The organism is Trinickia dinghuensis, from assembly GCF_003367175.1.
GTDB classification, from domain to species: domain Bacteria; phylum Pseudomonadota; class Gammaproteobacteria; order Burkholderiales; family Burkholderiaceae; genus Trinickia; species Trinickia dinghuensis.
The window spans coordinates 1-54,827 of record NZ_QRGA01000029.1 but is presented as its reverse complement, the minus strand read 5'-3'; the positions used below and the strand labels follow the sequence as shown (position 1 = coordinate 54,827).

The following is a 54,827-nucleotide window of genomic DNA, read 5'->3' as shown; positions in this document are numbered from 1 at the left end:
ATCGTAAGTGAAGCCCACCTGGGCACTGCCTTGCGTGATCGTCGTGAGCCGATCGGCGTTGTCGTACGCATAGGTCACGCCGCTCTGGCCGGCCACCTGGAAGCTGGTGCGTCGGTTCGCGGCATCGTACGCGTAACTGACGCTGCCCTGCGAGGTCGTCTCGCCGGTCAGCCGATCCAGTCCGTCATAGGTCCGCGAGATGGTGCCGCCTTGGCTGTCGACGATTTGAGAGGGCCGGCTGCCGGCATCGTAGGTTGTGCTCACCGTCGCATCTGGCGCTGTGAGCGTGCCGCCCGATTGCGTCTGCCCATACGCGGCTGATACGCGGCGGTTCAGTCCGTCGTAGCTGAATGTGGCGACCTTGCCGGTCCGATCGGTGAACTGCGTGAGGTTGTCGTCGCCGTCGTACGCATAGCTCTCGGTGGCCTGAAGCGGATCGGTGCGGCTTGCAGGCCGGTCTTTTGCGTCGTACGTGAAAGCGGTCACGCCGCCATTCGCATCGGTGAAGCTGGTGACGTTGCCATCGGCATCGTACGCGAGACTCGTGACACCCCCGCGCGCATCGGTTACGCGAGTCGGCAAGCTGCGCCCGTTGTAATCGAAGCGCGTGGTATTGCCCAGTGGATCCGACACGGATAACAACCGCCCGATTCCGTCGGTAAGCCGGGTGACGGTACGCCCGAGCGGGTCCGTGATAGACACCACGTCGCCATCCTGATAGCTGAACGTCGTGGCATTGCCCATCGGGTCGGTGGCCGAAGTCATCTGCCCCAAGCCGTTGTATGCAAAGTGCGTGGCGTCACCTAACGCATCGTCCGCCTCGATGCGATTGCCCAAGCTGTCATAGTGGAAGACGTCAGTGTGACCCAGCCCGTCGGCGTAGGTGGTAAGACGGTTATAGACGGGGTCGTACGTATAGTTGACCGTCACCGCCTGTGACGTACCCGAGAGTGCCGTCGCACTCGTGAGATTACCCATCGAGTCGTATGTGTAACTCGTGGTGCGCCCCAGCGCGTCAGTGCTTGCCGTAAGGAGGTTGGTGCCCGCACCCCGCGTGTAGCTAAAGCTCTGTGCTTCGGGCTTACCCGTCGCCCACGTTATGCTCGTCGCATAGCTGGCGGAGTTGAAATTCACTTGCCGCACGTTGCCGTTCGGGTCCGTGATGGCGGTCTGCGTGACGTTGTTGCTGCCGTCGAGCGTGTAAGCAAACTGGTAGATGCTGCCGTCTGCAAGCGTCTGCTTCACGACCCGGTTGTTGGTGTCGTACTGATTCGTCACCATCGTTTGGCCACCCGGCTTCGTCACACTCAGCATGTTATTGGACGAGTCGTAAGTGTAGCTCTCCACCCCGCCGTCGGGGTTGGTGACCTGCGCCAAGCGACCGCCCGAATCGTATTGGTACGTGACGATGCGACCGATGTTGTCCTGAGCCTGAGTGACTCGGTTTGAGCTGTCGTACGTCAGGCTGATATAGCGCCCGTCTGGACCTGTCACCTGCGTGAGGTTGCCGTACGAATCGCGGGTAAGCGTCAGCTTGTTGCTCAGCCTGTCATCGAACTCCCGCAGTGCCGCTGCGCGGGCGTTGGTGCATGCAGCACACTCGGCAAAGATCAGGGTGCGGCCGTCGCGCATCTTTAGCTGCCAACCGTTGTCAGTGCTCGACTGTATCGCCCAACCGGTGCCAGATTTAATACCGTCTACGACTCCCCATAGCGGCGCCTTCAACCAACCGAAATAGCCAGCCTCGCCAATCCGCGCACCGCACCGCTCGTGGGCCGCCAACACGGCTTCGGATCGATGACGGACAGTTTCGGCGCCCGAGCGACGAGCCGCTCGAACGCAATCCGGGCCTGCAACCGCGCCAGCGACTGAGCAAGGCAAGCGTGAATGCCGACACCGAACGCCAGGTGATGATTCGGCTGCCGGTCGATATCGAAGCGATCGGGATCGTCGAACCGGTCGGGGTCCCGATTAGCGGCCCCGACGATCGCGGTCACGTGCTCGCCGGCCTCGATCCGCACGCCGCCGACCGTCATCGGCGCCGTCAGCGTGCGCACGGTGACACGCTGCACGGGACTCTCGTAACGCAAGACCTCTTCGATCGCCGACGGCAGCCGCCGCGGGTCGAGACAGACGCGCCGGTATGCGTCGCCCCGTGTCGCGAGCAGCCATAGGCCGCTGGCGAGCATGCTCGCGGTCGTCTCGTAGCCTACCACCATGGTCAGCACGAGCGTGCCGACGAGCTGATCCTCGGACATCGCCCCGTCCTCGTCGCAGGCGCGCACCATCGCACCGACCAAATCGTCTCCGGGCACCGCCCGTCGCTGTGCAACCAGCATCCGCGCCAACTGCGTGACGCCCGCGAGCGCCGCGGCATGGTCGCGGCCTTTCTCGTTCGACATGTCGTGTCCGGCCAGAACGAGCGGCGTCCATTCGAGGAAACGCGCATGCCATCCCTCGGGAATCGCGAGCAACTCCGACAGCAGCAGCGCGGGCAGCGGCGTCGTGAACTCGGCGACGAAATCGCCGGCGCCGCGCGCGAGAATCGGCGATAGCAGCGCGTCGACGATGCGCTCGACGGCCGGGGCCTGCTCGGCAACGCGCTGCGCGCCGAGCCCTTCGAGCATCGCCGCCTTGATGTTGCCGTGTACCGGTGGATCTTGGGCCGAGAGGCAATGTTCGTAGGGGCAGCGGCGCACGCCGTTCGGATTGGTCATCTTCGAAGTCTGCCGCGCGCGCAGAACCTGAGCGACGTCGTCGTAGCGCGTGACCATCCAGCTGCCGCGCAAGCCGCAGACATGCGGCACCCAGTAGGGCCCGGCCTCGCGCCGCATCGCGGCATAGGTGGGATAAGGATCGTTGCGGAACCCGGCGCTGGCGAAATGCGCGACATCGAATCGCATGGTCGACGCTCTCCTGATCTTGCGCGGACAAATCGCGCGATGCGCCAGGATCACATGGGCCGACCGAGCAGGTGTTCGTCAGCGCGAACCGCGAAAGCGGCACGCGAACCGTTCGGGCCGCACGCACGGCCTTCGCATCGGGCTCCATTGCAAGCATGGGTGCCCGCCTAGACTGGCGCAATCGCCTCGTATCGCGGCACCGACGCGTCTTCCGCGTAACGCAACGCAACGCCGCTCGTTCGCGTTCTCGAAGGCCGTTGCCGCCCTCGTCTTCCATAGGAGAAAACGCATGTCGACCCCGACTCAAGCCGCCGTAGCCGCCCCTGCCGCAATCGTTGCCGGAGATCTCTCCGAGCCAGCCGGATCGACGCAGCCCGCTACCGCCGGTCGGGAGGTCAAGCTAAGTCCATTCGCCACGCGTGTTGCCGCCCCGCGACCGGCAGCCGAGGACGCGCCCGGCGAAAGCACATCTTCGTCGGGCCGCCTCGTGATCGTCGGCTCGGGCATCCGAACGCTCGGCCAGATGACGTTCGAAGCGCTCGGCCACATCGAAGCGGCCGACGAGGTGTTTTATGCGGTGGCGGACCCGCTCGTCGAAGCCTTCATCGAACGCCACGCTCGATGCGCGAGCGATCTGTGCATGCTGTACGACGAAGACAAGCCCCGCATGGATACCTACGTCCAGATGGCCGAAGTCATCATGCGCGCGGTGCGGCGCGGCCGCTACGTCGTCGGCGTGTTCTACGGGCATCCCGGCGTGTTCGTGACGCCCTCGCATCGGGCCATGGCGATCGCACGCCAAGAGGGCTATCGGGCTGAAATGCTCGCCGGCGTCTCCGCCGAAGACAATCTATTCGCCGACATCGGCTTCGATCCCTCGCATCCGGGCTGTCAGACGCTCGAAGCCACCGAAATGCTGCGGCACGGTCGGCCGCTGCTGACCGACCTGCACGTCGTGCTGTTCCAGGTCGGCGCCGTCGGCGATCAGGTCTTCAACTTCAACGGCTTCAGAAATCCAGGCTTTCAGACGCTGATCGACCGGCTGATCGCCGAATACGGCGAGGAACACGACGTCTACCATTACGTCGCATCGATGTACGCGCCATGCCGCCCGGTGGTCAGGCGGCACCGGCTCGCCGATTTCCGCGATCCCGATCTCGCGAAGCGCGTCACGGTCGTATCGACCTTCTACGTGCCGCCTCGCGGCGCCTCGGCGCCGATCGCGCAAGCCATCGCACGCGGGCTGTCGGGCGAGCGCGGCAAGGCGGGCTACGCAGGTGCGAATACCTCGGAGCAACTGTACGGCCCGGCCCAGCAGGCCGCCATCGCCCGTCTCGACGGCCATCGGATCTCGTCGAACTACCGGCGTCGCGCGCTCACCGATTCGATGTACGAAACGATGTACGCGCTCGCGACGAATCCGTCCGTCTTGCACGAGTACGAGCGCGCGCCGGACGTGTTTCTGTCGGAGCGGGAGGGATTGCGCGCCGAGGAACGCGAGGCGCTGAGAGCGCCGGGCATGCGCGCGCTGCATGATGCGATGCTCGAGAGCCAAGCACGAGCGGACGAGTCTTAAGCAGGAAGATGTGAGCGGTAAACGGCGAGCGGCGAGCGGCGAACGATGACCGCCAAATTGCGAACGTGATTCGCAAGCCGCGAATCGAGCCGCCCGGCCAGGGCTGCACCGGCCCTTCAGACCCGGCGCTCGGTTCAGCGCTTCAGTTCCACGACGAAGTCGTAGTACTCGTTGACGCAGTAGGTCTTGGTGAACTCGATCGGCACGTCGTCGTGCGTGTAGCCGACGCGGATCACGAGCAGCAGCGGCGCCCCTTTCTGCAGCCCGAGCAAATCCGCCTGCTCGTCGTCGGCCACCGCGCCCCGAAAGTGCTGCATCGCACGCACGATCGGCTTGCCGATCTCGTCGAGATATTCGTAAAGCGATTCTCCGACGCGCTCGATCGACGGCACGATCCCGTGCGGCAACGTCGAGCTGTGAATCGAAATCGCCGTCGCGTCGGCCCTCTTCAAGCGCGTCAACGAAACGACGTCGTCTTTCGGCTGCAGCGCGAGCGCGCTCATTTCCTCGTGGGTCGGCTTGCGGCGGCGAAATTCGATCAGTTCGCTGTGAGGCACGAAGCCGCGCGGCCGCACCATCTCGCTGAAGCTGTCGAGCCGCGAGAGCACTTGCTCGAAACGCGGCGCAATGAAGGTGCCCGCGCCGCGATTGCGCACGATCACGCCGTCGTCCTCGAGCATTTTCAGGGCGCGACGCGTCGTGACGCGCGATATGCCCAGCGTGTCGACGAGCGTGCGCTCCGGCGGCAGGGCCTCTCCGGCCAGCCACTCGCCGGCCTCGATCGCGGCGGTCAGCCGGCGTGCCAGTTGCAGATACATCGGCGTCGGGTCGTTTTCATCGACCTTCAAAGCGCGAAGACGTCGGTCCATGGTCCATTTCATCGTGCCAGATCGTGGCGATAATACCAGTTCGAACTCGCCATCCCTCATCGTTCCCTCCGTCGAATAGTCGCTCCCAGCGAGCGCCGCGCTGCCCTCATCCCCCGACGAACGCTCGGTCGCGGGTAAACACCGACTTCGCACGCCCTTCCATTCCTTCGCTCAATCCGCTTTAATTGGCATTGTTATGGTATCTCTTTGGTATCTTAACTCAGGTTGTGGCGCTTGCGTATCGATGACATGCTTCCGGCCGAAATACCGGTAAATATTGGGCCTCAAGAGAATTACGCCTATCCGAGGCGCCGTCTCGGCAGGACGAAACCTCTCCTCGACACGCTAGCGACCATTGAATACATTGTAGATACCAATTATGATTGGTATCCAACAACAGCCGGAGACCGCGGCGGCAACCGCGCCGCCGCCGACCAAAAGGAGTGTTCGAGATGAAAAGCAAGTCAATGGGGATGGTCCGTGCGCTGGTGCCGGCGCTGCTGTTCGCCGCCGCGCATGCGGCCACGGCCTCCCCGGTCACGCTGACGATCGAAAGCTGGCGCAATGACGATCTTTCCGCCTGGCAGCAGAAAATCATTCCCGCGTTCGAGAAAAGCCACCCCGACATCAAGGTGCGCTTCACCCCGCTCGCCCCAACCGAGTACGACGCGGCGCTGCACGCGAAGCTCGACGCCGGCACGGCAGGCGATCTGATCGCCTGCCGGCCGTTCGACGCGTCGCTGTCGCTGTACCGCAAAGGCCAGCTCATTTCGGTGAACGACATTCCGGGCATGGACAACTTCAGCACGCTCGCGAAGACCGCCTGGACCACGGACGACGGCAAGACGACGTTCTGCGTGCCGATGGCGTCCGTCATCCACGGCTTCATCTACAACAAGGACGCGTTCGACAAGCTGCATTTGCAGCCGCCCGCCACCGTGAGCCAGTTCTTCGACGTGCTCGACAAGCTCAAGAAGGACGGCACCTACGTTCCGCTCGACATCGGCACGAAGGACGGCTGGGAGAGCGCCCAGCTCGGCTACGAGAACATCGGGCCGACCTACTACGACGGCGAAAAAGGGCGCCTCGCGCTCATCGCCGGCAAGGAAAAGCTGACGGATCCGAACTGGGTGGAGCCGTTCACGGTCCTCGCGCGCTGGCGCCCGTATCTGTCCAAGGGCTTCGAAGCGCAGTCCTACCCCGACAGCCAAAACCTGTTCACGCTCGGCCGTGCCGCGATCTACCCCGCGGGATCGTGGGAGATCGCGAACTTCGAGAAGCAAGCGCAGTTCAAGATGGGCGTGTTCCCGCCTCCGAAGCAGAAGATCTCCGATCAGTGCGAAATCTCGGATCAGCCTGACAGCGCGCTGGGCGCGAACGCGAAGTCGCCGCACCTCGCGCAAGCGAAGATCTTCCTGCAGTGGGTGGCGTCGCACGAGTTCGCCCAAGTCTTCACGACGTCGCTGCCGGGCTTCTTCAGCCTGCAAAAGGGCAGCGTCAAGGTGAGCGACCCGCTCGCACAGCAGTTCCTCAGCTGGCGCGGGCAATGCGCGACGACCATTCGCCCGACCTATCAGTTCCTGAGCCGCGGCACGCCCAACCTCGAGAACGAGTTCTGGGTCGAAAGCGCGAACGTGATCAACGGCACCGACACGCCGCAAAAGGCCGCCGCGAAACTCCAGGCAGGCCTCGACAGCTGGTACAAGCCCGCGCAGCACTAAGCAGCACTGAGCAAAACTGAACTGAGCTTCGCCCGGCACGGCCGCCGCATCGCCAGCGGCCGCGCCGGCTCCTTCCTCTCGCCCGTGAGTATTCGAATGCGTGCCCTGCCCCTGAACCCAGCGGCCGCGACCGAAGCGGTGCCGCGCCGCCCGGTACGCTGGCATATCGCCGTCTTTTTAGCCCCCGCGTTTCTGATCTATACCGCGGTGATGATCGTGCCGCTGATCGAGACGCTGCGTCTGAGCTTTTTCCGCGCGGTCGACAACCGTCAGGTCTACGTCGGCACCGCGAACTTCTCGAAGCTGCTGACCGACCCGCTCTGGTCGCATAGCTTCTGGAACGCGCTCGTCAACAACTCCTACTTTCTCTCGATCCACCTGGTCGTCATGGTGCCGCTCGGCATCGCACTCGCCGCGCTGCTGTCGCTGCCGCGCCTGCGCGGCGCGACGTTCTACCGCACCGCGATCTTCATGCCGACCATGCTTTCGTTCGTGATCGTCGGCTTCACTTGGAAGCTGATTCTCTCGCCGTTGTGGGGGATCGCACCGCATCTGCTGAACCTCGTCGGCCTGCAGAACCTGTTCGGCCCGTATCTCGGCGACGAGCACACTGCCCTGACCACGCTCGGCTTCATTTCGGTTTGGCAATACGTGGGCGTGCCGATGATGCTCATGTACGCGGCAATGCTGTCGATTCCCGAAGAGGTGATGGAGGCGGCGGAAGTGGACGGCATCCTCGGCTTCTCGCAATTCTTCCGCATCAAGCTGCCCCTGCTTTGGCCCACCGTGGGGCTGATCGCCATCCTGACCTTCGTCGGCAATTTCAATTCGTTCGATCTCGTCTACACGACGCAAGGCGTGCTCGCGGGACCCAACTACTCGACCGACATCCTCGGCACGCTGCTGTACCGGACGTTCTTCGGCGCGATGCTCCAGCTCGGCGATCCGAACATGGGCGCGGCGGTGGCCACCGCCATGTTCACGATCATGCTGATCGTCGTGTGCGCGTACTTGTTCATCGTGCAGCGCAAGATCAATCGCTATCAGTTCTGACCACGGAGACGACCATGCCCCGCGCCCGCACCTCGCCCGCCCGCAGCGCCGCCTCTCACGCGGCACTGATTCTCTATACGTTCATCGCGCTCGCGCCGATCCTGCTGATCGTCATGAATTCGGTCAAGTCGCGCGCGGCGATCTTCGGCTCGCCGATGCTGCCGCCCACGCCCCACACGTTCGATTTGATCGGGTACACGACGGTCCTCTCCGAAGGCTCGTTCGGCACGTATTTCGCCAACAGCCTGATCGTGACGCTCGTCTCGCTCGCCGGCACGATCATATTCGGCGCCATGGCGGCGTTCGCCTTGTCCGAATACCGCTTCAAGCTCAATCCGCTCACCGGGCTTTACATGGCCATCGGCATCATGATTCCGATCCGGCTCGGCACGGTCGGCATTCTGGAGATGATGTCGAAAGCCGACCTCGTCAACACGCGCACCGCGCTGATCCTCGTCTACACGGCCCAGGGCCTGCCGCTGGCCATCTTCATCCTGGCCGAATTCATGCGCACGCTATCGGCCGACCTGAAGAACGCCGGTCGCGTGGACGGCCTGTCCGAATACCGGATCTTCTTCCGGCTCGTCATGCCGCTGCTGCGCCCCGCGATGGCGACGGTGGCCGTGTTCACGATGATTCCGATCTGGAACGACCTCTGGTTTCCGCTGATCCTCGCGCCCGGCGAATCGAGCAAGACGGTGACGCTCGGCTCCCAAGTCTTCATCGGCCAGTTCGTGACCGACTGGAACTCCGTGCTCGCCGCCCTGACGCTCGGCATCTTGCCCGTGGTGGCGTTGTACCTGCTGTTTTCGAAGAGCCTCATTCGCGGCTTGACCGCCGGCGCCGTGAAATGACGCCTAGGCGTCGCAATCGCCGCGGCTCATTCGAACTTGTCCTGCCGTCATGCCAAACAGAAACATAGAAGGAGCACCCACGTGAATTCCCCCGCTAGCGCGCGTCCGCTGCGCACCGTCGTCATCGGCCTCGGCCAGATGGGCCACGCGCACGCCTTGGCCTATCACCACAATCCCGACTTCGAAATCGTGGGGCTGTGCGATCGCGGAGCACCCACTCTGCCGCCCCAATTGACCGGTTATCCGATGCTCGAGAGTTTCGACGCGCTGCTTGCGCTGAAGCCCGACGTCGTCGCCGTCTGCACCTATACCTCGAGCCATGCGGAACTCGCCATCAAGGCGCTGGAAGCTGGCGCGCACGTATTCGTCGAAAAGCCGCTCGCGCCCACGCTCGAAGAGGCGCAGGCCGTGATCGACGCGGCCGAGCGCTGCGCGCGCAAGCTCGTGATCGGCTACATCCTGCGCCACCATCCGTCTTGGTCGACCTTCATCGAGAAATCGCGCGAGGTCGGGCCGCCCTATGTCATGCGCCTGAACTTGAATCAGCAGTCGAGCGGCAAATCGTGGGAGATCCATAAGCGGCTCATGCAGACCACGTCGCCGCTCGTCGATTGCGGCGTGCACTACGTCGACGTCATGTGCCAGATCACCGATGCCAAGCCGGTCCAGGTTCGCGGCATGGGTCTGCGGCTGTCGAGCGAGATCGACGACAACCAGGTCAACTACGGCCATCTGCAGGTCGTGTTCGAAGACGGATCGGTCGGCTGGTACGAGGCCGGCTGGGGCCCGATGTTCTCGGAGACGGCTTATTTCGTCAAAGACGTGGTGGGGCCGCGCGGCGCGGTCTCGATCGTGCTCGATACCGAGGCGAAATCGGCCGACGTCAACACCCACACGAAAACGGGCAACGTGCGGATGCATTCGGCCGCATTGACGCCGGACGGCCAGCTCGCCCGCGCCGACGAATGGATCTCGATGGCCGACGAGCCCGGCCATCACGAACTGTGCGCCCGCGAGCAGCGCTTTCTGGCCGACGCGATTCGTCATGACCGGGATCTGACCAAGCATTACGAGGATGCGCTGCGCTCGCTCGCCATCGTCTTCGCGGCCGAGCGCAGCCGTCGCGAAATGCGCGCGATCGATCTTTGACGCGCGCCACGGAGTTCTGACATGAGTGCCCTCAACCTCGAACAAGTGACCAAACGCTTCGGCGAAACGGACGTCCTCAACGGGATCAACCTCGATGTCTCGCCCGGCGAGTTCGTCGTCTGCGTCGGCCCCTCCGGCTGCGGCAAGTCGACCTTGCTGCGCATCGTCGCGGGCCTCGAGGATCACACCTCGGGCCACGTGCGCATCGGCGGATCGCTCGTCGATACGACGCCGCCGGCCAGCCGCGGCATCGCGATGGTGTTTCAGAGCTATGCGCTGTACCCGCATCTGAACGTGGCGGACAACATGAGCCTCGCGCTCAAGCGCGAACGCGTGGGTCGAGAAGAAATCATGCGCCGTGTGAAAGCCGCGGCCGACATGCTGGCGCTCGGGCCGCTGCTCAAGCGCCGGCCGGCCGCCCTCTCGGGCGGGCAGCGCCAGCGCGTGGCCATCGGGCGCGCGATCGTGCGACAGCCGAAACTGTTCCTCTTCGACGAACCGCTGTCGAACCTGGATGCCGAGTTGCGCGTCAACACGCGCGTCGAACTGGCCAATCTCCATCGCACGCTCGGCGCGACGATGCTCTACGTCACGCACGACCAGATCGAAGCGATGACGCTCGCCGACAAGATCGTCGTGCTCAACGGCGGCAAGGTCCAGCAAATCGGCAGCCCCTCCGATCTTTACGACCGGCCGGTCAATCGATTCGTCGCCGGCTTCATCGGCTCGCCAAAGATGAATTTCGTCGAGGGCGAGGAAGCGGGCCGCGACGGCGCGAAAGCGATCGGCGTGCGCCCCGAGCATTTACGGCTCGAAGCCGATGCCCCCCGTTGGCGCGGCACGGTTCGCCATGCGGAGTTTCTCGGCTCCGACAGCTATGTGTTCGTCAAGACGGAAACGGCCGGCGAGTTGACGATCCGCGTCCCGGGCCGCGCCGACACGGCACTGGGCTCGCAAGTCGGGATCGCGCCGATGCCGGGCAAGGTCCTGCGCTTCGACGCGAACGACAGGCTGATGGCCGCGCACGACTAAACCCCGACTACGGACGACGGACGACGCACCGCACGCCCCCTACGGGCTGCGGGTATCGCCGATCGGCTTCATCGAAACAATCCATGGACATCAAATCGGAAGCAGCATTGTTGTTCGGCGTGGACGGCGGCGGCACCGGGACGCGCCTCATGCTGTCGGCGGGCGGCCACGCCCCGCCGATCGTCGAGCACGGCGGGCCTAGCGCGTTGTCGCTCGGCGCTCGAGCAGCGTGGAAAACATTGGAAGCGCTCTGTCGCGCGGCTTGCGAACGCGCGGGCATCGACTTTAGGTGGGAACGCTGCGTCATCGCGGCCGGCATGGCCGGCGCGCATCACGTCGATTGGAAGCGCCAATTCGTCGAGCTTGCGCCCCCGCTGCGCGCGCTACGCGTCGAAACCGATGCAACGATGACGCTGGCCGGCGCGCACGGCGGCCGTCCCGGCGCGATCATCGCGCTGGGCACGGGCAGCGTCGGCGAATCGGTTCACGCCGACGGCACGCGAATCAGCGTCGGCGGCTATGGATTTCCGGCCGGCGACGAAGCAAGCGGCGCATGGCTCGGCCTGCGCGCGGCGCGGCATCTGCAGTATGCATTCGACGGCCGAGCGCATCCCGACTCGCTCTCGCAGGCGCTGCAGCAGCGCGTCGGCGTCGGCACGCGCGAGGCGCTCGTCGAATGGCTGATGGCCGCGACGGCCGGCGATTTCGCCCGGCTCGCGCCCGCGGTCGTCCTGAACGCCGCGCATCCGTTCGCCTACCAATTGCTTTGCGAGGCCGGCGCCGAACTCGCGACGATGGCGCGCGCGCTCGACCCCGGCGGCACGCTTCCCCTCGCCCTGTGCGGCGGGCTTGGCCGAGCGTTGTCCGCCTATCTGCCCGAGGCACTGCGAGCGCGCCTCGTCGAGCCGCGCGCGGACGCCGTCGCGGGAGCGCTGGCCATCGCCGCCGATATCTCGCATGAGATCAACGCCTAGGAGCATTCACGATGGAAGGAAACATCCTGACTCCGCAGGGATGGGTGCGAGGCCGGCTGCGTGTCGTTGACGGCCGTATCGCCGCGGTGGACGGAACGCCGGCGAATCCGGAAGACAACGCGGATCCCTACGTGCTGCCCGGCTTCATCGACCTGCATATCCACGGCGGAGGCGGCGTCGATTTGATGGAAGGCGCACACTGCATCGACACGATCGGCCGCACTCAAGTGCGCTTCGGCACGACGAGCTTTCTGCTGACGACGATGACCGCGCCCGAGGCTCAAATCAGGACGGTGCTTGCCGGCATCGGCGAGCGCGGCGATGCACGCGCGGCAGGATGCGCACGCGTGCTCGGCGTGCATCTCGAGGGCCCCTACATCAGTCCGCTGCGGCTTGGCGCGCAACCTGACGCGGCGGCTATCGGCACGATGGCCCAGATCCGTGCCTATCTCGAACTGGCACCGATCAAGGTCGTGACGATCGCGCCTGAAATTTCAGGGCATTTGGAACTCATCGAACAACTTGCGGGGCTCGGCCTACGCGTGCAGCTCGGGCATTCGGCCGCGACCTACGACGACGCGTGCCGCGCGCTGCATAGCGGCGCGCGCGGATTCACGCATCTGTTCAACGCGATGTCGGCGATGCATCACCGCGAGCCGGGCATGGTGGGGGCCGCGCTCGCGCACGCCGAATACGCCGAGTTGATCCCGGACTTGCTCCACGTGCATCCCGGCGCCATCCGCGCCGCCCTGCGCGCGATCCCGCGGCTGTATGTGGTGACGGACGGCACGGCGGCCGTCGGCATGCCCGACGGCGCGTACCACCTCGGCGAGCAAAGCGTCACCAAATGCCTCGGCGCCGTGCGTCTTGCCGACGGCACGTTGGCCGGCAGCGCGCTGACGATGGATCAGGCGCTGCGCAATCTCGTCTCGCTGGGGTTCCCGCTCGACGACGTGTCGAAGCGGCTTTCCCTCTATCCGGCGTCGTATCTCGGTCTGGCCGACCGCGGACGCCTCGAACCCGGCGCATGGGCCGACGCGGTCGTGCTCGACCGAAGCCTCATGCTCGCCCGCACTTACGTTGAAGGAGAAGCGATTGTCGATCATGCTTGAAGAAGCGTTGTCGTCGGCGGCCCGTGTAGCGGCCCAGATGAACGACACGCATGGAATCGCCGAATTGGCCGCGCGCCTCGCCACGGACGAACCGCAATTGATCGCCACGGTGGCCCGCGGCAGTTCGGATCACGCGGCGGCCTACTTCGCGCTGCTGTCGATGGTCCATCTCGGCGTCCCCGTGGTGTCCCTGCCGATGTCTGTCGTCACGCTGCGCGCGGCGCCTTTGAGGATGCGCGGCCAGTTCGCGCTCGCGTTCTCGCAATCGGGCAAGAGTCCCGATCTCATCGCGGCCATGCGAGCGCTGCGCGCCGCCGGCGCGGGCACCGCGGCGTTCGTCAACGTGGACGATTCGCCGCTGGGCGCGGCCTGCGAATACGACGTGCCGCTGCTTGCCGGCGCCGAGCACAGCGTCGCCGCCACCAAGAGCTACATCGCGACGCTGACCCGTTCCGTGCAATTGATCGGGCATTGGGCCCGCGCGCGCAACGGCGACACGACGCTGCTGCGCGCGCTGGAAACGCTTCCCGACGATTTGCTGCGGGCCAGCGGCTTGGATTGGTCCGCCGCCGCTTCCGGTCTCGCGTCGGCGGAACGCCTGATGGTGATCGCGCGCGGCCCGTGCTTGCCCGTCGCGCACGAAGCCGCGCTCAAGCTGAAGGAGACGTGCGCGATCCAAGCCGAGTCGTTTTCGAGCGCGGAAGTTCAGCATGGCCCGATGGAGTTGATCGGCCCCGGCTACTCGCTGCTGATCTTCGCCCCGCGTGGCCCTGAACAGTCGGGCATCGTCGAGTTCGCGGCGCGGATGCGCGAGCGCGGCGCCAACGTATGGCTGGCGGCGCCGGCGAACGTGCCCGACGCCGACTTGCCGCTCGTCGAAACGGGCCATCCGCTACTCGATCCGATCTCGGTGGCGATGACGCTCTACGTCATGGTGGACACGCTCGCTCGCGCGCGCCGGCGCGACGTTGACCGGCCGACTTATCTGAACAAGGTGACGGAGACGCACTGAAGCGGCGCGCGGTTCGGAATGCGTGTGCGCGAACGCGAATGGGCCTGCGCATGATCTGAAGGCCCGGCCCTACGATGAATTCCTTTCACCCCCACTCGAAAGGAGTACATCATGCCAGGCCCTTCAGGCATCGGCGGATCCGATGCGGCATCACCGGCGGAAGCGTCGGATCACGTCGTAACGGTACAGGAGGTACAAGGACGCGACGGTAGGCAGGTCGACCCCGAGCAGGGCGATCGGCACCTCCCGGGCAGGTCGCGCCAAACACAGCAAGGCGTGCTGGCGCATATGGCCGAGGAAGTCGGCACTCGGGCGGTACCGCTACGCAAGCAAGCGCACACGACCACCCGCGGGTTCAAGACCACGGGCGAAATCGGCGATTCCAAGGATCCACACATTCGCTCCGCCGGCGATGCTCGATATCCGCGGCAATCGAGCAAAGACACCCGCATAGAAGCAGGCGACGGCCACCCCGCGCTGGGTACCCACCTCCTGCAGACGGCATCCACTAGGCGCGCCGCCAGCCGGCTGGCGCTCGGGCGCAACGAACGGGACAAAGCCATTGAAGAGCGCGACGCCCCGTCTCCGTCGCCCGAGCAGCAAGCGCTCGCGAAACGTTATCGAACCCAGGTCGAGGAGTCCGTATTGCCCGACTTCGCGCCACTGCGGCGCAAGCTCTTCCCGGGGCCGCTAGGCGGCGACACCACCCTGGACGGTAAGGCGCATCGGACGGCAATCGCCGAGTTCGACAAGATAGTCCGCGCGCTCCCGCCGGACACACGATTCGATGTGCTGACAGAGCTTGCCCACGTCTGCGGTCGCACCGACCTCCCGAAAGCGCTGCGCGTCCTGCAAAGGCTGCAACAGCCCCTCGATCTCCGAAGCACGGCACCCGACAGAGACGAGACACGGGCTTGGCGTGTGGCGCAACGCCTATCGCAGATATCCCCGGGCGGCATCAATGGGCTCCTGCACCTTCAAAATCTCCATGACGAACTCCACATCGGCCATCAGACGCAGTCCGGGCGCCTGCTCGTCTTCCTCCAGGCCAGCGCGCTGCTAGCCAACCGCCGTTCCGAACTGGACGCCACGCCGCACTCGGTGCTCTCGTCGGTGTGGACCGCCGAGCAACTCGACCACCAGACCGGCTTTGCATTCGATGCGATCCGCACGGCAGTGAACCTCTCGACGGGTCAAACCAAGGAGCAGGCCTGCACGCCACAGGAATTCGCCGCGTTTCGCACTTGGCAGTGGGGTGCGCGTTCGCGCGGCCCGGACTCTCCATTCGAGCGGGGCGCTAACCTGACCCTGCACTCGCTCCGGGAACTCATTGCCTCGAGCGAGGCGGACCAGTCGGCTAACGAGCGCGTGAACGACAGCTTTCAATTCGGAACGAAATTGCTGTCGTGGCCGATGGCGAAACTGAGCCAGTACTACCGAACGATGAGCCATATCGTCGGCGCCGAGCACCCCGCTCCGTTTCAGCCGCAGCGTGGCCTGATGGGCACCGACCTCGAGCTGCTCGAAGACCGTCAATATCAATACGACACCGTGTTGATCGCCGCGCGCAGCGGATTGATCGGGCATCTCGAGCGCAGTCTGCCCGATCTCGACGGACGGCAACTTCATGAGAGCGCGCTCGTGCTGGCCGGCCTGCATGCCTGGCAGCATGCCCACCCCAACCCTTCCGCGCCGCGGCCCGAGACGTTCGACGCGCGCGAAGACCGCCCCGGTTCGTTCTCGGTCGACGCCGCCGGCGCCCGGCAGATATGGGAAGACGCACGCCGTATCGTCGCGGATCTTTCCGGTAACCGACCGCAAAGCCCAGCGGTCGCGGGCGCGCTGGCGCGATTCACCGACGCCGAGCGCGGGCGGTTCGTCACTCAATTGGCGAAGCAGCGCGAGCCGTTCAGTGCCGCCACGCTGCAAGCGTGGACTAACCGCTCGGACGTGCGCGCAGCGGATCCCGAAACGGCGGAGGCCTTCGAGGACACGTTCACGCACTTGAACAAGATGGCCAACTCCCCCGGCGTGCGGCTCGACACGATATCGGCGCAGAATCTGCTGCGCCAGTGGAAGGACGTGGCCGATACGAACTCGCGAGGGCTCGCATTCAACGCGTCGGATGGCACTGCTTACGGGGTGCAGGGATTCATGGTGCTCGCCGAACGGCCGGTCGGGATCGCGGTGCAAATCACCAAAGGCAAACAGTACGGTTACAGCATCGGGTCCGACAACAGCGGATTCCAAATTGCGTTCACGCAAAGCAATACTGAGACTTTCGTTCCGGGAGCCAGCTACGTCGGCAACCAGGCGATCCCCACCGGCTCGTCCGTCATTCCCGATGTCAGCTTCGGCTATACGGGCGGCGGCTCGCTAGCCGGGAATCACGGACATACCGAGGCAGCTGTATTCCGCGCCACGCTCGAGCCTCGTTCTCTCGGCGGAAAGCCCCTCGACGACGAGATATGGCGCAGCCACGGCAAGGAAATGGCCGACGCCTTATTCGCCTCCGTCGATGCCGCGAACAACGGACGCGAGTTCATCGAGGAATTCGCTTGGCGCACGGCCGACAATCCGCGCATCGCGATGCTGACCCGCGAGAGTTCGTCGGCCGACGGGCGGCTGAACGTCTCGCTGAACGGCAATGTTCGCGCAACGATGTCGAGCCTCGAGAACCCGCCGGCTATCGGGCTGTTCGGCGGCGTGACGGGCACGACCATGATCCGCGGCTCCAACACGGTCGAAACGGGCGAATTCCCGATCGTCAACGTCGATACGGAATACCGATCCTTCTTCACGGGCAGCGTCAGCATGGGGCTGTCGATGCCGGGATTCGCCTTGCTCGAGCATGCCGGCCCCGACACCCCGCACTCGGCACCCTTCACGCTGGCAGGCAAATCGTGGGACTTCGCGCGCGTGGGAACGACATCGAACGTGTACTACGCTCGCGACAGTCGCGGCATCGTTCCGCGGCTGGTCCTTTACGACACCTACTATCGTGACTTCGGATCGTGGAAAGAGGCGGTGCTCAAAAATCCCGAGTGGATCGACGGCTCCAGCAAGGAATTCCTCGAGCAACTGTTCGACGAAGCGCTGCGCCAATCCGACGGATCGATCAGCTGGGGGATTCGTACCGGCCTCAATCCGGCGCCACGGGAAAAGCTCGAGGCACAACTGAACACTTACCTGAGCGCGCTGGACCGCATCGGCCAAGAAATGCGCGCGAATCCGTCCGACGGGAAGCTCGCCGAACTGTCCGCCAAGCGTACCGAGATCCAGGCCGGCTTCAGCGAACGCATCATGCGCGAAGGCGCACGGCGGCCCGTTGCGCTGTTCGGGCTGGCCACGGCGGGGCAAACGGCATCGACCGGTCCGGCGTTCCTCGGGCGTGCGACGAGAGAGCAGCAGGAAGTCGGAAACAGTCTTCAGTTCCTTTACCTGCACCGCGGCATTCTCAACGAGGTAGCGGCGTCGACGCGTGCGTTCTCCGAACCGGAAACACAGGAAGCCGCTCAAGGCTGACGCAACCGATCGATCGGGAATCAAAGCGCTGCGCGACCGGAGTCGCGCGGCGCTTCTTTTTTGTCTTGCAGGGCACGCTCACTGGTAGGCAAGCGCTACCGATGGGTTCCTACGAACAACGAAGACCGGCGTGGTCCACCGCCATAAAGCAGTATTCGCACGAACGAGTGCGGTTCGCGGTGCATAACGAAAAAGCGGCAGAACCCATGATGCAGGGGTCCTGCCGCCTCATTGGGCACAGTGCGACGGCACACCGTGCGTTGAGCATTGCGCCGGGCCAAGCCCGGCATCGGGTGTTCAGAAGCCCGTCGTCAAAGCTTCGCCGTAGTGCTCCTTGAGGCGAGCGATGTTCCGGCGGAGTACGTCGGGCTCGGAATACGCGGCGTTGTCGAACAACGTGCGCGCCTCGCTCAACAAGACCACGTTGCCGGCATGCAGACGCTGTTGGCCGTTGCCCATATTCCGGGTCAGCCAGTCGTTGTCCTTCAGTGCATGGACGAACTGGCCGAAGTTGTCGAACCGATGCGAATTTTCGTCATCCTTTGCGGTGAGCTTGATCGAGATCGGCGTGGCGCGCACCCGGCTGGTGCTTCGGCTACGGCCATCGGAGCCTCCAGCCGGCGGCTCGATCGCGTTTTCCAGATGCTCGAGCCCTTGGAACACCATCTTGATGACGTGCAAATTGGCCTTCAGCAGCCCCGATTGGCGCAACGTCTCCTCTTCCTGGCTCAACCGCTTGCTGGTCGCCATTTCAGCGCTACCCGCACCGGTACGTCCGGCCAGCAGGTCGTGCGTCTGCTGAACATAGCTCGACGGATCGGCGATCGCTCCCATCATCTTCTCCATCGTGCCCGCCTCCGCCGTATATTTTTGCCCGGCCTCGCTCGACGTTTTTCGAATATAGGCGTCGAGGTTGTTGGAGAACATATCGTCGACGACATGCGCTTGGACATGTTGATGGGTTGCCTCGTCGCGTTCGAGGTAATCGACATTGGCTGCCTGCTCGTTGTGCCCGGCAATCGGGAAGACCATCAGGTTCGCCTTCGAGCCCCCCGCCTTGTGAAGGTATGCGAACTCTCCCGTGGTACCCGCCCCGGCCACCGTTACCCCGTCGCCGTCGGCGAGGTAGCCCGCATGCAAGGCGTTCGCACCGTGGATCGCCTTGGCGCCGCAGAAAATGAACAGCGTTTCCTCGTAGCCTTGCTTGTCGTTTCGAACGGCTTCGTTGATCTGCTGGGCAATCCGGTTCGTGTTCTTATGCGCATAGACGTACACGACGTTTTTCACTTCCGAGGCGCTGCGCAAGTCGGGGTTGACGATGATCCCCTCGAAATTCGGAGCGTTCAGGTTGCCGGCATCCGGCACCTCCGCGCGCTTGCCGTGTTCCAAGACATAATCCACGACCCTGTTGCGCGCCTGTTCTTTCGTCATGCCCGGCGTGATACCGAAAGTTTGGGCTGAATTCACCATCTCCGAAAGCGTGTTCTTCGCACCGAGTTCGATGTGGGACACGTGCTCGCCCGTACCGCCGAGCACCTTCGCGAGCAGCGACTTCTCGGGGACCATGTCGAGTTCGGGGTTCTCGGCGTTGAGGAGAATCGCGTGATTTTGCTGATCGACACGATGTTCGTCCGGCACGCCCAAATTCTTCGCGGCTTTCTGCAGGTATGGATCCATGTCGGTCAGCACGCGCACTTTCGAACCGAACGCAGCCCCTCCGATCGTGTTGTGCACGGAGGTCATCAACTGCTTCGCCGAAATGACAGGGATACGCTTGAACGATTCCCCATCGCTACTGTAAGACCTGGCCTCGGTAATGCTTCCAATCGTCGCGCCGTTGATCTGCTGCCGGCGGTCGTTGGCCAACAGTCTCGGCGCCGGCGAATCGTTGCGCTTCGGGTAGGTGGCGAAGCGCTCGATGATCTTCGCATCGTCCGACCCTCCTGTCCTCGCATCGAGGTACCCGTACACCGATTTGTCGGCTTGCGCCACGATCACATGGATCCCGTTTGCCTTCAACTTGGTGGCCAAGGTATCGAGCGATCGCGGCCGGTCGCGCCCCATCCACTGTTCCGGAATATGCATGACGACGGTACTTCCCGGCTTCAATGTCCCCTCGTCGACACTCTTGTGCACGACGTTCAAGAGTCGATCGGTATGGCCGCCGCCCGTCGGCGAATAGCCCATCATCAAGATCTGAGCATCGGCATTGGCCGCCGACGCCTTCAACGCGGAGGTAATCTCGCGGCTCGACGCCGTTTCTCCACGCGGCGTCTCGTCAGCCGGTTTCGAGCGCTTCGCCGTAACCGATCCGCTCGGAAGCCGTGTTCCTTTAGCGGATCTGTCCACGCCGTCGGACCCGCCGGACCCACCGGTCCGGCGGGTCCGACTGCTTGCCGGCGTTTCGATGATCCCTCCGAATGCGCCGTTGCTCGGGGGTATCGAACTCTTACGCAAGGCCTTGTTTTCCTTATCCGCATCCGGAGACGCCACGTCGTGCAAGTCGACCGAAACCGCGGTAGGAAACTTTACGGGCATGTTCATGATGATTTTTCTCACAAGGATTAGGTGAGGTTTCATCATGGACGCCGGCACCCTCCCCTACCGGCGCGGGACGAACTTTGGACCGTGGATGCGAAGGCACTGCCGTACGTGAAATCGGCTGCGCTTCGTGAAGGCGACATCCGCCTTCGACGTAGTTCACAGGTCGACCGCCCGCTTCTCCCGCCGGCTTTGCTCGGCCGCGAACACGATTTCGAGCGACCGCAGCGCATCCACGTAATCGCGCTCCAAATCGCGGTTCTCGCGAATCGCGGCGGCCAGGTAGCGTTGCTCGCGTGCGCACAACTCGTAGTGGCCCGGTTCGTTCGTCATCGACAACCATTCGTCGTCGCCGGCGAAGTTTCCGCGCGAATCGAGCGTGGCCGAATGCATGCGAATGCTGCCCGTCTTCGTGTGCGTGTCGACGTCGGCCGACTTCGAATCGGGCGGAAGCAAGATCGAAACGGCGCCGCGCGGGCCGACGACGTCCTTCACGAAGCAGGCTGTCTCGGACAACATGGGCCCCCAGCCGGCTTCGTACCAGCCGAGCGAGCCGTCTTCGAACACGACCTGCAGATGGCCGTAGTTGACCTGATCGCCCTCGAGTTCGCTCGACAGGCGCAGCCCCATGCCGCGCACCTGAACCGGGCGAGAACCCGCGATGCGGCACATCACGTCGACATAGTGAATGCCGCAATCCACCACGGGCGACGTCGATTCGAGCAAATGTTTGTGGATGGCCCAGGCGCTACCGCTCGATTGCTGGTTCAGGTTGAATCGCATCACGTAGGGTGGCCCTACCTCTCTCGCACGGTCGATGAAGGCTGACCATGACGGGTGGTGCCGCAAGATATAGCCGACCACGAGTTTGCGCGAACGGCGCCGTGCCGTCTCGATCACCTCCCGCGCATCGGCCAGGTTCGTCGCTAGCGGCTTTTCGACGAACACGTGCGCGCCGGCCTCCATTGCGCGAATCGCTAGTTCCGCATGCGTCGGTGCATAGGTACAGATCGCCACGACGTCCGGCTCGAGCGCAAGCAATGCATCGACGCTGTCGAATCTCGGGTAACCGGCCAATGTATCCGGCAGCTGCACCGGCAAGCGGTCGTGCAGTCCGACGATCTTGTAGCCTGGATCGTCGTGATAGGCAAGCGCATGCGAGCGGCCCATCTGGCCGAGACCGATCACGACCGCGCGCAGCGGCCGATTTGCAGAGGCATTCATGCTTGAACTCCAGAGATGTTTATCGTGTGCGAAGCGCGGCGAAACACGCGAGCCCGATACACTCGGTCTTCATTGCGAATAATACCTTTTTAATACCATATCAATTTCGATCGTCGCTGTAAAGCGTGACAAAACGATGATGACGATGTGTCCAAACACACCGCAGTCATCCTCTCGACGTCGAAAAAAGCACTATAAATTTCGGCTGAATTCGAATCCGCGTATAGCTTTCCGCTTCATCCCCAGCTGATATCTCTCGCTCAGGCCGGGCGATCGCCGACCAAATCGAACTTGCCACACGTCCTCATTTGGCATTTAATTGGACTTCTTTTGGTATTTTATAGGTCTCGATGCGCTCACCCATTTCGAACGTGCGACCACACGTACACGCGTCGCGCGCCCTTCAGTGGCTGATGGCCGCTTCCGGGGGCTTGATCATGGCGAACCTCTACTATGCGCAGCCGCTGGCCGGTTCGATGTGCGCATCGTTCGGTGTACCGATCGACAGCGCCGGGTTGCTGACGACCGTTCCGCTCGGTGCGTACGGCGTGGGCTTGCTGACGATCGTGCCGCTCGCGGATCGGATCGACAACCGCACCCTCGTGCTCGCGCTCACCACGCTCGTCATCGCCTGCACGCTGTTGTCGAGCACCGCGCGCAACCTGCCCGCCTACTTGTTGGCCGCGGCCTTGCTCGGCGTAGCCGCCACCGCCGTGCAGGTCCTCGTGCCGTATTCGACTTATCTCGTGGCACCGCACGAGGCGACGCGAGCGGTCGGACGCGTCGTCAGCGGCGTCATGCTCGGCATCATGGCCGCGCGTCCCGCCGCCAGCCTCATCGCGAGCTTCTCCGATTGGCGCGGGGTATTTCGCTGCTCCGCCGCCGTCCTCGCCGTGGTATTGATCGTGCTCGCCGCGGCGCTGCCGGCAAGGCAACCGTCCGATACAGGGTCAAGATTGTCGTACGGGGTCTTGATGAAGTCGCTGCTGCGCATCGTCGCGCGCGAACCCGTGCTTCGTCTGCGGGCCGGATGTCACGGGTGCATGTTCGGCGCATTCGCCACGTTCTGGACTGCCGTGCCGCTGTGGCTCATCGGTGCGCCGTTGCGAATGTCTCAGGCGGAAGTCGGCTGGGTTGGCCTAGCTGGCGTGGCCGGCGCGCTCGCGCCGCCGATAGCCGGACGCATCGCGGCGAACAAAGGCCCGCGCGCCGCGCGAACCATGATGCTCATCGCTGGCGGTGCTTTCGCGTTCAGTGTGCCGGTGACGCTTGCAACGCATGCCGGCAGCACCGCGATCGCCTGCGCGATGGCGGCCGTGGGCGTGGCGCTGGACTTCGCGGTTGCCTCTCACCTGGTGCTGTGCCAGCAAGCCATCTACGCGCTTGCCCCACGTGAGCGCAGCCGCGTCAATGCGATATTCATGGCGAGCTTTCTGATGATCGGCTCCGTCAGTTCCGCACTGGCCGGCTGGCTATTGGCGAAATTCGGCTGGGACGCCGTGGCGGCGCTGGGCGCCGGGCTGCCGCTACTCGCATGGATGATGTCGCAGCACGGGACAGTCCGGCAATAGCCCCTAAGTTTCAAGCCATCGAAACACGACGCGTCGCGCATCGTCCTTCGCGTTTTGTTCTTCGGTGTATCCCGTCTTCGGGTTGACTGCAGAAAGGAGTTCTCATGGAACGAGTCGCACTGATCACCGGCGCGTGCGGCGGCATCGGCGGCGTGCTATGCCATCGCTTCGTCGCCGAGGGCGACACCGTGATCGCGCTGGATATCGATGGTCCCGGGCTGGAAGCCCTCGCGCGGGACGTTTCCGCGCCACGCATCGTCCTGCGGCAGGTCGATCTTCGCGATGCGACCGCCGTGCGCGACGCCGTCGCGTCGGCCGTTGCCGCGACGGGGCCAGTCGACGTTCTCGTCGCGAACGCGGGCGGCGCGCGCGGCATGACGCTCAAGAGCACCGACCCGGCAAGCTGGCAGCACGACGTCGAGCTGAACCTGAACGCCGTCTACCACGCGGTGGAGGCCGTGCGCGAATCGATGATCGAACGCCGCGGCGGCGCCCTGGTGTTGATCGGCTCCGTGAATGGCGATGCCGCCTTGGCCAATCCGGCCTATAGCGCCGCGAAAGCGGGCCTCGTCAATTTCACGAAATGGCTCGCGCTCGAACTCGGCCAGTACGGCGTGCGTGCGAACATCGTGTGCCCGGGCACGGTGAAGACGCCGGCATGGCAGGCCCGCATCGACAAGAATCCGGCGCTGTTCGACGCCCTGCTCAAGTGGTACCCGCTAAGAGATTTCGCCACGCCGGACGACATCGCCGATGCTGTGCTGTTCCTTGCGTCGCCGCGCGCGCGTTCGATCACCGGCGTCGCGCTGCCGGTGGACTGCGGTTTGATGGCCGGCAACCGCCTGATGGCCCAGGAGATCACGCTGGAGCCGCTTTAGCCGGACGCACCGATGCACCGCCCCATCGACGCCCGCCCTCATCATCCAAGCGCCCGCGTGAGCTGCCTCATGATCGCGCCCGACCGCAATTGCTCGGCGAGCGAAAACGCCGTCTCGCCGGCCCTCGAGCTATTCGCCGGATCCGCGCCGGCGGCGAGCAGGGCGCGGACCGCGGCCCCCTTGCCGGCTTCGACGGCATACATCAACGCCGTCCACCCCTCGGCATCGCGTTGATTCACATTGACGCGATAGGTCACGAGCGTCGCGATCGAATCCGTTACGCCGTTCGCGGCCGCACGCATCAATGCCGATCGCCCGTCCGGATTGCGTGCGTCGATTTCCGCGCCCACCAGCAGCAGCGGCTCGATCGAACGGGGCGATTTCTCCGCGGCAATCATGAGCGGGGTCTCCCCGCGCACGCTCTTCTTCGGATCGGCGCCGCCCGTCAGCAACGCGCGGAGCACGCCCGGCTTATCGCAACTGCTCGCCCAATACACCGGCGTCCACCTGCTCGAGGGTGAACGCAGATTCACGTTTGCACCGCCTTTCGCAAGCGCGACGATTGCCTCCTCATGTTCCCCTTGGACCGCGATCCAGAGGGCCGTCGCTTCACGCTCGGGATGCGGGATGCCCTCGGGGTTGGCCCCGGCGGCCAGCAGGAACTCGATCACGTGCGCGTGACCGCCTCGCGCGGCTAGCGAAAGCGGCGTGTAGCCGTTCATGGCCGGCCTCTCGAGATCGTGCGGATATCGCACTAGAGCCTGCACCGCTTCGAGCTTGCCCTGCATCGCTGCCATGTGCAACGCAGTCGTTTGCTGGTAGTTCTCGATGCTTGGATCCGCGCCGGCCTGGATCAGCGCATCGACCCGCGACGGCGTGGCGCTTGCCGCCAAGATCAACGCGGTGTTTCCGTCCATGTTTTGAAGGTCAAGTCGCACGCCGATCTTCAACGGCTCACGGTGGCGCGGGCTGATGCGTTCGTAGCGCAACGTCAGCAGGACGTCGATCGTCTCGGCATGCCCTAGGAGAGCTGCCGACATCAAAGGCGTCTGTCCTTTGTTGTCGGCCACGTCGAACGGCGCGCCGAAGTCCGCCAGATATTTGACTATCCGGGCGTGCCCCGCCCTGGCCGCCAGATATACCGCGTTGCGGCCGCTATTGTCGATCGCCGCGAGCTGGCTACGGCCGGTCATGGGGAGATTGCGTGCCAGCGGCGCATTGAGCAGCGCCCGCACGGTATCCATATGCCCCGACTGCACCGCGAGCATCAGCGGAATCCGCCATTGATCGTTTTCGGAAACCAGCACCTCCGGATTGCCCCTGAATTCATGAACGAGCTTTCCGACCAGTTCACTCATACCGTGTTGCGCGGCCCAATGCAATGGCGTGTTGTTCGCACGGTCACGGCAGTCGTACGCTTGCACATAAGGCAACAACGCATGCGCCAGCGCGCTGTCGTCGTTTTCGATGGCGCGCTTGAAGGCGGCCCGCAACTGCGCCGTGGTGCAGGTCGTCACGACTCGGCCGACGACTCGTTCGAGCAGCATATCCTCGCCCGACGGCACCGCCTCGCGATATCGACGCACGGTAGGCGAGGCCAGGGCATCCAACAATTGCGCACGCGAGTGATGGGCTATCAAGGCGTTGAACACCGTCTCCGCGTCGAACTGTGCGAGCTGTGCCGGATCCGACGTATTTTCGATCGCCTCCAAAACCAGTCGAGGAATACGCCTCAGTTCGTTTGTTTCCACATCCGCGACTCGTACGGGACGATACTGCGGCGGCCCGTTGGGCACGCGAGTCTTGATATAGAACGCCTCGCGATGAGCCGTCTTGAGCACGGAGTCGGGCGCATCGCTGTCTCGCGCCATCTCGCGGAACTTGAAGGGCTGAATCGCTTCGGCCGCGCGCAGATTGCGCGCGATCTGCCGAAACAGCAACGCTTTGCTATCGATCACCGTATAGACATCGGGACCACCGGGGCCGTGGTATTCGTTGACGACGATGGCCGCGCCGATACCGCCATAGTTCTTTTCGTGAACCGCCTCGAGTTCTTGGGTATAAAGTTGATGGACCTTGTAAGCCTGACCTTCGTCAAGAGGCCCTTCGTACTCTTCGGGCGAGAGCTTGCCGCGCAGCATGTCGCGAATCGACTCGAAGCAATCGTCGGCCAACTCGCGAATGACCTCGTAGGGCGTCATCTTGTGCGCGATCGCGGCGCTGCACCGGCGTACCCGCTCTTCATCGATATGGGGAATTCTGAACTCGTCTTTACGCGGTGCCACATGGTATTCGTCCGCCAGTGCGTTCCGGTATTCGTTGACGTAATGAACTTCGCTGCCTTCATATCCGCGGTCGAGTTTATGAACGTTCCGGCAATAAGCCGTCACGCATTGATCGAACATGCTTTCCCATTTGGCACGCAGCGCGCTGTCGACACCTCCCGCATTGAGCCGCAGCGTCTGGGCCGTCATCACGAGGTTCGATCCGGCACCGGGTCCGCATACCACGAGGCCGCGCGCGAGTTCGGCGATCGTGTCGATTCTCGTATCGAGCGGAATGGAGTCATTCTCGACGTCGCGCAGGATAGAGTCGAACGCAAGCTTGCCGTCGCCGTCGACCACGCCGAGCGTGGTCGAAAAATCGCCAGCTTTGCGTCGCTGCTCGAATTCCTCGAGATTGCGGATCGCCGTTTCCGCCGAAGCCGGTTCGGATTTTTCGCGCAGGAATTTCGCCAATTTTCGAATGCCGACGCGATATTGCGACGTCACTTTGCCGTGCTCGCGTGAACCGATATAGGCACTGACGTCCGGAAACCGATGAAATCCGGCCGGCGTCAACGTACCGTGGGCGCCTTCGGCGAAATGAACCGGCACGACCGGTCTGCCGTGGTGCTCGTACGGCGAGGTGTGTTCGTCAACCACCGGTTCGTAGAACCGTTCGGAAAATTCGATCTTCGAAGAGACTGCGACCATGAGGGTTGAGTGTCCGGTTGAGGTGAGCCGCAAATATCGATGTCGCCGCATCGCGTGCCTGGCAGGCAATTTAGCGAAGCACCCGTCTCGGCAATCGCCGGATGCGCAACAGCGTTTCGCAAAGCGAATCGCGAAGAATGACTCCCCCGGGCGCGGGGATCACCACGTCCGATACGTACGGATCTTCGCGCCGGTTCGGCTTTCATGACTGAGATTCGCATCGAGCGTCCGCGGACCGGCCATGGGGCTCACGATTGATTACGAGGCGCCATTCGCGCCCGCCATTTCAATCGACAGTCAGGAGAAATCATGAGGCCACTCTCATCGGACGCCGGTCAGCTCGCCCATACATTGGCCGAGGAAGGCCTATCGCTCTCGGACATTACGGCGCAAGTCAATCGAGCGCGGCCGGGTAGGCGCTATTCGCCCGATGATGTCCAACGTGCACTGACGAGCCATTCGTTTCCATCGAGACCTGCCGCTTTGGAAAGCCTCGCTCCATTCGCGGCATCGCGCAACGGTGCCGCAGGCGCTGGACCAGGCAGCGCACACACCGCGCGCCTCTATTACCCGAACACCGCACGTCACCGCGCCCCCGCGAGCCAAGATCAAACTGCCGCACGCCTGCACGAATTGACCGCGCAGGCGACGAACATCCAAAACGCTCAGATCGTTCACCGAGATTTGAAGGCGTTCCTGAGCAGAGACGGAATGCTCGGTGCGTCGACGATGGGGCTTCATACGGAAGCCGATCGAGCACGTGTGGAAGAAGCGGATGAGGAAGTGCTCGCGAGCCGCGATTGGACGGTGTACGACAACTTCACCGATTCCCAGGCAGCGCGCGAAAGCATGGCCCACAATTGCCATGAACAAAGCATCCTGGCACGCGACGAATTGCGTCGGCACGGTATTCCGGCGCTGATGCTCGAACTCGCGGTGGATGTGCACACCACGGTGATCTTTCACGTCGGCGGACAACGGCTCGAGCCGAACGCGCTTCCCAATGATATGCGCACGTGGGATCGGCATCTCCATGTCTACGATCCCTGGTCGAACCTGGCGCCCATGCCGGCACGCGACTTTCCCGACGCGTTCCGGCAGCGCATGAACGACCTGGCCGCGCAAGGGTACTGGGTCCGCTACAACAACGGAAAAGTAGCCCCGAACGATCCGAACTGGCTCAATGCGGTGCTGCTCGGCACAAAACGGTCCAGCGAAGACGGGATGAGCGACTAACGCGCCCTAGCCGTCGACGGGGACTCGGGCGAAGGCAAAACCACCGCTCAAGTCCCGGCCGCCTCCATTCGCATCCCATGTCGCGGCTTCGCCCCCCTCTGCGCGTCCAATCTAGCCTGTCGCTACGCTTCCATGCACCGGCCCGCATCCCGCGCTACGCGCGCTCCGGCGCAAACGCCCCGGAGAAAGCGCGAGCGCATCGGCATCGGGCCGAAAGAGGACCTTGCCTCCTCGGTCCTCGCTACAGCCACGCAACCACGAACAGCGGTCACTCAAGGGAAGAAAGCGATGAGCATAGGAAGCCTTGGCCTCGATCCGTCGTATATGAACGATTTCGATCTCGAATTCGAGCGGCAGGAGCCGGAGAGCGGATCGGATATGTCGTATATCGACTATATCGAGCAATCCCTCGAGAAGGAGGACAAGCTGCTCGAGCGACTCGAACAATGGAGCGAGCAACACGAGCTGGGGGGCTGTCCGACGCCGGGCTGGGGCGACGAATGCCCACCGTGCGGCTGGGGCGAGGGGCACGTTCATCTGCATGGCGGCGAGCACGACTGCGAACATGGCCATGATCACGAACATGAACATGAGCATGAACGCGACCACGATCACTGCCATGACCACGGCGGCGAATCCCCCTTCGAAACTCCCTTCGACTATCAGGACACGTCCGTATGGTTCGGCAACGGCGAGTACGCGCCGCCGAAAGAAGCGCCGCCCGTCTACAAGCAGCCCGACCAATTCCACGTCGACACCGTGGTTCACACGAGCCCGGCGCCGGCCACCCAATCGCCTCAGGTTACGAGCGGCAAATACACGAGCAAGGACCTAGGCACACTGCCGCCTGCTCTCCAACCGTACCGCGAAGACATCCTGGATGCCGCGAACAAGTCGGGCGTGCCCCCGAACGTGCTGGCCGCGCAGATCTATCAAGAGTCGCGCGGACAGATCCACGCGGGTTCGACGAACCAGGTCACGGGCCTGACCGATGCGGGCCTGATGCAGGTCGACCCGGCCACGTTCACTGCACTGCGCGCGCAGCATCCCGACCTGGGGCCGAATCTCGACGATCCGGCCACCAACATCCTGGCGGGCGCGTACTACGACGAGAGCATGTACCAGAAGTTCGGCAGCGTTCCGCTGATGCTGCGCGCCTACAATTCCGGGCCGAACGGTGTCGACGTGAACGATCCCAATGCGATACCCGCCGGCGTAGGCGATCCGAACTACGTCACGCATGTGTTGCAGTTCGCGACCGACATTCAATCGGGATCGCCGCTGCCTGCCTAAGTTTAAGTTCGTCGGCCAGCTTATGCTCCATGATCCGGCGCGCTCGGATGGCCGCGCCGTCGATCGACAGCATGACGGGGTTTGCGGCCCAGAAATCGCCGCCGCCGAGCGCGCGCTGCTGTGCTTCGAGCATCGGCAAGTCCTCCTGCTTGAATGGCGTCATCAACCCGTGCACGGCATATTCGACGAGCGTGCGCGCCGCCTCGCCCATCGCCTTGGGCAGACCGAACGCGAAGAAGTAGTGCGTCGACGCTTCGGTTTCCGGCGTCAGAAAATGGCCCGAGAACGACACGCGGCCGCATTCGGGCGGCATGCCGGCAGGCGCGACCCCCACCTCGATCGACAGGAGCCCCGGCGCATTCCAGCGGACGTTCAGCCGGCGATCGACCGCTGTGCCCGCGGGCATGCCGTACGCGCTGCCGACGAACGCCTGCAACCGTTCGCCGCGGCATAGACGGCGCGACCAAACGGTGTCGCCGGCTTGTTCGAACGTCGCGGCGCCGTTCGCCGCCATCTGCTCGCTGCCGAGCGTTTGCGGATGCAGGAACTGAAAGTGGCTCAGATCGAGCAGATTGTCGGCGCTCAATTGATAGTGCGCCTTGGTCAGCAAATAGCCGCTGCTCGTTTCGTGATGGCGCTCGTCGAGATAGTCGAACGAAGGCAACGCCACCGCATGCGCGCGCTCGGGTTCGCCCATCCAAATCCAAACGGCGCCGTAGCGCTCCATGAGCGGATAGGATGCGGCACGAGCGGCCGGCGGAATGCGGCCATCGCCGTGCGGATTGTGCACGCATTGACCTGTTCGATCGAAACGCAGCCCGTGATAAGGACATTCGATCGCGTCGCCGCGTACCTTACCGCCCGATAACGGAGCGAAGCGATGCGGGCACCGGTTCGAAAGCGCCACGCCCGCGCCGCGCGAGTCGCGAAAGAAGACGATCGACTCGCCGAGCAACGTACGCTGCACGGGCTCCTGCGCGTTCAATTCGCGGCTCCACGCCGCGACGTACCAGGCGTTTCTCAGAAAAGGCATCGAGGAGTCCCTGTCGAATGCGTCATCGAACGCTCGACATGCCCGCCGCGAGCATGGGCTTCGATGCGTTCTAGAGGAGTCTAGCGATGGCGTATCCCTGCCACGCAGTGCGCGGCGAATGCGTCGCCTTCAATGCGAAGCGCACCACATCCGACCGCAGCGTCTAGCGCGCCTATGCGCAACGGCGCTACACTCGGGACATATATCGCGCGGAGACGCAACCATGACCGACATCGATCCCGAGCGGACTTTCCGCGGGCTTCCGCTCACTCCGGAACAAGACGCGGAAATCCGGCATTACATCAAGGTTTGCAAGCAGCACGGCAAGCCTTGGGATACGCCTGAGCTCGAAGCGATGTTGCAAGACATGCTCGAGCCGCCGGGCGAGGATGATGCCGAAGAGGATTTCGACCCTAACTTCGGAAGTGCCCGCACCGCGGCCGAGCGCGCGCAGTTTTCCGTCGAGGACGAAATCAACCCGATCGAAGCGTCTGAGGAATGGCACGCCGCAATCGAATCGGAGACGATGAAGCGGCTGGATCATTGAATTGAAAATGCCGGTGCGTTAAACCGCCGAGACGGCCCGACACACCGGCACCCTTTCGCATGCCGTTGCCGTTACTTCGGCTGCGCCACCGTGCGCAGATACGGCTTGAGCGTCTTGAACCCTTGCGGATACTTCTTCTTGGCGTCGTCATCGGACACCGACGTCGGGATGATGACGTCGTCGCCCGGGTGCCAGTCGGCCGGCGTCGCCAAGCCGTGTCCGGCGTTCACCTGCAAAGCATCGACCAAGCGAAGCACTTCGTCGAAGCTGCGGCCCGCGCTCATCGGATAGATCAGCATCGCCTTCACTTTCTTGTCGGGACCGACGATGAACACCGAGCGGATCGTGGCATTGTCGTTCGCCGTGCGCGTACCGCCGCTTGCGTTCGGGTGGATCATGTCATACATCTTCGACACGACCAGGTCTTGATCGCCGATGACCGGAAAATTCACCGCGTGCCCTTGCGTTTCCGCGATGTCGCCAACCCATTTCTTGTGATCGCTGACAGGATCGACGCTCAGACCGATCGCCTTCGTGTTGCGCTTGTCGAATTCGGGCTTCAAGCGCGCCACGCTCCCCAACTCGGTCGTGCAAACCGGCGTGAAATCCTTCGGATGCGAGAACAGAATCGCCCAGCCGTCGCCGATCCACTCATGGAACTTAATGGTGCCTTCTGTGGTTTCAGCGGTGAAATCGGGCGCGACGTCGCCGATGCGGATGGTCATGGTCAAACCTCCTCGGTTAACTACGTTGGCAAACATGGAATCCGTTTGGTGCAAGCCGCTTGCGCAAGCGTGCATCGCACGGGATGAGTTGAAGTAGGCTCCGAATTATAGACCCCGATGCCCCCCGCCATCGGTCAACAACGCACCGAAGCGGACGCCGTCGCGCCGAACGGGTGCGGCGCGCGCGGTGCACTGCACTGCTGCAGTGCCACATGATGGTGCAGCGCCCACTTCGAATCACCCTCATATTCTCGCAAAGGCCCGCCGGTATTGGCTACCAAGCCGTTGGCATAAGCTTTGCATAGATGTCGGCCGTACAGGCAACTGCGTTGTGAAGCATGCAGCGCAACGCGAAACCTCAACGGCTCAAGAATCAAGGATCAAGGAGTAACCCCACGATGAACGCGCCCCGACTCGTCGTTATCGGCAACGGCATGGCCGGCATCCGCACGATCGAAGAACTGCTCGCGCTCGCGCCGAACCATTACGACATCACGGTGTTCGGCGCCGAGCCGCATCCGAACTACAACCGGATCCTGCTCTCGCCCGTGCTCGCCGGCGAGCAGACGTTCAACGACATCGTGCTCAATCCGCTCGAATGGTACGAGCAGAACGGCATACGCCTTCATCTGGGCAAGACCGTTTCGCATATCGATCGCAAACAGCGCGTCGTCAAGACCGCCGACGGCATCGAGGCCCCCTACGACCGTCTGCTGATCGCAACGGGGTCGCAGCCGTTCATTCTGCCGGTGCCGGGCGCCAAGCTCAAAGGCGTGATCACCTATCGCGACATCGGCGATACGCAAGCGATGATCGATGCGGCCGAGGTCAAGCGGCGCGCGGTCGTGATCGGCGGCGGCCTGCTCGGGCTCGAAGCGGCCAACGGCCTGAAGCTGCGCGGCATGGACGTGACCGTCGTGCATTTGGCGTCGACGCTGCTCGAGCGGCAACTCGACGAAAATGCAGGACGGTTGCTGCAGCGCTCGCTCGAAGCGCGCGGCTTGCAGTTCATGCTGTCCAAGGCGACCACCGAAATCGTCGGCAACGAGGCCGGCGAAGTCGCGGGCGTGCGCTTCAAGGACGGCAGCGAGATCGAAACGGACCTCGTGGTCATGGCCGCCGGCATTCGCCCGAACACCACGCTGGCCGAAGGGGCCGGGCTGCACTGCGATCGCGGCATCGTCGTGAACGACACGCTGCAGACCTACGATCCGCGCGTCTATGCGGTGGGCGAGTGCGTCAGCCATCGCGGCGTCGCGTATGGCCTCGTCGCGCCGCTGTTCGAACAAGCCAAGGTCTGCGCGAATCATCTGGCATTGATGGGTATCGGCAGCTACAAGGGCTCGGTGCTGTCGACCAAGCTCAAGGTCACCGGCATCGATCTGTTCTCGGCGGGCGATTTCGTCGGCGGCGAAAACACCGAACAGATCGTGCTGTCGGATCCCGCGAGCGGGGTCTACAAGAAGCTCGTCATCGAAGACGATCGTTTGGTCGGGGCTTGCCTGTACGGCGACACGGCCGACGGCGCCTGGTATTTCAAGCTGCTGCGCGAGGGCCGCAAGCTCGGCGAGCTGCGCGATCGTCTGATGTTCGGCGAATCGAGCATCGGCGACGTGGGCGTGCAAGGCCACAACCGCGCGGCTTCGCTCGCGGATTCCGACGAAGTCTGCGGCTGCAACGGCGTCTGCAAAGGCACGATCGTCAAAGCCATCACCGAAAAAGGGCTCTTCACGCTCGACGAAGTCAAGAAGCACACCAAGGCCGCGAGTTCCTGCGGTTCGTGCTCCGGCCTCGTCGAACAGATCTTGATGAGCACGGTCGGCACGAGCTTCCAAGAAACGCCGAAGATGAAGGCGATCTGCGGCTGCACCGACCGCACGCACGACGAAGTGCGCAAAGCCGTGCGCGAGCACAAGCTGCTCACGCATCGCGCCGTCTACGATTTCCTCGAATGGCGCACGCCGAACGGATGCGCCACGTGCCGCCCCGCCATCAACTACTACCTCGTATCGACGTGGCCGCGCGACGCCGTGGACGATCCGCAAAGCCGCTTCGTCAACGAACGCGTGCACGCGAACATTCAGAAGGACAACACGTTCTCCGTCGTGCCGCAGATGAAGGGCGGCGTGACGACCCCCGACGAGCTGCGCCGCATCGCCGATGTCGCCGACAAGTACCAGATTCCGATGGTCAAGGTCACGGGCGGGCAGCGGATCGATTTGCTCGGGGTGAAGAAGGAAGACCTGGTCAACGTATGGAAGGACCTCGGCATGCAGTCGGGCCATGCCTACGGCAAGTCGATCCGCACGGTGAAGACGTGCGTCGGCAGCGAGTTCTGCCGCTTCGGGACGCAGAACAGCACGCAAATGGGCATCGATCTCGAGACGATGCTCGCGAACATGTGGTCGCCGCACAAGGTCAAGCTCGCCGTCTCCGGCTGCCCGCGCAATTGCGCCGAGGCCGGGATCAAGGACGTCGGCGTGATCGCGGTCGATAGCGGCTGGGAGCTTTACGTCGGCGGCAACGGCGGGATCAAGACGGAAGTCGCGCAATTCCTGGTGAAGGTCAAGACGGCCGAGGAAGTGAAGGAATACACGGCCGCGTTCCTGCAGCTGTACCGAGAGGAAGCGCACTACCTCGACCGCACCGTCCACTACATCGATCGCGTGGGGCTCGACTACGTCAAACGCAAGATCGTCGAGGACGCCGCCAGTCGCCGCGCGCTCTACGAACGCCTGCTCTACTCGCTCGAAGGCCTGCCCGATCCGTGGAAGGCCCGCGTCGGCGGCCAGCACGAGCGCGAATACATCCCGCTCAAAGTCATCGCTTGAGGTTACCGAACAGATGGATATGACGATTTCCCCCGCCTCCACGTGGACGCACGTTTGCAGCGTCTCCGACATCCCGCGACTGGGCAGCCGCGTCGTCAAGCGCGACGACGGCGACGTCGCCTTGTTCAGGACTGCCGACGATCAGGTCTTCGCGCTGCACGACCGCTGCCCGCACAAGGGCGGCGCCCTCTCGCAGGGCATCGTTCACGGCAAGACGGTGACGTGCCCGCTTCATAGCTGGAACATCGCCCTCGAAACGGGCGAAGCCTGCGCGCCCGACGATGGCTGCACGATGCGCTTTGCCGTGAAGGTCGAAGGCGAAGCCGTGTTCGTCAACCTCGCATGACGGAGGCTGCGTCGTCATGAAGACCGTCACGCGTTCTACGTGTTGCTACTGCGGCGTGGGCTGCGGCGTGCTCATCGAAGCCGAGGACGGCCGCGTGACGGGCATTGAAGGCGATCCCGATCATCCCTCCAACTTCGGCAGGCTCTGCACGAAGGGCCGCTCGCTGCCCTTGACGATGGCGGGCCATGCCGGCCGAGCCTTGCATCCCGAAGTTCGACTCACGCGCGAGTCCGCGCGCGAGCCGGCCGAGTGGCCCGACGCACTCGATTACGTCGCGGCGCGTTTTGCCGACGTAATCGAGCGCGACGGTCCCGACGCCGTCGCGTTCTATATTTCCGGGCAGCTCCTGACCGAGGACTACTACGTCTTCAACAAGCTGGCGAAGGGGCTGGTCCGCACCAACAACATCGACACGAACTCGCGCCTGTGCATGTCGAGCGCGGTGACCGCGTACAAGAAGTCGCTGGGCGCCGACGGTCCTCCGACATGCTACGAGGATATCGAACTCGCGCACACCGTCCTCTTCGCGGGCAGCAACATGCCCTACGCCCATCCGGTGCTGTTCCGGCGCTTGGAGGAAGCAAAGGCGAAGGATCCCTCGATCAAATGGATCGTCGTCGATCCGCGCCGCACCGACCTCGCGGCGCTGGCCGACCTGCATCTCGCGATCGCGCCGGGCACCGACGTCGCGCTGTTCAACGGCATGCTGCACCATATGATCTGGGAGGGATCGATCGATCCGGCCTACATCGCCGCGCATACGAACGGATTCGACGACCTCAAGGCGCTGGTGCGCGGCGATACGCCGAGCATGGCGGCGGAAATCTGCGGCATCGCCGAAACCGACTTGCTGCAAGCGGCCGAATGGTTCGCGGCCAGCCCCGCCGCGCTGTCGCTCTACTGCATGGGCCTGAACCAGTCGAGCCACGGTACCGACAAGAATCTCGCCCTCATCAATCTGCATCTCGCCACCGGCCAAATCGGCAAGCCCGGCGCGGGGCCGTTTTCGCTCACGGGCCAGCCCAATGCCATGGGCGGCCGCGAGGTCGGCGGCATGGCGACGATGCTCGCCGCGCATCGCGACATCGGCAACGCCGAGGATCGCGCGCAAGTCGAAGCGTTGTGGGGCGTCGGCGCGGGCGAGTTGTCGGCACGCCCGGGACTGCCGGCGGTCGACATGTTCGATGCCGTCGCCGAGGGAAAGATCAAAGCGATTTGGATCGCCTGCACGAATCCGGTTCACTCGATGCCCGACATCGAACGCGTGCGCCGCGCCCTGCGCACGGCCGAGTTCGTCGTCGTGCAAGAGGCCTTCGAGCAGACCGACACCGTGCCCTACGCCGACGTCTTGCTGCCCGCCTCGAGCTGGGGCGAGAAGTCGGGTACCGTCACCAACTCCGAGCGCCGGATTTCGCGCGTGCGCGCCGCTGTCGAGCCGCCGGGCGAGGCACGCCCCGACTGGTGGATCGCGAACGAGGTCGCACGCAGGCTTGAAGCACGCTTGTCCCCCCGTCAAAGGCATGGCAACGAGCAGAGCGATGGGAACCACGACGGGAGCGGCAACGCCCCCTCCTTGTTTCCGTTCGCATCGGAGCAAGACGTCTTCGACGAGCATCGGACGCTCACCGTCGGCCGCGATCTCGACATCGGCGGGCTCTCCTATGAGCGGATCGAAAACGACGGCCCGCAGCAATGGCCGTTTCCATCGGGCGCGGCAAAAGGTTCGGCGCGCCGCTACACCGACGGCCTATTCGCCACCGTCGACGGCCGCGCGCGCTTCCACGCGACCCGCTACTTGCCCGTCGCCGAACCGGCCGATGCGCGCTATCCGTTCCGCCTGCTGACGGGACGCCTGCGCGATCAATGGCACGGCATGAGCCGCACGGGCCGCGCCGGCGTCCTCTTCAACCACGCGCCCGAAGCCGCGCTGTCGATTCGCCGCGAGGACGCGGCACGCCGTGGCCTGAAGGACGGCGACCTCGTCACGGTGGCGAGCCGCCGCGGCCGGCTCGTGCTGCCGCTCGAGACGACCGAGGATTTGCCGCCCGGAACCGTGTTCGCGCCGATGCATTGGAGCGGCCAGTTCCTCGACAGCGGCGGCATCAACGAAGCGACGATCGGAGCGGTCGACCCCGATTCGAAGCAGCCCGAACTCAAGCACGCGGCCGTGCGCATCGAAGCGGCGAAGCTGCCCTGGCGGCTCGTCGCCGCCAAGCGCGGCGACGTACTGGCACTGCGCGCGGCCGTGCAGCCGCTGCTTGCCGAACGGCGCTACGCGTCGATCCGCGTCGAAGCCGACGATCTGCTCGTCGTCACGGCGGCCGATATCGATGCCGACGTGCCCTGGACCGAACGCTTGCACGATGCGCTGGGCTTGGCCCGCGGCGACGATCTGCTCGAATACCGCGACGCGCGCCGCGGCCGCGCGCAGCGCGTCGCTTGGGATGCGGAACGCGTCGATGGCTTCTTGCTGACCGGAGAAACGAGCCCCGCCGCGGCACTGATCGACCAAATACGTACGGGCGCGCCATGGGAGGGCCCGCGTCACGCCATCGTGCTGCTCGGCGGCGACGGCCCTCAGCGCGCTCGCGCGCCAAGAGATCGCGTGGTCTGCAATTGCAAGCAAGTCACGCAATCGCAGATCGAGCAAGCGGCCGCAAAGGGCGCGGCGCTCGACGAATTGAAATCGACCCTCGGCTGCGGTACCGTTTGCGGCTCATGCGTCCCCGAAATCAAGCGGCTGCTGACCGCGACGACGCCCGCTTAGCGGCCGCAAGATAGACCGCAAGATAGCGAGAGACGCCGGGCGGCCGCTCGGTGCTTCGCGCTGCGTTTCGCTCGCCACCTCTACTAGAAAACCGCTCGTGCGCGATACGTTGCAAACGCGGATGCAAACCCGGTTGCAAACGCGCGAAGAATGCCGGAATTGGGCCGGTATTAGGCCGGTTAAAATCCCACGCCGAATATTCCATTCAATCGCCCGGTTATAAGCTTATAACCGGCAACCGTTCGACTACCTTGCGGTCGCGCCCCGGCGGCCCGCTCCCCATCGCCTCCTCCACGCTTATAGCGAAGATTTGCGGTTTCGCTACAACGGTACCGCTCATTGCGATGGCGCGCTTATATCACATTGAGATATAATCGCCGGCTCGCAAGGCGACGGTGCGACCGTTCGCCGCTCTTTTCATCCTCTGATCCGAAGAATAATCGCCGTGCCTAGCCAAGCCGTGTTGCGCTGGTTCGCCAGCTTTGCCCCGCATCCGATCGCCGTCTCGTGGCGCGAGCGCTTACGCGCTTGTCTCGGTGCACTGCTCGGCATAGCGGCGATGGGCGCATCGGTGCATTGGCTGCTGGGCCCGGAAGCGGTCGTCCCGTTTCTGATCGCGCCGATGGGCGCATCGGCCGTGCTGCTCTTCGGCGTACCCGCCAGCCCGCTCGCGCAGCCGTGGTCGTTCGTCGGCGGCAACCTCGTCGCCGCGACGCTCGGCGTGCTCAGTGCGATGTGGATCGGCAATCCGATCGTCGCATCGGCGGTCGCGCTCTCCGCGGCCATCGGCGTCATGTTCGCCTTGCGCTGTATCCACCCGCCCTCGGGCGCGGTGGCGTTGACGGCCGTACTGGGCGGCCCGGCCATTCACGCACTGGGCCTGCGCTTCGTCATCGAGCCGGTCGCGCTGCAATCGGTCGTGCTGCTCGCAGCGGCCATCATTTATCACACGATTACCGGCCATCGCTATCCGCACGTCAGCCGCCCCGCCGCGCAAACGACGCCCGGCGTCGCGGGTGTGACGCGCGCCGATCTCGAAGCGATCGTTCGCGGGCGAGGCGAAATGCTCGCCGTCGCCGCGGACGACCTCGAATCGGTCGTGCACGAAGCGCAATTGCTCGCGTATGCACGCAGCTTCAGCGAATTGACGTGTGGCGGCATCATGTCGCGCGACGCCGTCAGCGTGTCGGCCGACATGTCGGCCGCCGCCGCTTGGCGACTGCTCGAGCGCCATCACATCAAAGCGCTGCCCGTCGTCGACGAAACGAAACGCGTGGTCGGGATCGTCACGCGCACCGACTTCGTCGGACGCACGGCCTTCGGATTGCGCTTGACCGGCCCGCGCAAGCGCTGGTCGCTCAAACGCAACGCGCGCGAAGCGTATCGCGTCGACGACTTGATGACGCCGAACGTGCGCACGGTCGATCTGAACTTGCCCGTCGCCGAACTCATTCCGGTATTCGCGCATTACGGACACCACCACCTTCCCGTGGTGGACAACGCGCGCCGGCTGATCGGCATGATCACCCAAACGGATTTGATCGGTGGCCTGCATCGGCAAACGCAGACGCGCCAGCTGAAGATTGCGTAGACCATTTATATCACAACGTGATATTATTTCGGGCTTCGCACTTCTTGCCCATCGATCCCGATGAAACCATCCGACGACAGCGCGCTCGCCAAGACCGATTTCGAGCAACTCTCGGAGTTCCGCTACCAGATGCGGCGCTTCGAACGATTTTCCGAGCGCGCCGCGCAAGAGGAAGGCATCACGCCGCTGCAATACCTGCTGCTGCTGCACGTGAAGGGTTATCCCGGCCGCTGCTGGGCCACGATCGGCGAGTTGGCTGAGCGCTTGCAGGCGCAGCACCACGGCGTCGTCGCCTTGGTGTCGCGCTGCGAGGCGCTCGATCTCGTGAAGCGCAAGGTCAGCGAAACGGACAGGCGGCAGGTGGAAGTCCATCTGCAAAAAGCAGGCGAAACGGTATTGGCAAAACTGGCGGCGTTGCACCGCGCGGAGTTGATCTCGCTCCAAGGTGCCTTCAGCGTGCCGCAAATTGATTTGTGACTTAGGTAATTCTATGAGCGACCACCTCGACCCAAACAAACGGGACTTCTCCGCGAACGCGCGATTACCCGGCATCTGCGCACTCGCTGCCGTCATCGGCGTACTCAGCACGATCGCAGCCATCGTGCTGCTCAAGCTGATCTACATGTTCACGAACCTGTTCTTCTTCGGCACGTTCTCGTTCGTGAATCACTCGCCGGCCGATAACAAGCTCGGCGCTTGGGTGATCCTCATCCCCGCGCTCGGCGGGGTCATCGTCGGCTTGATCGCGCGCTTCGGCTCGGACAAGATCCGCGGCCACGGCATTCCCGAAGCCATCGAAGCGATTCTGTTCGGCAAAAGCCGCATGTCGCCGAAGGTCGCCATCCTCAAGCCGCTCTCGTCCGGCGTCGTGATCGGCAGCGGCGGGCCGTTCGGCGCGGAAGGTCCGATCATCATGACGGGCGGCGCGCTGGGCTCGCTGCTCGCGCAATGCGTGAAAGTCACGGCCGCCGAGCGCAAGACGCTGCTCGTGGCCGGCGCGGCCGCCGGTATGACGGCCGTGTTCGGCACGCCTGTCGCGGCGGTGCTGCTCGCGGTCGAACTGCTGCTGTTCGAATGGCGCCCGCGTAGCTTCCTGCCCGTCGCGCTCGCTTGCGCCGTGGCCGGGTTCATGCGTGCGCAATGGTTCGGCGTCGGCCCGCTGTTTCCGCTCGAGACCGCGCCCCCGGGCACGATCTCGCTGATCTCGTGCTTGATCCTCGGCATCGCGAGCGGCGCGCTCGCGTCGGGGTTGTCGGTGGCGCTCTACGCGACGGAAGACCTGTTCGCGAAGCTGCCGGTGCACTGGATGTGGTGGCCCGCCATCGGCGGCCTCGTCATCGGCCTCGGCGGCCTGATCGAGCCGCGTGCCCTCGGCGTCGGCTACGACGTCATCGGCGATTTGCTCCATCAACAGCTTGCAGTGAAGATCGCCGTTTCGATTCTCGTCGTGAAGGCGATCATCTGGGTCATCGCGCTCGGCTCCGGCACCTCGGGCGGCGTGCTCGCCCCGCTGCTCATGCTCGGCGCCGGCCTCGGCATCGTCATGGGCCCCATCCTGCCGGGCCACGAGGCGGGATTGTGGCCGCTCGTCGCCATGTCGGCCACGCTCGGCGCCACGCTCGGCGCGCCGCTGACGGCAATCGTCTTCGCATTCGGCCTCACGCACGATGCGAACGCGCTGCTGCCGCTGCTCACTGCGACACTCGTCGCGCACGGCTTCACGACGGTGGTCATGCGGCGTTCGATCATGACCGAGAAGATTGCGCGGCGCGGTTATCACATCTATCGCGAGTACGGCGTCGATCCGCTCGAGCGCCATCACGTCGATGAAGTGATGACGCGCACGGTACGCACCATCGATGCGGCACTGTCCGTGGGCGAAGCGCTCTTGTCGTTCTTCGGCCCGAGTCAAACGCACCGCGCTTACCCGGTGGTGAAGGGCGAGCGTCTCGTCGGCGTCGCCGATCGCGAAACCCTCGTTGCGCTGGCCTCCGAGCAAGGCAGCGACATGACGATCGGCGAAGCGCTCGCCGCCAAATCGGTCACTGTCGCGCTGGCAAGCGAAACGTGCCGGCTCGTCGCGGCACGGCTCGCGGTGCATGGTCTCGAACGCGTGCCGGTCGTGACCGATCACGACTCGATGAAGCTCGAAGGTCTCGTCTCGCGAAGCGACCTCGTCAAGCCCTCGCGCATGCACTTCGAGGAAGAGCAGAAGAGAGAGCGCTTCCGTCGATTGAGTTGGCGTTCCGCGAAGCGTCGCAGCTAAGGCTTCGCGGCTCGTTCGTCTAGATCGAAACGTGCAGGGCGAGCATTCGATCCATGCTCGCCCCCTCCCTCCCACCCGCACGCTTCGTGGGGAAATGTCATAGGACGTTTCCCTATCCCCGCTCCCTTCTCCCTCCCCTACGTTCGGCCCCCTAGGTAATTTCCACGCTGTCGCCCGCGCGCGCCATCGCCTATTATTCATCATACCAATAGGCGACAGGTTGACACGGGGGAGCGCGGCGCTCGAACAGCGCCTGCGGGGAGCGGTGCACGCCTTCGCGAATGACAAAAGTTCGACGATTAGCGGCGGGCGGTACGCCCGCGCACATTCGCGGCGTGACGGGGACACGACAATGAATTCACGTAAAACGGCAGGAATGCAATCGGCCGTTTCAACGTGAACTCATAATCGTGTACGTCAATGGCGCCTGCACAAAACGAGAAAGAGCGAGCGGGGATGCCGGCTGAATACTCGGCACGAATGCGATTGCGCGCGCTGTCGGCGCGTGCCGCGCACAACAAATTACGACGAGAGATTCAGCCGGTTTCGCAACGCCACGCCTTGCGCCAGCGCCTAACGGGGAGGCGTGACATGGACATCATCGAGCTGGCTCGAGAAGCCGGCCTGCAAGTGCTGCTCGATGCGCGCATCGGCACCGTCACCTACCACAGCGTCGCGGGTTCCCTCACTGCGCTGCAGCGCTTCGCCGATGCCGTCGAAGCCGCGACGCGAGAGCGGCCGCCGCGGCTGCATGATGTAGTCGGGCGCCGCGCGAGGCTGCCGCACCGCATACCATGCAAGGTTATCGGCCGCCGGCCCCGACCGGCACGGCCGCATTCGAACGCCGCTTCGCCGCGTGGCCGAGCCACATGACGACGAGCCAGACGGGAACGAGCCAAACGGCAACGGATAGGCCCGGCGTGAACGCGAGAATCCCGAGGACCATCGCCATGAACGCCAGGCAAATCCAATTGGCGACCGGAAAGGCGATCGACTTGAACACGAGTTGCTGACCCGCTGCCACCATCGCCTTGCGTGCCTTCAGATGCGTGAGGCTGATGAGCGCCCAATTGATGACGAGCGCGGCGACGACGAGCGACATCAAGATGTCGAGCGCACGCGCCGGAATCAGATAGTCGATGATGACGCAGGCGAACGTCGCAACGGCGGACAACCCGATGGCGACGTAAGGCACGCCGCGACGATCGACCTTGAGCAGCGCGCGCGGCGCGTTGCCCTGCTCGGCCAGACCATAGAGCATCCGGCTGTTCGCATACACCGAGCTGTTGTAGACGGACAGCGCCGCGGTCAGCACGACCACATTGAGCACATTGGCCGTGAGCCCCGCTCCAATCTGCGAAAAGATCATGACGAACGGGCTGCCGCCTTGCGCGACTTCGTTCCAGGGGTGCAGCGCGAGCAGCACGACGAGCGAGCCGATATAGAAAATCAAAATGCGATAGAGCACTTGATTGACCGCTTTCGGAATCGTGCGGCCCGGATCGTCGGCTTCGGCCGCCGTGATCCCGATGAGTTCGAGCCCGCCGAACGAAAACATGATGACGGCGAGCGTCATGAACAGCCCGCGAAAGCCGTGCGGAAAGAATCCGCCATAGCGCCAGAGATTGGAGATCGACGCTTCCGGGCCGCCGTGCCCGCTCTCGAGCAGATAGGCGCCGAAGACGATCATGCCGATCACGGCCACGACCTTGATGATCGCGAACCAGAATTCGGTTTCCCCGTAGGCCTTGACGTTAGCCAGGTTCACCGCGTTGATGGCGACGAAGCAGACCAGCGCCGAAACCCATGTGGGGACGCCGGGCCACCAGTAATGGACATAGGTGCCGACGGCCGTGAGTTCGGCCATGCTGACGAGTACGTAGAGCACCCAGTAATTCCAGCCCGACAAGAAGCCCGCGAAATCGCCCCAGTATTTGTATGCGAAGTGACTGAACGAACCGGCCACCGGTTCTTGCGCCACCATCTCGCCGAGCTGGCGCATGATCAGGAAGGCGATGAATCCGCCGATCGCATAGCCGAGGATCATCGAAGGGCCGGCCGCTTTCAGTACGCTGGCCGATCCCAGAAAGAGACCGGTGCCGATCGCGCCGCCGAGCGCGATCAGTTGGATGTGGCGATTTTTCAGCCCGCGCTGTAAGCCGGCGTGCTCGTTGGGACGCGTCAAAACAAACCTCCTCTCCTGGTGGGAACGATGTATCGATGAGGCGCCCGGTCAACTCATGATTGCCCGGGCAAAGCCGATCATTGTACCCATCCCAACTAAGCGCGCCCACTGCGGCAACCCGCATGACTGCCCGGCAAGCACGGGCGGACGGACCCGGTCGCCGGTCGCCGGTCGCCGGTCGCCGGTCGCCGGTCGCCGGTCGCCGGTCGCCGGTCGCCGGTCGCATTCAAGTGACTGACGTGCCGAGGATGCGTTCTGACAAAGCGGCGTCGTAGCTCGAATGCACGTGCACGCGCTTCTTGTCGGGGAAGGCGTAGCCATAGGCCTTGCGCAATGCGAGCGATGCCTCGTGAAAGCCCGACAAGATCAGCTTTTGCTTGTTCGGATAGGTCGCGATGTCGCCGACCCCGAAAATCCCCGGCACCGACGTTTCGTAGTACGAAGTATCGACGGCGACGCGTCCCGCGCGAACGTCGAGCCCCCACCCCGCGATCGGCCCCAAATCCGCGACGAGACCGTATAGCGCGACCAGATGATCCGCTTCGATCGTCGTGTCGCCGCCGAGCGTCTTGATATCGATCGATTGCAGCGCGCCGTCCGCGGCGTTCAGCGTGGCGATCGTACCGATGACGAGATCCATCTGGCCGGCGGCCACCGCCCGCTGCATCTCCTGCACCGTGGCGTCGGCCGCGCGAAACGCATTGCGCCGGTGCACGAGCGTGACGCGCTTGGCCTGATCGCGCAGCGCAAGCGCCCAGTCGAGCGCCGAATCGCCGCCGCCCGCGACGACGATGCGCCGATCGGCGAACATCGCGCGCTGGCGCACGGCATAGTGCACGCTCCGCCCTTCGAGCGCCTGCGCTTCGGGCAGCCCCACACGTTGCGGCACGAAGGCGCCGTTGCCCGCGGACAGCAGCACCGCGGCAGTGTCGAACACCAGACCGCGGTCGGTCGTCACCTTCCAGCGATGCGCCTCTTCGATCCGCTCGACGCGCATGACACGCTCGCCGAGATGAATCTGCGGTGCAAACGGCTTGCACTGCTCCATGAGGCGGTCGATCAGTTGCCGCGCGGTACAGACCGGGACGGCCGGAATATCGAATATCGGCTTGTCGGGATACAGCTCGATGCATTGACCGCCGACTTGCTCGAGCGCATCGACGATATGACACGACAAGCCGATGACGCCCGCCTCGAACGCCGCAAAAAGCCCAACCGGTCCCGCACCGATGATGAGAACGTCGGTGCGCAGCACCTCGTCTTTCGCCGGCGCCACTGCTTCACTCATGATCGCTACCTCGATGATGTCGATGGCCTTGCTGAAGCCGGTGCATCGAACGTGCACGGCACCGCCAGGCGCGCGGCACGCTGGCTCAGAGCAAGTATAGGGAGAACCCCGATGCGGCGCGGTTTGGCCCGTTCGCGAGTAGGGAGAAGCTTGGCAAGGCGGGGCAAACGCGTTCGAAGATCTCGAACGCAAATAAAAACCCCCACGTTCCGGAAAACGTGGGGGCGTCGGCAATCCATGGCGCCGCGGCCGCAGCGCCATGAGTGCGACTAGACCGATAGCGCCGGCTTAGAAGCGGTGACGCAGGCCAACCGTGGCGGCCGTTTGGTTGTCCGACGAGGACACACCGCCGAACGAGCCGTTGTAGATCGCTGCCGCGCCGGCCGAGCTCGAGTGCTGGTACACCGCTTGAGCGTAGACGTCCGTGCGCTTGGACAGGAAGTAATCGGCTTGCACGCCGACTTGGTGGAAGCGAGCACCGACGTTCGCGCCCAGCACCGAACCGCGCTGGTCCGTGAACGTGTATGCAGCGCCCAGACCCAGAGCCGGCGTCAGGTTGTACTTCGCGTTGACTTCGTAGTTGTCGGCACGAATATTCGCCGCCGCTTGCGCGTTGTCGAGACGCGCTTGCGTCCACACCGCGCCGACTTGCGCCGGGCCGAATGCATAGCTCGCACCCGCGCCGAACGTACGCTGACGGAAGTTGCCGATCGTCGTGCCCGCGCCGTTCACCGCCGCGGCGACACCGTTCGCGCCCGCACCGAGGTACGAACCGTCGGTTGCGCCGCTATTGCCGGCGAGCGGGTTGTTTTGCTGGACGTAAGCAGCTGCCACGCGCAGGCCTTGGAGCTGATACGCGGCGCCGAGGCTGTATTCGCGGTTGTTCGCGTAGGCGCCGGCTTGGTTCGAGAAGCCGTACGTGCCGCCGAACGTGAAGCCAGCGTAGTCGGCGCTCGAGAACTTGATCGAGTTGTTGACCGCGAAGCCCGTGTTCGTGCTCAGGTTGTCGAAGTTGCCGACGTGAGCGAACGACGTGCCGCCCCAGCTGCCCGTTGCGCTCAACGGAGCCAGGTAGTCTTGTTCGGCGTCATATTGGCGGCCGAGCGTGACGGTGCCGTAGTTGCTCGACAGGCCGACGTACGATTGGCGGTTGAACTCGCTGCCGTTGTTCGCGAAACGGCCGCTGTTGATGTTGAAGCCGCTTTCCAGGTTGAAGATAGCCTTCAGACCGTTACCGAGATCTTCCGAACCCTTCAGGCCGAAGCGGCTTTGATCGATGCCGCCCGACGTTTGTTGCCAGTTGGCCTTGCCGCCAACGTTGCTGGTGTACGTGAGACCCGCATCGACCACGCCATAGAGCGTGACGCTGCTTTGAGCGTGTGCTGCGACTGCGAAAGAGGCGGAAACCGCTGCGACAACCAGGGTTTTTTTCATTGGAGAAATCCCTTTTATAAAACTGGCTTGCTGCCAGACTTCGGAATTAGACGGATTGACCTTCGACGCCGCTTCCGAAGCAGCTAGGCAGTCAAAACGATTGACCCGTCCGATGAGGGGCGAGTCTACGTGTCGACCCTAGGTAGGGTATACGTGGACGGCACAACACGTTCTTGCTCAAAAAGAAATAATCAATTTGGTACAAACCCCTAGATCATTGTTTTTGAACGGATTTATGGGGCAATGGCAGACGCGGGCGGGATGACCGAAACTTGGCCGTTTGGCGGTTTTGGAGTTGCGAAAGAACAACGTTTTTCACATGGCCGTCACGAACGCGAGGCACGCGGCGTGCGTTTTATAGAGGGATGAGCGCTGCGGGAGTCGATCCGCAACCGGTCGTGCGCAACCCTCCGGTTCCGGACGGGGCGGTGGAGAAGCAACGGCGGGATGGGGAGCGGGACAAAAAGACGGCCCGTCGGCAAGAGCCGAACGGGCCTAGGAGGGTTGGCCTCGAGATAGCCAAGGCCGACTATACCTAATCGAAATTCGCTCCGGGGTGTTCGTAACGAACGGTAAGACTTTTCTTGCGGGCACAGCGGCCTGATTGGCGGTTCTATCGCCTAAAGACGCTGTTCTCGGGCCGGACCGCCATCTTTTCGACGGCTTGCAGGCGCCACACACCGTGGGCGTGCCCCATCCGACCGGACGACCATTGCGCCCCGCCCTGCGCCGCCGTCGGGCAATCCCGTTCGACGTGCAAGCCGCGCAGCGTGCAAAGCGGTTGTTCGGCCGTCGGTGCGCACAGGTTCGTGACACCGCCCTCGTCACGCAACTCCCCCCAGGGCGGGAGGTCGATCCCGTCATGCGACTCTCTGGACCATACGTGCTCATCCGTATCGAGCCAAAGCACGGCGTAGTCATGATTGACGGTGGGATCGGAACCGTTAATCAAAATAGTCAAACGCATCTCCCATTTCCCCCAAGATGTTCGCCGAGACATAAAGTCTAGGCCGCGACGGGTCGATTGCAAGGCAATCGAACGCCGCGGCCGGGTCGGCTAATGGGGGCAGGAGGTGGGCGCGTTCGAAGCGCGCTGTGTCATTGGACGCCGTAGCCGCGGCTTTGCATACAGTCCCCATAGGCCTGCCAATAGGTCGTCATCGGCGGCTCGGGCGGCGGCAACGGCGGCAGATTCGGCGTAGCCCCCGACGCAGCGCCCGAGGAAGCGGACGCCATGCGGGAGGAAGCGGAGGCCGTGCCCGAAACCGGTGCGGCCGCTTGCGCCGCGCCGCTGCTCGCCGACGCCGATGCGCTCGAAACCGCGGCACCCGGCGGGGCATGACTTGCCGCGGACGTGCTGCCCGTCCCAGCCGCGGGCGATCCCGGATTTGCCGCGCCCGGCAAGCCGCCCGGCGTACCACGCGGCCCCGGCAACGGCGGTTCGCTGGCGCCGGCGCCCGCGTCGGCGGCGGAAGCAAATCGAAGCGGCGTAGTGCGCACCGGGCGCTGAGGCTGACGCGCCATGTCGACACCCGTTTGCTGCTTCGCCTGCCAATAGCAATAAGCGTTGTCGACGCCTTGGGCCGCCCCAGTTTGACTGCGCAGCGGATAGACCGACGGCCGCTGAGCGAACGCCGTCGTCGACAAAGCGATCAACGCTGCGGTTGCTAAGAGGGAAGTCTTCATCGGCTGTCGTTCCTTCGGTATCGCCATCGATCGTCAAAAAGGTATCGCCCATCTACGCAGTCGCGCGCCGCGCGCCCGCCGGCGACCCTGTTGTCAGCATAGAGGCAGCGAAAGCCGTCATAACGAGAGAGTATCGGCACCTTCGGCCATATTCCCTGCAATAAGGGACAGATAGGTAACTCGAAGCTTTATGCGCATAAATTTCTTATAAGATTTTTAGCGCAAAAGATACGCCGAGCCGGCGATTTCAATCAGTAGAACTGAGCAATTCCCGACGTGATGTCACACGTCCTCGCGCGCCGTCACGAATCGGAACGTCAGATTGATCCGCTCGCCCATGAGCCCCGGTGCTTTCGCGACGCGATGCCGCCATTCGCGCTGCGTGCGTCCGCGCATCACGAGCAGGCTGCCGCTCGTCAGTTCGAATGCCCGCTGCTGTCCCGTTTCGTTGTGCCGAAGGTCGAACCGCCGCGCGACGCCAAGACTGACCGACGCGATCACGGGTTCCTTGCCGAGTTCGCGCTCGCGGTCGGCATGCCAGCCCATGCTGTCCTCTCCACTGCGGTACCGGTTCAGCAAGACGCTGTTGAAGCGCGTCTTGCACGTCGTCTCCGCCAGCGACCGCAGAGCTTGGACGGTCGGGGTCCATGCCAGCGGCTCGTTGCGGATTCCCGAATAGATATAGACCGCTCCCGGATCGCCCTGCCAGGCGGTGAGACGCGGCAACGGCTTGACGCCGCCCGGCGTGCCGATCCGATCCTGCTTCCATGGCACTTCGTCGATCAGCGAGGCAAACGCGAGTGCCGCCTCCTCGGGCGACAACCAATGCGGGTACCAGTCGGCATCGACCTGCGGTACGCCGCCAAACATGTCATCGATCATCCACCAATACCTTACCGGCCGAAAAGCCGGCCCAGCCGGCCCATAGTTTTCACGCGACATAAGATCGCGCGAAGAAAAAGCCGTGTCATTCGAAATCTTGCCGGCTCGTTCGCCGCCGTGTCGATGGCCGGTTGCTGCAAACAGACCGCGCCATCGTTATCATTGAACCCTTTAAACCCTAGGCCGCGCGCCGCTACCCTTGTCGATCATGCCACTTTCCGACGCAGCTCTCGATCAGTTGTTCCGCGAAGCACGCACGCACAACGCCTGGCTGCCCAAGCCGGTGGACGATGCGCTCGTTCAGCAAATCTACTCGCTGGCCGCCATGGGCCCGACGTCGGCGAACTGCAGCCCCGCCCGCTTCGTCTTCGTCAAAACGGCCGAAGCCAAGGAGCAATTGAAACCGGCGCTTTCGGCCGGCAATCTCGACAAAACGATGGCCGCCCCCGTCACGGTCATCGTCGGCATGGACATGGCGTTCTACGACCATCTGCCCAGGCTGTTTCCTCACACCGACGCGCGCAGCTGGTTCGTGGGCAACGATGACTCGATCCGCGCCACCGCGTTCCGCAATTCCTCGTTGCAAGGGGCTTATCTGATCATGGCGGCGCGCGCGCTCGGCCTCGATGCCGGCCCGATGTCCGGTTTCGACGCGGCCAAAGTGGACGAAGCCTTTTTCGCGGGGACGACGATCAAATCGAACTTCCTGATCAACCTCGGATACGGCGATGCGTCGAAGCTGCACCCGCGCAACCCGCGCCTCTCGTTCGACGAGGCCGCTCGCATCGCCTGACGAGGGCATAGCGAGCCTATGGCAAGCGCATACTCGAAGGCCGCCGCGTACCGACGATGCACGCGCGGCCCGCTCGGGCCGGCGCCGGTCCGCCCGGAGGCGCCGCCCCTTTTATGTAAGCAGCGCGATATAAAACACAATCGCCCCGATCAACGCGCCGACGAAGCAAAACCCTTCGTTCTTGCCGTCGCCGTCCGAACGCAGCCATGCACCGACCGCGCCGAACAGTCCCGCGATGCCGAGCGCGACGAATACCATCATCACGTCGAACAACGCATTTCGGCTGATCTCCAGCAGATCGGCGCGGCGCACGACGTAGTAGACGGCGAGCGCCATCAGCGAAATCACGACGAGCGGCACCATGACATGGCTGCCCTCGTAGCCGAGATGATGAGGACGATGCGGCCTATGAGCCAATTTCACGGCTTTCATCATTCGTCTCCTCCCCTTTCAAGACACCAAACCGCATAGGAATCGAATCATGAATATTCGTAGCTTAGATCGATTTCACAGCGTGGGAAACCACCGTTAACCCATGTTGCAGGCCTCCTGACGAACACCCGGCACCGTTAGGCGCACGCCGGTACAATGCTCGACGCCGCCCTTGCCCGTGCGGCTCGGTTTGCCGTCGATTCGGATTCGGCACCTTTCCCTATCGCTTATGCGCCGTTCCTCCTTCTTTACGCGCGCCATCGCCATTGGTGTGCTGCTGCATGTCTACGTCGGCCTTCGTCTCATTCCCGAACTGCCGATCGGTTTGCCGGCGAAACTGCTCGCGGCTTGCGCCCTCGCCCTGTCCTGCTGCCTGATCCCGCTCGGGATGCTCGCGCGGCGGTTCGAGCGTCAGCCGCACGCCGACCGCATCGCTTGGATCGGCTTGATCGCGATGGGCCTGTTCTCTTCGCTCCTCGTCTTCACGTTCCTGCGCGATATCGCGCTCGCGTCGGCGCTGACCGTCGATGCCCTTTGGCACCACGCGCTATTGCTCGATCAATGGCGAGTCGACTCGGCCGTCGCCGTGCCCGCGCTTGCCGTGTTGTCGACGACGATCGGCTTCGTCAATGCGCGTCGGCGCGCGAAAGTCGTCTCCGTGGATGTTCCGATCGACGAGCTGCCCGAGGCGCTCGAGGGGCTGACGATCGTTCAGATCAGCGACATTCATGTGGGCCCGACGATCAAGGCGCGCTATGTCGATGCGATCGTCGACGCCGTGAACCGTCTCCAGCCCGATCTGATCGCCGTGACCGGCGACGTCGTCGACGGCAGCGTCGAGCAGCTGTCCGATCATACGAAGCCGCTCGGCCGCCTGACGGCCCGCTACGGCACCTATCTGGTCACGGGAAACCACGAGTACTACTCGGGTGCGGCGCAGTGGATTGCCGAGTTCGATCGTCTGGGGCTGCACGTTCTTCTGAACGAACACGTGGTGCTCGAGCACAAGGGCACACCGTTCATCGTCGCGGGCGTGACCGACTACACGGCCGGCCACTTCGACGAAGCCCACCGCAGCGATCCGGCCGCGGCGCTCGCCCATGCACCTCACGACGTGCGCATCAAGCTGTTGCTCGCGCATCAGCCGCGCACCGCCCTCGTCGCAGCCGACGCCGGCTACACGCTGCAGTTGTCCGGACACACGCACGGCGGCCAGTTCTTTCCCTGGAATTTCTTCGTGCGCCTGCAGCAGCCGTTCACGGCCGGGCTCGCGAAGCTCGGAACGCTGTGGGTCTACACGAGCCGCGGAACCGGTTATTGGGGACCGCCCAAGCGGCTCGGCGCACCGTCGGAAATCACACGTCTGCGGCTAGTCCGCGATGCGGCGAACTGAAGAAGCGAAGCACCGAAGCACTGAAGGACTGACGCACTAGCGATGCGAGGGGGCCTCCGGCATGCGGATGCGGGCCACGAGCGGATAGTGATCGGATGCATGCCGAGCGAACGCGCTGCGATGATCATGGCGAAGTCCCAGGCGAAGATATCGATGCGCAACCGTCGCCGCATCGACGACAGCGTTTGCAAAAACTCGCCCAACGCGCCGGGCAGGCCGTCGTCCGGGCCATCCGGCACGAGCCGCATGCGGCTGTCGATATCCCAGCCGACGATGAAGATCGTGCGCTCGGCTCGCAGCAGCGCCTCGCGTAAACCGAGAAATACGCACTGCCGTCGATTAGGAGTACTAAGCGATACGCGATGTCGAAACGGCGATCGTGCTGGCTGATGCCGCCCTGGCGTTATTTTCGCGATGAAAAAAGAAGTCCCCGAACAACTAAAGATCGTCCGATTGCGCAGCCACATTTGCGGCGCTCAATCGTTACTCTCACTACCGATTCGTCTGACCTATTCGATCTTGCCGCTCCAGCTGTCGAAATCTACCGGTCGGCGCTTCATCGGTTTGTCCATCTACAACATGCAACCCGTCGCCCGCGCCGGACCGCGCCGCTGTCGGACAACGCTGGCGGCAAAACCACTCAGAGCGAGGCCATGAAACCGACAAATTCCGAATCAAGCGCATCGAGCGCATTAAGTAAAGCGAGATCCGTTTCCGCCATCCCGTTTGCCGTCGCCATTCTATTTGCCTCGGTCCATGCGTACGCCGGCGGCCTACTGCCGAGCGGCGGAAAATTCATCGCGGGCACCGGATCGATCCACGGCAACGGTCAGCAATTGACGATCAATCAAACATCGAGCCGCGGTGTCATCGACTGGACGAGCTTTATGATCGGCAACGGCAAGCGCGTCGAAATCGACAACGGCGCCGGCGCCACGCTCAACCGTGTCACGGGCGGCGTCCCCTCCTGGATTCTCGGTACGCTCTCGGCCACCGGCAGCGTCTATCTGATCAACCCGCAGGGCGTCGTCGTCGGCCCGAGCGGCGTCATATCGACGGGCGGTCGCTTCGTCGCATCGACGCTGGACGCGGACAACACCGCATTCATGCAAGGCGGCCCGTTGACGCTCACGGGCACCTCGACGGCCGATGTCGTCAACCTGGGTAAGATCGGCTCTAGCGGCGGCGATGTCTTTCTCGTCGCACGCAACGCGGTGCTCAACCTAGGCGATATCTCCGCGCCGGCCGGCTCCGTCGAACTGGCAGCCGGTCAGAACGTGCTGCTCCAGGATTCGTCCACGAGCCGCCAAGTCTTCGTACAAACGGGCAGCCGCGGCACGGTCACCAATCTAGGTACACTCCAAGCGGCACAGATCAGCCTGCAAGCGGCCGACGGCAACATCTACGCATTCAGCGGCAATCATTCCGCCATCCGCGCGACCGGTACTGCGACACGCGACGGCCACATTTGGCTGGTCGCCGATACGGGCACCGTCCACATGTCAGGAACGTTGAGCGCGAAGAACGCCGACGGCACGGGCGGCACCGTCGACACGTCCGCGTCCGCATTCGCGCCTGGCCTGTTCGGCTTGTTCGGCGCGACGGTCGACGCCGGCACTTGGAACCTCGCCATGCCAAGCCTGAACGTGACGCAGCCGATCGGCGCGGCCATGACGAACAGCCTCGGCGCAGGCACCTCGCTCAACGTCAACACGACGCAAGGCAATATCGAGATCGGCACGAACCTCGGCTGGAAAGGCAGCGCGGCGCTGACACTCGGTGCCTATGGATCGATCGCTATCGACAAAGGCGTGAAGATCAGCAATCAGGGCGCGGGCAATCTTACGCTGCGTGCCGATGCCTCCGGCATCGACAATCAAGGCAAGATCACCAATAACAGCACACTCGACTGGTCGAACAGCGCGGGCGTGGTGAGTGCGCTCTACGACATGAACGGGACGTACACACCGGGCACGCTGCTCGCGAACGCAGCATGGACGCCTGCTGAGGGCAGCGGGATGACCACGCAGATAACCGGTTACGAACTCGTGAACTCGTTCACCGACCTGCAAAACGTTTCACAGAACTTGGCCGGCAACTACGCGCTCGGCAAGAATCTCGATGACGGGGGCGGCCACTTCACGCCGATCGGCAACGCCACGACGCCGTTTTCCGGGCAGTTCGATGGCATGGGCCATACGATCAACCACATCTTGATCATGCCGGTCTATCCCGCGCCTTACGCGTCGGCACCGCTGCCGTCCGGGCTCTTCGGCGTGATCGGCAATGCGGGCGTAGTCCGGAATCTGAGCCTCACGAACAGCCAATCGTCGCCGGTCAATTACGTCTACACGATGTCGCCGGGCGGCCTGCTCGCCGGGATCAATCAAGGCCACATCGCGAACGTCTTCGTGAGCGGCACGCTCACCGCTTGGGATTTCTCGATTCTCGGCGGCCTTGTAGGGCAGAACCTGGGGCTGATCGAGCGCTCGGCCGCCAACGTCACTGTCTCGGGAGAGACGAGCGACCTAGGCGGGCTCGTTGGGGACAATGGCGGCAAGATCGCGCAATGCTATTCGACAGGCTGGGTTCAGGGTATCGATCATCCCTCGATGCCGGGCGGGCTCGTTGCCTATAACTCGGGGACGATTAGCCAGTCGTTCGTCACGGGCGCGGTCACGGGTGACTGGATGACTGCCCCGAGCCTTGCCGCGCTGACCGCCGCCAACTCGGGTACGGTGACGGCCGACAATTATTGGAACGTCCAGACGACAGGGGTGAATAACGGCGGCGGCGCGCCCGCGAGCAATGGTTTGACGACGGCGCAAATGAGCAATGCCGCCAGTTACGTAGGCTGGGACTTCAGCGCAAACGGTGCGTGGGTGATGCCGGCCGGTGCGACTCATCCGGTATTGCGGTGGCAATTGGCTGCCGGCTCGCAAACACAGTAACGCAGCTCGTGCGCCGGAATGGAAATTTTTCGGCGCGTAAAAGCACAAACCCCCGAGAGCGCGGGGCTGTCGGGGGTTTGGGTACTACTTGCTCTGCATTGGCTCAGAGTAACCGCTAAAGCGCTAACTCTGACCGTAAAGGGAGCCTGACGATTACCTACTTTCACACGGGCAATCCG

At 63.7% G+C, this 54,827-nt stretch carries 40 protein-coding genes and 1 pseudogene; 25 read left to right on the top strand and 16 right to left on the bottom strand.

The window, feature by feature from the left end; translation table 11 throughout:
• Together DWV00_RS32785 and DWV00_RS32780 are read right to left on the bottom strand one after the other, a co-directional pair.
• Positions 1–1,632 (bottom strand): annotated as a pseudogene (locus tag DWV00_RS32785) (RHS repeat-associated core domain-containing protein); the annotation flags it as partial.
• Positions 1,633–1,721: 89 nt separating this feature from the next.
• Complete coding sequence (locus tag DWV00_RS32780; protein ID WP_115537776.1) at positions 1,722–2,903, bottom strand: cytochrome P450; 1,182 nt, start codon at positions 2,901–2,903, stop codon at positions 1,722–1,724.
• Positions 2,904–3,192: 289 nt separating this feature from the next.
• On the opposite strand from DWV00_RS32780, the gene DWV00_RS32775 reads away from it, so the two are divergent.
• On the top strand, positions 3,193–4,479 hold the full coding sequence (locus DWV00_RS32775) for an SAM-dependent methyltransferase (protein ID WP_181885659.1): 1,287 nt from the start codon (positions 3,193–3,195) through the stop codon (positions 4,477–4,479).
• Positions 4,480–4,613: 134 nt separating this feature from the next.
• Here the strand turns inward: DWV00_RS32775 and DWV00_RS32770 are convergent, their stop codons facing one another.
• Positions 4,614–5,348, bottom strand: a complete 735-nt coding sequence (locus tag DWV00_RS32770; protein ID WP_115537783.1) for a GntR family transcriptional regulator — start codon at positions 5,346–5,348, stop codon at positions 4,614–4,616.
• A gap of 452 nt (positions 5,349–5,800) precedes the next feature.
• On the opposite strand from DWV00_RS32770, the gene DWV00_RS32765 reads away from it, so the two are divergent.
• The 9 genes from DWV00_RS32765 (at position 5,801) to DWV00_RS32725 (ending at position 17,780) form a co-directional block, all read left to right on the top strand.
• Complete coding sequence (locus DWV00_RS32765; RefSeq protein ID WP_245965135.1) at positions 5,801–7,069, top strand: ABC transporter substrate-binding protein; 1,269 nt, start codon at positions 5,801–5,803, stop codon at positions 7,067–7,069.
• Positions 7,070–7,165: 96 nt separating this feature from the next.
• Entirely contained in the window at positions 7,166–8,122 is a 957-nt protein-coding gene (locus tag DWV00_RS32760) for a carbohydrate ABC transporter permease (RefSeq protein WP_115537773.1), read from the top strand.
• Between the two features lie 14 nt (positions 8,123–8,136).
• On the top strand, positions 8,137–8,976 hold the full coding sequence (locus DWV00_RS32755; protein ID WP_115537772.1) for a carbohydrate ABC transporter permease: 840 nt from the start codon (positions 8,137–8,139) through the stop codon (positions 8,974–8,976).
• A gap of 81 nt (positions 8,977–9,057) precedes the next feature.
• Positions 9,058–10,125 carry a Gfo/Idh/MocA family protein gene (locus DWV00_RS32750; RefSeq protein ID WP_245965134.1) on the top strand — a complete coding sequence of 356 codons (1,068 nt, stop codon included), beginning with the start codon at positions 9,058–9,060 and terminating at the stop codon, positions 10,123–10,125.
• A 21-nt stretch (positions 10,126–10,146) separates the two neighbouring features.
• Positions 10,147–11,157: an ABC transporter ATP-binding protein gene (locus tag DWV00_RS32745; RefSeq protein WP_115537771.1), complete on the top strand. Its 1,011-nt coding sequence runs from the start codon at positions 10,147–10,149 to the stop codon at positions 11,155–11,157.
• Between the two features lie 83 nt (positions 11,158–11,240).
• Positions 11,241–12,131 carry a glucosamine kinase nucleotide-binding domain-containing protein gene (locus DWV00_RS32740; RefSeq protein ID WP_115537770.1) on the top strand — a complete coding sequence of 297 codons (891 nt, stop codon included), beginning with the start codon at positions 11,241–11,243 and terminating at the stop codon, positions 12,129–12,131.
• 11 nt (positions 12,132–12,142) lie between these two features.
• The gene (gene nagA, locus DWV00_RS32735; protein WP_115537769.1) at positions 12,143–13,243 is read left to right on the top strand and encodes an N-acetylglucosamine-6-phosphate deacetylase; all 1,101 of its coding nucleotides are present in this window, start codon (positions 12,143–12,145) and stop codon (positions 13,241–13,243) included.
• The gene (locus DWV00_RS32730; RefSeq protein WP_115537768.1) at positions 13,236–14,255 is read left to right on the top strand and encodes an SIS domain-containing protein; all 1,020 of its coding nucleotides are present in this window, start codon (positions 13,236–13,238) and stop codon (positions 14,253–14,255) included. The genes nagA and DWV00_RS32730 overlap by 8 nt, the downstream gene beginning before the upstream one ends.
• 111 nt (positions 14,256–14,366) lie before the next feature.
• The gene (locus DWV00_RS32725; RefSeq protein WP_147298033.1) at positions 14,367–17,780 is read left to right on the top strand and encodes a hypothetical protein; all 3,414 of its coding nucleotides are present in this window, start codon (positions 14,367–14,369) and stop codon (positions 17,778–17,780) included.
• A gap of 297 nt (positions 17,781–18,077) precedes the next feature.
• On the opposite strand, the gene DWV00_RS32720 is transcribed toward DWV00_RS32725, so the two are convergent.
• Both DWV00_RS32720 and DWV00_RS32710 read right to left on the bottom strand, forming a co-directional pair.
• Complete coding sequence (locus DWV00_RS32720; RefSeq protein WP_147298032.1) at positions 18,078–20,324, bottom strand: hypothetical protein; 2,247 nt, start codon at positions 20,322–20,324, stop codon at positions 18,078–18,080.
• A 156-nt stretch (positions 20,325–20,480) separates the two neighbouring features.
• Complete coding sequence (locus DWV00_RS32710) at positions 20,481–21,545, bottom strand: Gfo/Idh/MocA family protein (protein WP_115537764.1); 1,065 nt, start codon at positions 21,543–21,545, stop codon at positions 20,481–20,483.
• A gap of 350 nt (positions 21,546–21,895) precedes the next feature.
• On the opposite strand from DWV00_RS32710, the gene DWV00_RS32705 reads away from it, so the two are divergent.
• Entirely contained in the window at positions 21,896–23,116 is a 1,221-nt protein-coding gene (locus tag DWV00_RS32705) for an MFS transporter (RefSeq protein WP_115537763.1), read from the top strand.
• 104 nt (positions 23,117–23,220) lie between these two features.
• Entirely contained in the window at positions 23,221–23,994 is a 774-nt protein-coding gene (locus tag DWV00_RS32700; protein ID WP_115537762.1) for an SDR family oxidoreductase, read from the top strand.
• A gap of 41 nt (positions 23,995–24,035) precedes the next feature.
• On the opposite strand, the gene DWV00_RS32695 is transcribed toward DWV00_RS32700, so the two are convergent.
• Positions 24,036–26,969, bottom strand: coding sequence for an ankyrin repeat domain-containing protein (locus DWV00_RS32695; RefSeq protein WP_181885657.1), 2,934 nt, complete (start codon positions 26,967–26,969; stop codon positions 24,036–24,038).
• 309 nt (positions 26,970–27,278) lie between these two features.
• On the opposite strand from DWV00_RS32695, the gene DWV00_RS32690 reads away from it, so the two are divergent.
• Both DWV00_RS32690 and DWV00_RS32685 read left to right on the top strand, forming a co-directional pair.
• On the top strand, positions 27,279–28,205 hold the full coding sequence (locus DWV00_RS32690) for a hypothetical protein (RefSeq protein WP_147298031.1): 927 nt from the start codon (positions 27,279–27,281) through the stop codon (positions 28,203–28,205).
• 288 nt (positions 28,206–28,493) lie between these two features.
• Positions 28,494–29,498: a lytic transglycosylase domain-containing protein gene (locus tag DWV00_RS32685; protein WP_115537759.1), complete on the top strand. Its 1,005-nt coding sequence runs from the start codon at positions 28,494–28,496 to the stop codon at positions 29,496–29,498.
• Here the strand turns inward: DWV00_RS32685 and DWV00_RS32680 are convergent.
• Entirely contained in the window at positions 29,440–30,531 is a 1,092-nt protein-coding gene (locus tag DWV00_RS32680) for an aromatic ring-hydroxylating dioxygenase subunit alpha (RefSeq protein ID WP_115537758.1), read from the bottom strand. The genes DWV00_RS32685 and DWV00_RS32680 overlap by 59 nt on opposite strands.
• Before the next feature lie 223 nt (positions 30,532–30,754).
• Between DWV00_RS32680 and DWV00_RS32675 the strand changes: the two genes are divergently transcribed.
• On the top strand, positions 30,755–31,078 hold the full coding sequence (locus tag DWV00_RS32675; protein WP_115537757.1) for a hypothetical protein: 324 nt from the start codon (positions 30,755–30,757) through the stop codon (positions 31,076–31,078).
• 71 nt (positions 31,079–31,149) lie between these two features.
• Here DWV00_RS32675 and DWV00_RS32670 read toward each other — a convergent pair whose 3' ends face one another.
• Positions 31,150–31,803, bottom strand: coding sequence for a peroxiredoxin (locus DWV00_RS32670; protein WP_115537756.1), 654 nt, complete (start codon positions 31,801–31,803; stop codon positions 31,150–31,152).
• Between the two features lie 398 nt (positions 31,804–32,201).
• Here DWV00_RS32670 and nirB point away from each other — a divergent pair, with 398 nt between their 5' ends.
• From nirB to DWV00_RS32640, 6 genes are all read left to right on the top strand, one after another.
• Entirely contained in the window at positions 32,202–34,634 is a 2,433-nt protein-coding gene (nirB, locus tag DWV00_RS32665; protein WP_115537755.1) for a nitrite reductase large subunit NirB, read from the top strand.
• A gap of 19 nt (positions 34,635–34,653) precedes the next feature.
• Entirely contained in the window at positions 34,654–34,980 is a 327-nt protein-coding gene (gene nirD / locus DWV00_RS32660) for a nitrite reductase small subunit NirD (protein ID WP_115537781.1), read from the top strand.
• Positions 34,981–34,996: 16 nt separating this feature from the next.
• Positions 34,997–37,747, top strand: a complete 2,751-nt coding sequence (locus tag DWV00_RS32655) for a nitrate reductase (RefSeq protein ID WP_115537754.1) — start codon at positions 34,997–34,999, stop codon at positions 37,745–37,747.
• 445 nt (positions 37,748–38,192) lie between these two features.
• The gene (locus DWV00_RS32650) at positions 38,193–39,338 is read left to right on the top strand and encodes an HPP family protein (RefSeq protein ID WP_115537753.1); all 1,146 of its coding nucleotides are present in this window, start codon (positions 38,193–38,195) and stop codon (positions 39,336–39,338) included.
• Between the two features lie 60 nt (positions 39,339–39,398).
• On the top strand, positions 39,399–39,815 hold the full coding sequence (locus DWV00_RS32645; RefSeq protein ID WP_115537752.1) for a MarR family winged helix-turn-helix transcriptional regulator: 417 nt from the start codon (positions 39,399–39,401) through the stop codon (positions 39,813–39,815).
• 13 nt (positions 39,816–39,828) lie between these two features.
• The gene (locus tag DWV00_RS32640) at positions 39,829–41,604 is read left to right on the top strand and encodes a chloride channel protein (protein WP_115537751.1); all 1,776 of its coding nucleotides are present in this window, start codon (positions 39,829–39,831) and stop codon (positions 41,602–41,604) included.
• 573 nt (positions 41,605–42,177) lie between these two features.
• On the opposite strand, the gene DWV00_RS34265 is transcribed toward DWV00_RS32640, so the two are convergent.
• The 7 genes from DWV00_RS34265 to DWV00_RS32605 form a co-directional block, all read right to left on the bottom strand.
• Positions 42,178–42,390: a hypothetical protein gene (locus DWV00_RS34265; protein ID WP_181885656.1), complete on the bottom strand. Its 213-nt coding sequence runs from the start codon at positions 42,388–42,390 to the stop codon at positions 42,178–42,180.
• A gap of 16 nt (positions 42,391–42,406) precedes the next feature.
• Positions 42,407–43,789, bottom strand: a complete 1,383-nt coding sequence (locus tag DWV00_RS32630) for an amino acid permease (protein ID WP_115537749.1) — start codon at positions 43,787–43,789, stop codon at positions 42,407–42,409.
• A gap of 226 nt (positions 43,790–44,015) precedes the next feature.
• The gene (locus tag DWV00_RS32625) at positions 44,016–45,077 is read right to left on the bottom strand and encodes an NAD(P)/FAD-dependent oxidoreductase (protein ID WP_115537780.1); all 1,062 of its coding nucleotides are present in this window, start codon (positions 45,075–45,077) and stop codon (positions 44,016–44,018) included.
• A 288-nt stretch (positions 45,078–45,365) separates the two neighbouring features.
• A complete protein-coding gene (locus DWV00_RS32620; RefSeq protein ID WP_115537748.1) occupies positions 45,366–46,511 on the bottom strand; it encodes a porin in 1,146 nt (381 codons plus the stop codon).
• Positions 46,512–47,124: 613 nt separating this feature from the next.
• The gene (locus DWV00_RS32615) at positions 47,125–47,478 is read right to left on the bottom strand and encodes a DUF3564 family protein (RefSeq protein ID WP_115537779.1); all 354 of its coding nucleotides are present in this window, start codon (positions 47,476–47,478) and stop codon (positions 47,125–47,127) included.
• A 131-nt stretch (positions 47,479–47,609) separates the two neighbouring features.
• Positions 47,610–48,197 (bottom strand): hypothetical protein, encoded by a 588-nt coding sequence (locus DWV00_RS32610; protein ID WP_115537747.1) that lies wholly within the window; start codon positions 48,195–48,197, stop codon positions 47,610–47,612.
• A 282-nt stretch (positions 48,198–48,479) separates the two neighbouring features.
• Entirely contained in the window at positions 48,480–49,079 is a 600-nt protein-coding gene (locus tag DWV00_RS32605) for an alpha-ketoglutarate-dependent dioxygenase AlkB family protein (RefSeq protein ID WP_115537746.1), read from the bottom strand.
• Between the two features lie 208 nt (positions 49,080–49,287).
• On the opposite strand from DWV00_RS32605, the gene DWV00_RS32600 reads away from it, so the two are divergent.
• A complete protein-coding gene (locus tag DWV00_RS32600; protein WP_115537778.1) occupies positions 49,288–49,872 on the top strand; it encodes a malonic semialdehyde reductase in 585 nt (194 codons plus the stop codon).
• 111 nt (positions 49,873–49,983) lie between these two features.
• Here the strand turns inward: DWV00_RS32600 and DWV00_RS32595 are convergent, their stop codons facing one another.
• The gene (locus DWV00_RS32595) at positions 49,984–50,304 is read right to left on the bottom strand and encodes a hypothetical protein (RefSeq protein ID WP_115537777.1); all 321 of its coding nucleotides are present in this window, start codon (positions 50,302–50,304) and stop codon (positions 49,984–49,986) included.
• A 229-nt stretch (positions 50,305–50,533) separates the two neighbouring features.
• Between DWV00_RS32595 and DWV00_RS32590 the strand changes: the two genes are divergently transcribed.
• The 3 genes from DWV00_RS32590 (at position 50,534) to DWV00_RS32580 (ending at position 54,648) form a co-directional block, all read left to right on the top strand.
• Positions 50,534–51,697 carry a metallophosphoesterase gene (locus DWV00_RS32590; RefSeq protein WP_115537745.1) on the top strand — a complete coding sequence of 388 codons (1,164 nt, stop codon included), beginning with the start codon at positions 50,534–50,536 and terminating at the stop codon, positions 51,695–51,697.
• Between the two features lie 185 nt (positions 51,698–51,882).
• Positions 51,883–52,011: a hypothetical protein gene (locus tag DWV00_RS35170; protein ID WP_425452886.1), complete on the top strand. Its 129-nt coding sequence runs from the start codon at positions 51,883–51,885 to the stop codon at positions 52,009–52,011.
• Between the two features lie 339 nt (positions 52,012–52,350).
• Positions 52,351–54,648, top strand: coding sequence for a two-partner secretion domain-containing protein (locus DWV00_RS32580; protein ID WP_115537743.1), 2,298 nt, complete (start codon positions 52,351–52,353; stop codon positions 54,646–54,648).
• The last annotated feature ends 179 nt before the right edge of the window (positions 54,649–54,827 follow it).

What these genes read in the sequence shown, in the direction of transcription:
- DWV00_RS32780 (WP_115537776.1), bottom strand. Translation starts at nt 2,903, where the DNA reads ATGCGATTCGATGTCGCGCATTTCGCCAGCGCCGGGTTCCGCAACGAT.
- DWV00_RS32775 (WP_181885659.1), top strand. Translation starts at nt 3,193, where the DNA reads ATGTCGACCCCGACTCAAGCCGCCGTAGCCGCCCCTGCCGCAATCGTT.
- DWV00_RS32770 (WP_115537783.1), bottom strand. Translation starts at nt 5,348, where the DNA reads ATGGACCGACGTCTTCGCGCTTTGAAGGTCGATGAAAACGACCCGACG.
- DWV00_RS32765 (WP_245965135.1), top strand. Translation starts at nt 5,801, where the DNA reads ATGAAAAGCAAGTCAATGGGGATGGTCCGTGCGCTGGTGCCGGCGCTG.
- DWV00_RS32760 (WP_115537773.1), top strand. Translation starts at nt 7,166, where the DNA reads ATGCGTGCCCTGCCCCTGAACCCAGCGGCCGCGACCGAAGCGGTGCCG.
- DWV00_RS32755 (WP_115537772.1), top strand. Translation starts at nt 8,137, where the DNA reads ATGCCCCGCGCCCGCACCTCGCCCGCCCGCAGCGCCGCCTCTCACGCG.
- DWV00_RS32745 (WP_115537771.1), top strand. Translation starts at nt 10,147, where the DNA reads ATGAGTGCCCTCAACCTCGAACAAGTGACCAAACGCTTCGGCGAAACG.
- DWV00_RS32740 (WP_115537770.1), top strand. Translation starts at nt 11,241, where the DNA reads ATGGACATCAAATCGGAAGCAGCATTGTTGTTCGGCGTGGACGGCGGC.
- nagA (WP_115537769.1), top strand. Translation starts at nt 12,143, where the DNA reads ATGGAAGGAAACATCCTGACTCCGCAGGGATGGGTGCGAGGCCGGCTG.
- DWV00_RS32730 (WP_115537768.1), top strand. Translation starts at nt 13,236, where the DNA reads ATGCTTGAAGAAGCGTTGTCGTCGGCGGCCCGTGTAGCGGCCCAGATG.
- DWV00_RS32725 (WP_147298033.1), top strand. Translation starts at nt 14,367, where the DNA reads ATGCCAGGCCCTTCAGGCATCGGCGGATCCGATGCGGCATCACCGGCG.
- DWV00_RS32720 (WP_147298032.1), bottom strand. Translation starts at nt 20,324, where the DNA reads ATGAACATGCCCGTAAAGTTTCCTACCGCGGTTTCGGTCGACTTGCAC.
- DWV00_RS32710 (WP_115537764.1), bottom strand. Translation starts at nt 21,545, where the DNA reads ATGAATGCCTCTGCAAATCGGCCGCTGCGCGCGGTCGTGATCGGTCTC.
- DWV00_RS32705 (WP_115537763.1), top strand. Translation starts at nt 21,896, where the DNA reads ATGCGCTCACCCATTTCGAACGTGCGACCACACGTACACGCGTCGCGC.
- DWV00_RS32700 (WP_115537762.1), top strand. Translation starts at nt 23,221, where the DNA reads ATGGAACGAGTCGCACTGATCACCGGCGCGTGCGGCGGCATCGGCGGC.
- DWV00_RS32695 (WP_181885657.1), bottom strand. Translation starts at nt 26,969, where the DNA reads ATGGTCGCAGTCTCTTCGAAGATCGAATTTTCCGAACGGTTCTACGAA.
- DWV00_RS32690 (WP_147298031.1), top strand. Translation starts at nt 27,279, where the DNA reads ATGAGGCCACTCTCATCGGACGCCGGTCAGCTCGCCCATACATTGGCC.
- DWV00_RS32685 (WP_115537759.1), top strand. Translation starts at nt 28,494, where the DNA reads ATGAGCATAGGAAGCCTTGGCCTCGATCCGTCGTATATGAACGATTTC.
- DWV00_RS32680 (WP_115537758.1), bottom strand. Translation starts at nt 30,531, where the DNA reads ATGCCTTTTCTGAGAAACGCCTGGTACGTCGCGGCGTGGAGCCGCGAA.
- DWV00_RS32675 (WP_115537757.1), top strand. Translation starts at nt 30,755, where the DNA reads ATGACCGACATCGATCCCGAGCGGACTTTCCGCGGGCTTCCGCTCACT.
- DWV00_RS32670 (WP_115537756.1), bottom strand. Translation starts at nt 31,803, where the DNA reads ATGACCATCCGCATCGGCGACGTCGCGCCCGATTTCACCGCTGAAACC.
- nirB (WP_115537755.1), top strand. Translation starts at nt 32,202, where the DNA reads ATGAACGCGCCCCGACTCGTCGTTATCGGCAACGGCATGGCCGGCATC.
- nirD (WP_115537781.1), top strand. Translation starts at nt 34,654, where the DNA reads ATGACGATTTCCCCCGCCTCCACGTGGACGCACGTTTGCAGCGTCTCC.
- DWV00_RS32655 (WP_115537754.1), top strand. Translation starts at nt 34,997, where the DNA reads ATGAAGACCGTCACGCGTTCTACGTGTTGCTACTGCGGCGTGGGCTGC.
- DWV00_RS32645 (WP_115537752.1), top strand. Translation starts at nt 39,399, where the DNA reads ATGAAACCATCCGACGACAGCGCGCTCGCCAAGACCGATTTCGAGCAA.
- DWV00_RS32640 (WP_115537751.1), top strand. Translation starts at nt 39,829, where the DNA reads ATGAGCGACCACCTCGACCCAAACAAACGGGACTTCTCCGCGAACGCG.
- DWV00_RS32625 (WP_115537780.1), bottom strand. Translation starts at nt 45,077, where the DNA reads ATGAGTGAAGCAGTGGCGCCGGCGAAAGACGAGGTGCTGCGCACCGAC.
- DWV00_RS32620 (WP_115537748.1), bottom strand. Translation starts at nt 46,511, where the DNA reads ATGAAAAAAACCCTGGTTGTCGCAGCGGTTTCCGCCTCTTTCGCAGTC.
- DWV00_RS32615 (WP_115537779.1), bottom strand. Translation starts at nt 47,478, where the DNA reads ATGCGTTTGACTATTTTGATTAACGGTTCCGATCCCACCGTCAATCAT.
- DWV00_RS32610 (WP_115537747.1), bottom strand. Translation starts at nt 48,197, where the DNA reads ATGAAGACTTCCCTCTTAGCAACCGCAGCGTTGATCGCTTTGTCGACG.
- DWV00_RS32605 (WP_115537746.1), bottom strand. Translation starts at nt 49,079, where the DNA reads ATGATCGATGACATGTTTGGCGGCGTACCGCAGGTCGATGCCGACTGG.
- DWV00_RS32600 (WP_115537778.1), top strand. Translation starts at nt 49,288, where the DNA reads ATGCCACTTTCCGACGCAGCTCTCGATCAGTTGTTCCGCGAAGCACGC.
- DWV00_RS32595 (WP_115537777.1), bottom strand. Translation starts at nt 50,304, where the DNA reads ATGAAAGCCGTGAAATTGGCTCATAGGCCGCATCGTCCTCATCATCTC.
- DWV00_RS32590 (WP_115537745.1), top strand. Translation starts at nt 50,534, where the DNA reads ATGCGCCGTTCCTCCTTCTTTACGCGCGCCATCGCCATTGGTGTGCTG.
- DWV00_RS32580 (WP_115537743.1), top strand. Translation starts at nt 52,351, where the DNA reads ATGAAACCGACAAATTCCGAATCAAGCGCATCGAGCGCATTAAGTAAA.